The sequence below is a fragment of the Bradyrhizobium sp. CCBAU 11361 genome, from assembly GCF_028128935.1.
Classification (GTDB): domain Bacteria; phylum Pseudomonadota; class Alphaproteobacteria; order Rhizobiales; family Xanthobacteraceae; genus Bradyrhizobium; species Bradyrhizobium niftali.
This window is the reverse complement of record NZ_LBJZ01000157.1, coordinates 1-43,494: the sequence shown is the minus strand read 5'-3', so window position 1 is coordinate 43,494 and position 43,494 is coordinate 1. Positions and strand designations below refer to the sequence as shown.

At 65.4% G+C, this 43,494-nt stretch carries 42 protein-coding genes; 10 read left to right on the top strand and 32 right to left on the bottom strand.

Going from position 1 to position 43,494, the window contains the following annotated elements; translation table 11 throughout:
• From XI08_RS14580 to rimP, 4 genes are all read right to left on the bottom strand, one after another.
• Nucleotides 1–493 (bottom strand): translation initiation factor IF-2 associated domain-containing protein (locus XI08_RS14580; protein ID WP_271574905.1); only part of this gene is annotated, 493 nt, incomplete at its 3' end.
• 70 nt (nucleotides 494–563) lie between these two features.
• Complete coding sequence (locus XI08_RS14575; protein WP_271574904.1) at nucleotides 564–1,247, bottom strand: RNA-binding protein; 684 nt, start codon at nucleotides 1,245–1,247, stop codon at nucleotides 564–566.
• 23 nt (nucleotides 1,248–1,270) lie between these two features.
• Nucleotides 1,271–2,881: a transcription termination factor NusA gene (nusA, locus tag XI08_RS14570; RefSeq protein WP_027546818.1), complete on the bottom strand. Its 1,611-nt coding sequence runs from the start codon at nucleotides 2,879–2,881 to the stop codon at nucleotides 1,271–1,273.
• Between the two features lie 2 nt (nucleotides 2,882–2,883).
• Nucleotides 2,884–3,639, bottom strand: coding sequence for a ribosome maturation factor RimP (gene rimP / locus XI08_RS14565; protein WP_271574903.1), 756 nt, complete (start codon nucleotides 3,637–3,639; stop codon nucleotides 2,884–2,886).
• 361 nt (nucleotides 3,640–4,000) lie between these two features.
• Here rimP and XI08_RS14560 point away from each other — a divergent pair, with 361 nt between their 5' ends.
• Nucleotides 4,001–5,083: a DUF2336 domain-containing protein gene (locus XI08_RS14560; protein WP_271574902.1), complete on the top strand. Its 1,083-nt coding sequence runs from the start codon at nucleotides 4,001–4,003 to the stop codon at nucleotides 5,081–5,083.
• A gap of 48 nt (nucleotides 5,084–5,131) precedes the next feature.
• Here the strand turns inward: XI08_RS14560 and trmB are convergent, their stop codons facing one another.
• The 16 genes from trmB to murJ all read right to left on the bottom strand — a co-directional run bounded on the left by trmB (nucleotide 5,132) and on the right by murJ (nucleotide 20,262).
• Nucleotides 5,132–5,842 carry a tRNA (guanosine(46)-N7)-methyltransferase TrmB gene (gene trmB / locus XI08_RS14555; RefSeq protein WP_271574901.1) on the bottom strand — a complete coding sequence of 237 codons (711 nt, stop codon included), beginning with the start codon at nucleotides 5,840–5,842 and terminating at the stop codon, nucleotides 5,132–5,134.
• A complete protein-coding gene (locus tag XI08_RS14550) occupies nucleotides 5,839–6,996 on the bottom strand; it encodes a M20 family metallopeptidase (RefSeq protein WP_271574900.1) in 1,158 nt (385 codons plus the stop codon). Before XI08_RS14550 ends, trmB begins: the two co-directional genes overlap by 4 nt.
• A gap of 84 nt (nucleotides 6,997–7,080) precedes the next feature.
• Nucleotides 7,081–7,494 carry a helix-turn-helix domain-containing protein gene (locus XI08_RS14545; RefSeq protein ID WP_027546813.1) on the bottom strand — a complete coding sequence of 138 codons (414 nt, stop codon included), beginning with the start codon at nucleotides 7,492–7,494 and terminating at the stop codon, nucleotides 7,081–7,083.
• A 220-nt stretch (nucleotides 7,495–7,714) separates the two neighbouring features.
• Complete coding sequence (gene lnt / locus XI08_RS14540; RefSeq protein ID WP_271574899.1) at nucleotides 7,715–9,328, bottom strand: apolipoprotein N-acyltransferase; 1,614 nt, start codon at nucleotides 9,326–9,328, stop codon at nucleotides 7,715–7,717.
• Nucleotides 9,325–10,443: a hemolysin family protein gene (locus tag XI08_RS14535; RefSeq protein ID WP_271574898.1), complete on the bottom strand. Its 1,119-nt coding sequence runs from the start codon at nucleotides 10,441–10,443 to the stop codon at nucleotides 9,325–9,327. Before XI08_RS14535 ends, lnt begins: the two co-directional genes overlap by 4 nt.
• A 1-nt stretch (nucleotide 10,444) precedes the next feature.
• Entirely contained in the window at nucleotides 10,445–10,954 is a 510-nt protein-coding gene (ybeY, locus tag XI08_RS14530) for an rRNA maturation RNase YbeY (protein ID WP_271574897.1), read from the bottom strand.
• A 62-nt stretch (nucleotides 10,955–11,016) separates the two neighbouring features.
• Nucleotides 11,017–12,012, bottom strand: coding sequence for a PhoH family protein (locus tag XI08_RS14525; protein ID WP_027546809.1), 996 nt, complete (start codon nucleotides 12,010–12,012; stop codon nucleotides 11,017–11,019).
• 64 nt (nucleotides 12,013–12,076) lie between these two features.
• Nucleotides 12,077–13,474: a tRNA (N6-isopentenyl adenosine(37)-C2)-methylthiotransferase MiaB gene (miaB, locus tag XI08_RS14520; protein WP_271574896.1), complete on the bottom strand. Its 1,398-nt coding sequence runs from the start codon at nucleotides 13,472–13,474 to the stop codon at nucleotides 12,077–12,079.
• 190 nt (nucleotides 13,475–13,664) lie between these two features.
• On the bottom strand, nucleotides 13,665–14,345 hold the full coding sequence (locus XI08_RS14515) for an HAD family hydrolase (RefSeq protein WP_271574895.1): 681 nt from the start codon (nucleotides 14,343–14,345) through the stop codon (nucleotides 13,665–13,667).
• Between the two features lie 52 nt (nucleotides 14,346–14,397).
• The gene (locus XI08_RS14510) at nucleotides 14,398–14,853 is read right to left on the bottom strand and encodes a Fur family transcriptional regulator (RefSeq protein WP_027546806.1); all 456 of its coding nucleotides are present in this window, start codon (nucleotides 14,851–14,853) and stop codon (nucleotides 14,398–14,400) included.
• A gap of 38 nt (nucleotides 14,854–14,891) precedes the next feature.
• Nucleotides 14,892–15,377: a ribosomal protein S18-alanine N-acetyltransferase gene (gene rimI / locus XI08_RS14505; protein ID WP_135175143.1), complete on the bottom strand. Its 486-nt coding sequence runs from the start codon at nucleotides 15,375–15,377 to the stop codon at nucleotides 14,892–14,894.
• Entirely contained in the window at nucleotides 15,374–16,069 is a 696-nt protein-coding gene (gene tsaB, locus XI08_RS14500; RefSeq protein WP_271574907.1) for a tRNA (adenosine(37)-N6)-threonylcarbamoyltransferase complex dimerization subunit type 1 TsaB, read from the bottom strand. Before tsaB ends, rimI begins: the two co-directional genes overlap by 4 nt.
• Before the next feature lie 191 nt (nucleotides 16,070–16,260).
• Nucleotides 16,261–16,830 carry a NifU family protein gene (locus XI08_RS14495; RefSeq protein WP_271574894.1) on the bottom strand — a complete coding sequence of 190 codons (570 nt, stop codon included), beginning with the start codon at nucleotides 16,828–16,830 and terminating at the stop codon, nucleotides 16,261–16,263.
• Between the two features lie 150 nt (nucleotides 16,831–16,980).
• A complete protein-coding gene (locus XI08_RS14490) occupies nucleotides 16,981–17,475 on the bottom strand; it encodes a universal stress protein (RefSeq protein WP_271574893.1) in 495 nt (164 codons plus the stop codon).
• A gap of 108 nt (nucleotides 17,476–17,583) precedes the next feature.
• Nucleotides 17,584–18,636, bottom strand: a complete 1,053-nt coding sequence (gene trpS, locus XI08_RS14485) for a tryptophan--tRNA ligase (RefSeq protein ID WP_271574892.1) — start codon at nucleotides 18,634–18,636, stop codon at nucleotides 17,584–17,586.
• A 93-nt stretch (nucleotides 18,637–18,729) separates the two neighbouring features.
• Nucleotides 18,730–20,262, bottom strand: a complete 1,533-nt coding sequence (gene murJ, locus XI08_RS14480) for a murein biosynthesis integral membrane protein MurJ (RefSeq protein WP_271574891.1) — start codon at nucleotides 20,260–20,262, stop codon at nucleotides 18,730–18,732.
• 124 nt (nucleotides 20,263–20,386) lie between these two features.
• On the opposite strand from murJ, the gene XI08_RS14475 reads away from it, so the two are divergent.
• Complete coding sequence (locus tag XI08_RS14475) at nucleotides 20,387–21,388, top strand: adenosine kinase (protein ID WP_271574890.1); 1,002 nt, start codon at nucleotides 20,387–20,389, stop codon at nucleotides 21,386–21,388.
• A gap of 240 nt (nucleotides 21,389–21,628) precedes the next feature.
• Here XI08_RS14475 and XI08_RS14470 read toward each other — a convergent pair whose 3' ends face one another.
• Nucleotides 21,629–22,822, bottom strand: coding sequence for a serine hydrolase domain-containing protein (locus XI08_RS14470; RefSeq protein WP_271574889.1), 1,194 nt, complete (start codon nucleotides 22,820–22,822; stop codon nucleotides 21,629–21,631).
• A gap of 348 nt (nucleotides 22,823–23,170) precedes the next feature.
• On the opposite strand from XI08_RS14470, the gene XI08_RS14465 reads away from it, so the two are divergent.
• On the top strand, nucleotides 23,171–23,491 hold the full coding sequence (locus tag XI08_RS14465) for a hypothetical protein (protein ID WP_092190461.1): 321 nt from the start codon (nucleotides 23,171–23,173) through the stop codon (nucleotides 23,489–23,491).
• A 185-nt stretch (nucleotides 23,492–23,676) separates the two neighbouring features.
• Nucleotides 23,677–25,170 (top strand): NAD-dependent succinate-semialdehyde dehydrogenase, encoded by a 1,494-nt coding sequence (locus XI08_RS14460; protein ID WP_271574888.1) that lies wholly within the window; start codon nucleotides 23,677–23,679, stop codon nucleotides 25,168–25,170.
• Nucleotides 25,171–25,221: 51 nt separating this feature from the next.
• Here the strand turns inward: XI08_RS14460 and XI08_RS14455 are convergent, their stop codons facing one another.
• The 3 genes from XI08_RS14455 to XI08_RS14445 form a co-directional block, all read right to left on the bottom strand.
• On the bottom strand, nucleotides 25,222–25,497 hold the full coding sequence (locus XI08_RS14455) for a hypothetical protein (RefSeq protein WP_271574887.1): 276 nt from the start codon (nucleotides 25,495–25,497) through the stop codon (nucleotides 25,222–25,224).
• A gap of 191 nt (nucleotides 25,498–25,688) precedes the next feature.
• Nucleotides 25,689–26,111, bottom strand: coding sequence for a hypothetical protein (locus XI08_RS46285; RefSeq protein ID WP_271574886.1), 423 nt, complete (start codon nucleotides 26,109–26,111; stop codon nucleotides 25,689–25,691).
• A gap of 271 nt (nucleotides 26,112–26,382) precedes the next feature.
• Nucleotides 26,383–27,291, bottom strand: a complete 909-nt coding sequence (locus XI08_RS14445) for a helix-turn-helix transcriptional regulator (protein ID WP_271574885.1) — start codon at nucleotides 27,289–27,291, stop codon at nucleotides 26,383–26,385.
• A gap of 30 nt (nucleotides 27,292–27,321) precedes the next feature.
• Between XI08_RS14445 and XI08_RS14440 the strand changes: the two genes are divergently transcribed.
• Both XI08_RS14440 and XI08_RS14435 read left to right on the top strand, forming a co-directional pair.
• Entirely contained in the window at nucleotides 27,322–28,203 is an 882-nt protein-coding gene (locus XI08_RS14440) for an NAD(P)H-binding protein (RefSeq protein WP_271574884.1), read from the top strand.
• 34 nt (nucleotides 28,204–28,237) lie between these two features.
• A complete protein-coding gene (locus XI08_RS14435; protein WP_271574883.1) occupies nucleotides 28,238–28,603 on the top strand; it encodes a nuclear transport factor 2 family protein in 366 nt (121 codons plus the stop codon).
• Between the two features lie 94 nt (nucleotides 28,604–28,697).
• On the opposite strand, the gene XI08_RS14430 is transcribed toward XI08_RS14435, so the two are convergent.
• From XI08_RS14430 to XI08_RS14420, 3 genes are all read right to left on the bottom strand, one after another.
• Nucleotides 28,698–30,914 carry a SulP family inorganic anion transporter gene (locus tag XI08_RS14430; RefSeq protein ID WP_271574882.1) on the bottom strand — a complete coding sequence of 739 codons (2,217 nt, stop codon included), beginning with the start codon at nucleotides 30,912–30,914 and terminating at the stop codon, nucleotides 28,698–28,700.
• 432 nt (nucleotides 30,915–31,346) lie between these two features.
• The gene (locus XI08_RS14425) at nucleotides 31,347–32,261 is read right to left on the bottom strand and encodes a phosphoribosylaminoimidazolesuccinocarboxamide synthase (protein ID WP_271574881.1); all 915 of its coding nucleotides are present in this window, start codon (nucleotides 32,259–32,261) and stop codon (nucleotides 31,347–31,349) included.
• Between the two features lie 78 nt (nucleotides 32,262–32,339).
• Nucleotides 32,340–33,257, bottom strand: a complete 918-nt coding sequence (locus XI08_RS14420; protein ID WP_271574880.1) for a pirin family protein — start codon at nucleotides 33,255–33,257, stop codon at nucleotides 32,340–32,342.
• Between the two features lie 332 nt (nucleotides 33,258–33,589).
• Here XI08_RS14420 and XI08_RS14415 point away from each other — a divergent pair, with 332 nt between their 5' ends.
• Both XI08_RS14415 and XI08_RS14410 read left to right on the top strand, forming a co-directional pair.
• Nucleotides 33,590–34,651 (top strand): AraC family transcriptional regulator, encoded by a 1,062-nt coding sequence (locus XI08_RS14415; protein WP_271574879.1) that lies wholly within the window; start codon nucleotides 33,590–33,592, stop codon nucleotides 34,649–34,651.
• 144 nt (nucleotides 34,652–34,795) lie between these two features.
• Nucleotides 34,796–36,223, top strand: a complete 1,428-nt coding sequence (locus XI08_RS14410; RefSeq protein WP_271574878.1) for a serine hydrolase domain-containing protein — start codon at nucleotides 34,796–34,798, stop codon at nucleotides 36,221–36,223.
• Between the two features lie 64 nt (nucleotides 36,224–36,287).
• Here XI08_RS14410 and XI08_RS14405 read toward each other — a convergent pair whose 3' ends face one another.
• Nucleotides 36,288–37,655 (bottom strand): MmgE/PrpD family protein, encoded by a 1,368-nt coding sequence (locus XI08_RS14405; RefSeq protein WP_271574877.1) that lies wholly within the window; start codon nucleotides 37,653–37,655, stop codon nucleotides 36,288–36,290.
• A 124-nt stretch (nucleotides 37,656–37,779) separates the two neighbouring features.
• Here XI08_RS14405 and XI08_RS14400 point away from each other — a divergent pair, with 124 nt between their 5' ends.
• Nucleotides 37,780–38,895 carry an FUSC family protein gene (locus tag XI08_RS14400; RefSeq protein ID WP_271574876.1) on the top strand — a complete coding sequence of 372 codons (1,116 nt, stop codon included), beginning with the start codon at nucleotides 37,780–37,782 and terminating at the stop codon, nucleotides 38,893–38,895.
• A gap of 87 nt (nucleotides 38,896–38,982) precedes the next feature.
• Entirely contained in the window at nucleotides 38,983–39,387 is a 405-nt protein-coding gene (locus tag XI08_RS14395) for a VOC family protein (protein WP_271574875.1), read from the top strand.
• Nucleotides 39,388–39,431: 44 nt separating this feature from the next.
• Here XI08_RS14395 and XI08_RS14390 read toward each other — a convergent pair whose 3' ends face one another.
• The 4 genes from XI08_RS14390 to XI08_RS14375 all read right to left on the bottom strand — a co-directional run bounded on the left by XI08_RS14390 (nucleotide 39,432) and on the right by XI08_RS14375 (nucleotide 43,352).
• Complete coding sequence (locus XI08_RS14390; RefSeq protein WP_271574874.1) at nucleotides 39,432–40,748, bottom strand: SMI1/KNR4 family protein; 1,317 nt, start codon at nucleotides 40,746–40,748, stop codon at nucleotides 39,432–39,434.
• 80 nt (nucleotides 40,749–40,828) lie between these two features.
• Entirely contained in the window at nucleotides 40,829–41,479 is a 651-nt protein-coding gene (locus XI08_RS14385) for a 2-hydroxychromene-2-carboxylate isomerase (RefSeq protein WP_271574873.1), read from the bottom strand.
• Nucleotides 41,476–41,958, bottom strand: coding sequence for a DUF2867 domain-containing protein (locus XI08_RS14380; RefSeq protein WP_271574906.1), 483 nt, complete (start codon nucleotides 41,956–41,958; stop codon nucleotides 41,476–41,478). The genes XI08_RS14385 and XI08_RS14380 overlap by 4 nt, the downstream gene beginning before the upstream one ends.
• Entirely contained in the window at nucleotides 41,958–43,352 is a 1,395-nt protein-coding gene (locus XI08_RS14375; protein ID WP_271574872.1) for an MATE family efflux transporter, read from the bottom strand. Before XI08_RS14375 ends, XI08_RS14380 begins: the two co-directional genes overlap by 1 nt.
• Nucleotides 43,353–43,494: the final 142 nt, after the last annotated feature.

The following is a 43,494-nucleotide window of genomic DNA, read 5'->3' as shown; positions in this document are numbered from 1 at the left end:
TCTCGGCCTTCCGCTTGGCTTCGTCCTCGTGGCGATGGCGCTCGTCCTCGGCCTTGCGGCGGGCTTCGGCGGCTTCGCGCTCGGCGCGTTCGGCGGCCTCGCGGACAGCGCGGCGCTGGGCCTCTTCCTCGGCCTGGCGGCGTTCCTCGACTTCGCGGAGCTTGGCATCGGCCAGCGCGCTGGCACGGGCCGAACGCTCGTCCTCGGTCAGGGTACGCAGCACCACGCCGGAACCGGCGTTGCGCGGCTGGGCGGGCGGAGCGGGGCGCGACGGAGCGGGCGCGGCCGGTGCCGGCTTTGCAACAACCGTGGGAGCCTGCGGCTCGGGGCTGCCGTCGATACGGCGCTTGCCGCGCTTCTCGACCACGACCTGCTTGCTGCGGCCATGGCTGAAGCTCTGGCGCACAGTTCCCGTTTCGACGCGCGGCTTGAGCGTTAGCGTCTTGCTCGGAACGCTCAGCTTCTTGTCGTCAGGGGTCTTGGTATCAACCATTCAGCAGTCCTAATCCTGATCTGTTAGCGTTGTGCGTTGCCGCACAGTCCTATCGGGTCGTCGTTGTCTCTCAGAAATCCTGGCCGGGCTTTTCGGCAGTCTTGTCATCGTCCGCCATCCGGTATCGGACCAGCATCTGGCTACGTGACAGGAATGACCTGCTCGCCGGGCCCGCGAGCAGGGCAGCATGTATCACATTTGACCGGGGCAGTGCCAAATCCAATTCTATCGATTTCAGTACCGTCACGACGGGAATCTGCGGCTTGGAGCCGCGATTTCCGGCATTTTGACGTGCCAGCATGTCCAATTTGCGGATTCCGTCCGCGGCCCCGTCGCTGGCGTGGATCAGGACCTCGACCGTGCCTTCGCGCAGGGCGCTCTCGACCTTGCCGAAGCCGGCCACGATCTGGCCCGCCTTGGCGGCGATCCCAAGGGCTTCCGTCACGCTCCGGACCAGGAGCGCCTCGATGTCGGCGGGAAGCGTCTGAGGGGTGCGCAGCTCGCGCTTGAAGGCCTTGTTAAATTGGTGACGCCGCACGGCTTCCGCAACCACCTCGCGCGAGGCGGTGATCCACATGCCGCGTCCGGGCAGCTTGCGCTTGAGATCGGGAACTATGTCGCCCTGGGGCGATACGACGAAGCGGATCAGCTCGTCGATCGGCCGGACCTCGCGGCTGACCGCGCACATCCGCATGGTCGCGGACCTTTCGGTCCGCGGCCCATGATCGAGTTCGCTGTCAGAGCTGGCAAGCATCCGGGCGACATCCTCCTTCGCCCTTAAGCCGGTTGATCTTCGGTCGCCTCAGCCTCTTCAGCGGGCTTGGCGAGATCGGCCTCGGTGATCCAGCCGGCCTTGACGCGAGCCTGCATGATCATCGCCTCGGCATCGTCACGGGAGATGTCGATACCGTCGAGCGCACCCGGATATTTGGTGGATTCGCCACCTTCCTTGCGCTCGGTCCAGCCGACCAGATCGTCGGTGGCGCAGCCGGCGAGGTCGTCGACGGTCTTGATGTCGTTCTCGCCGAACTTCACCAGCATCTTCGAGGTGACGCCGGGCACGTCCTTGAGAGCGTCCTCGACGCCGAGTTCCACGCGCTTGGCCTCGAGCTCGGCTTCCTGCTGCTCGAGATATTCGCGGGCGCGGTTCTGGAGCTCCTGCGCGGTCTCCTCGTCAAAACCCTCGATGCCGGCGAGCTCCTTGATGTCGACCATCGCGAGTTCCTCGACCGAGGTGAAGCCTTCGGACGCGAGCAGCTGGCCGACCACCTCGTCGACGTTGAGCGATTCCATGAAGACGCGGGTGGAGTTCTCGAAGTCGGCCTGGCGGCGCTCCGATTCCTCCTGCTCGGTCAGGATGTCGATATCCCAGCCGGTGAGCTGCGAGGCCAGACGCACGTTCTGGCCGCGGCGGCCGATCGCCAGCGAGAGCTGGTTGTTGGTATCGGGCACGACGACCTCGATGCGCTCGCGGTCTTCATCGATCACGACCTTGGAGACTTCGGCCGGCGCCAGTGCGTTGACCACGAAGGTCGCGATGTCGGGCGACCAGGGAATGATGTCGATCTTCTCGCCCTGCAATTCGTTCACCACCGCCTGCACGCGCGAGCCGCGCATGCCGACGCAGGCGCCGACCGGATCGACCGAGGAATCGCGGGAAATCACGCCGATTTTCGCGCGCGAGCCGGGATCGCGGGCAACCGCCTTGATCTCGACGATGCCGTCGTAGATCTCGGGCACTTCCTGCGCGAACAGCTTCGCCATGAACTGCGGATGGGTGCGGGAGAGGAAGATCTGCGGGCCGCGGGTCTCGCGGCGGACGTCGAAGATATAGGCGCGGACGCGGTCGCCGTTGCGGAAGACTTCGCGCGGCAGCATCTCGTCGCGGCGGATGATGGCTTCGCCACGGCCGAGATCGACGATCACGCTGCCATATTCGACGCGCTTGACGACGCCGTTGACGATGTCGCCGATGCGGTCCTTGAATTCCTGATATTGCCGGTCGCGCTCGGCCTCGCGCACCTTCTGCACGATCACCTGCTTGGCCGACTGCGCGGCGATGCGGCCATATTCCAGCGGCGGCAGGGTATCGGCGATGGTGTCGCCGACCTGGGCGCCGGGATTGGCGCGCTGCGCATCCACCAGCGAAATCTGGTTGGAGTGGTTTTCGACCTTCTCGACCACCAGCATGTGGCGCGACAGCCGCAGCTCGCCCTTCTTCGGGTCGATCTCGGCGTGAACGTCAGTCTCGCTGCCGTAGCGGGCACGCGCCGCCTTGGCGATGGCGTCCTCCATCGCCGCGATGACGATGCCGCGGTCGATCGATTTCTCCCGCGCGACGGCATCGGCGATCTGGAGCAATTCAAGTCGATTGGCGCTGACTGCCATGGCTAGTCTCCTTCGTCAGGCTCGATCTCGCCGCGCCGCGCGCGTTCGGCGGCCAGGCGATGCTTCTTCGTGTTGGTCGGTGCCGGCTTCTTCTTAGGCTTGGTGTTCTTGGTCGTTTTTTCGCTGATTTTCGCGTGAGGCGCAGCCGGCGGCTCCAGGCCGAGATTGCGGCGCATCTCGCGCGCCGCGGCCTTGCCACGGCGCATCGATTCCGCGATCAGCTCATCGGTCAGCACCAGCCGGGCCTCGCTGATATCCTCCATCGTCAGGAGAACGTCGCGTTCCTCGGCCGCCTTGACGTCGTCGCGATGCAGATGCACGCGGTCGCCTTCGACAGGGCCGATCATGCCGCGGAACCGCTTCCGCCCCTCATGGGCGACCGCCATCTCGACCTTCACCAGGTGCCCGGCATAGCGCTCGAAATCGGAGCGCCGCACCAGGGGGCGATCGATCCCCGGCGAGGAGATTTCCAGCCGATAGGCGCGATCGATTGGGTCGGCGACGTCGAGCACGGGCGACAGCGCCCGCGAGATCGCCTCGCAATCCTCGATCTGCATCGAGCCGTCCGGGCGCTCGGCCATGATCTGCACGGTGCAGCCGGCCTCACCGGAGATACGGATCCGCACCAGGCGGTAGCCCATGCCCCGGAGCACGGGCCCTGCCACCGCGGACACCCGTGCCGCGACGCCCGGCTCGACCACGAGCCTCGGCTCGGCCAGCAACTCGGCATCCGTGGAACCAGTGGTCGGTTCGGTCATATCCAGGGTCAAGGCGCTCGATGGTTAAGGCTTGGTTACAATTTCAAAGACCGCTTCGGAACTCTCCCGACAGCGCGCCGGGCCGCATCTTCCGCCAAGCCGCGCTCAGGTAATAAAAAAGAGCGGGTCCTTTCGGGCCCACTCTCACTACGCGGATCGTATGAGAAGATGAATTGGCGCTGATATAGCCCTTTCCACCCTCCCGGACAAGGCCCATCGCAGGGCAAGCGAGGCTTTTTGCGCCATTCCGGCGGCCCCCCGCGCAACGCTTCCTTCATCAACGGGGCCTAAATTCCCTGATTGTGGGGCGGCTTGGACCAAGGGCGCACCCGCGGCGTGCCCTGTACGAGTTTGCGTTTTCATGACCGTTGCCACGTCGCTCATTCCCGGACTGGACGAAATCGTCAAACGCGGCGATCCCCGGCGCCGTGGCGAAATCGCGCGTGCCATCGCCGAACTGTTCTTCCAGGATCCGGACAAGCTCCGTCCCGAGCTCATCGATCTCTTCGACGATCTCCTGATCGATCTCGTGCCGCATGCCGAGCTCGCCTCGCGCGTCGATCTCGCCGAGCGCTTCTCGCGCCTGGACAACGCGCCGCGGCACCTGGTGAACCAGCTCGCCCGCGAAAACGAGATCATGGTGGCCGGCCCCGTGCTGCGCCGCTCGCCCGTGCTCGACGAAGCCGCACTGGTCGAGATCGCGCGGCTGAAGGGCCAGGGGCATCTGCTGGCGATGACGGAGCGCCCCGCTCTGTCGTCTGTCGTCACCGACGTGCTGGTCGAGCGCGGCGATCGCGACGTGGTGCGTCGCGCCGCGGGCAATGCCGGTGCGGTGTTCTCGCCTGGCAGCTATTCCGAGCTGATCAAGCGTGCCGCGCAGGACGGCGTGCTGACGCTCAAGATCGGCCAGCGCAACGATCTTTCCGGCGAGCACCTGAAAGAGCTGCTCGACGGCACGCTCGACGTCATCCGCCGCCGTCTCTCCAGCGTGGTCAATCCCGTGCGCCAGGTCGAGATCAAGCGCGCCATGGCGGCGATCGAGGAGGCCGCGCTGCCGCCCGGGCCGCGGCGCGATTTCTCGTCGGCACAGCGTACGGTGCTCGCCTTGCATCGCGAGGGCCATCTCGGCGAGAGCGCGCTGCTCGGCTTTGCCAAGGCAGGCAAATACGAGGAAGCGATCGCCTCGCTCTCGGCGATGTCCGGCGTCCGCCTCTCGATCCTCGACCGCCTGATCGCGGGCGACCGCTACGATCCGCTTCTGATCCTGGGGCGCGTGCTGAATCTCGGCTGGCCCACGGTGCGCGCGCTCATCCTGCTCTGGTACGGTCCGCATCGCGCGCCGGCCAATGCCGACATCGAGGCCGCCCGCATGAACTTCACGCGCCTGATGCCGACGACGGCGGAACGCGTCGTGAATTTCTGGCGCAACCGGCAGACGATCTAAGATTCTTTTGCTGGTCATTCCGGCGCTCGGCGCGCCCCGGAACGACGATCATTGTCTTCTGAACCGCAAGTAAGCCGCCTTGCGGCCCTCGCGCGCGGCCTTCCGGCCGTAGCGTGTCATCGTGTAGCCGTCCCAGGGCTGCCGGAAATCGTCGGCGCGCTCCGCAAGCCATTTGAAATCCGTCGAGCGCGCAAGATGCGACAGCGTCCAGGCGCAGTAATCGTCGATGTCGCAGACGAAGCGGAATTCGCCGCCGACCTTCAGCACGCGCGCCATTGCAGCGATGGTCCTGTCCTGGACGAAGCGCCGCTTCCAGTGCCGCCGCTTCGGCCAGGGATCCGGATGGATCAGGTCGATCCGCGACAGCGAGGCTGGCGGCAGCCAGGCCAGGAGCTCGGCGGCATCGCCGGCGAACAGGCGGATGTTGGCGATGTTGCCGGCCTCGATCTGCGCCAGGATCTTCGCCATGCCGTTGACATAGGGCTCGCAGCCGATGAAGCCGGTCGTGGCGAAGTTCTGCGCCTCGGCCGCAAGATGCTCGCCGCCGCCGAAGCCGATCTCGAGCCGCACATCGTTCGCCGCGGGATCGAAGATCTCGCGCGCATTCCCCGGCGCCTCGCCCGTGATGTCGAGCGCAAGATGCGGCAACAGATGATCGATCAGCTCGGCCTGGTGCTGCCTGAGCTTGTGGCCCTTGCGGCGCCCGAAGAAGGCGCGCTCGCTGTCATCGCGATCGGGATCTGACTTGCGTTCGCTCATCGCAGCGTCTGATACAGGCGATAGAGCAGCCGTGCGCGCGGGTTGAGCGACGAGACATAGAGCTGCTCGTAGTCGGTGTGTGCGCCCTTGCCGTCGACGCCGAGCCCGTCCAGCGTGCCGGTGTGGGGAGCGGTGAAATTGCCGTCCGAGCCGCCGCCGGTGTGGGTGTCGATCAGCTCGAAGCCGATTTCGCCGGCGAGCGTCTTCGCATGCTCGTAGAGCGAGGCGCCTGCATTGCTCTTCTCGTAAGGCGGACGATTAAGCTCGCCGGTGATCTTGACGGTGACGCCTTCGGTCTTCGATGTCAGCCCGAGGATCTTGCCGACGAACTCCTCCGCGTCTTTGAGGCTCAGCACGCGCAGATCGACTTCGGCATAGGCCTCTTCCGGCGTCACGTTGGGGCGCGTGCCGCCGCGCACCACACCGACATTCACCGAGACGCCGCGCGCCGGGTCGTTCATCCCTTCCAGCGCCAGGATGATATTGGCGAGCTCGCGGACGGCGCTGCGACCGTCTTCGGGCCGCGAGCCGGCATGCGCCGGCACGCCCTTGATGAACACCTGGAAGCGTCCGACGCCCTTGCGTCCGGTGACGATCTTGCCGCCGTCGCGCGCCGGCTCCGTCACCAGCACGTATTTGGCCTTGCGCCCTTCCGTCTCGATCAGCGCGCGCGAGGTGGGGCTGCCGATCTCCTCGTCGGAGGTGAACAAGTGGGTGATGCCGAGTGGCGAACGCTCGGCCGTGGCGCAAAGCGCGCGAAACGCGTGATGGGCGATGTAGGCGCCGCCCTTCATGTCGTAGATGCCGGGACCGAACGCGCTGTCACCTTCGACCTTGAACGGCAGACGTTCGATGAATCCCAGGGGGTGAACGGTATCGAGGTGGCTCAGCACCAGGATGCCGGGCTGGTCCTGGCCCCAGGCCGAGCGTGCCAGCAGATGATCGCCGCAGCCGTCGACGCCGGCGACGCGCTCGAGCGTGACGGGCAGATCGCGATAATGATCCGCGACCAGCGACACCAGCCTGTTGACCTGATCAGGCGCCTCTGTCGGCGTCTCGATCTCCACCCAGCGTCGGATGCCGTCGAGAATAGTTTTGGTATCGAACCAATTGGAGCTCGCCATGGGCGCATCTATGCCTTTGAATCGAATCATTTGAGAGGACGCACGTCAAAGCGCGGCCACAAATGACGACATAGGCCAGATTTGGCGCGGCCTCAAATCGATTGAGCTGGCCCGTCAGCGCTTGTCGGGGCCTTCGCGGGCCGCAATCTGCTCGACGAGATCGACGATGGAGCGGCGCATCTTCGAATCAGTGATTCGGGTGAACGCCTTGGTCAAGGCGAGTCCTTCGGAGGTCGCAAGGAAGTCCGAGACGTAGGAGGGCGAGGCGCCTTCTGCGAAGCCGTTCGGGCCGGCCACGCCGCTCGGTCCGCCCTCGAACAGGAACGACACCGGCACCTGGAGAATCTCGGCAATCTGCTGGATTCGGCTCGCGCCGACCCGGTTCGTGCCCTTCTCGTACTTCTGGATCTGCTGGAAAGTCAGGCCCAAAGCTTCACCGAGCTTTTCCTGGCTCATGCCCAACATGATGCGGCGCATACGCACGCGGCTGCCGACATATTTGTCAACAGGGTTGGGCGCTTTCGACATTTCCTCAGCCTCCAAACACCACCCTCAGCGCAATCGATTGAATGCCTCAGGTGCCAGCATCATAAAAATCAGACCCTGTTATTGGGAAACATTGCGGAGAAATTTAGCAATGCCCACTGTCTTTTGCAGCCGGTGCAGAATGAGGAACCCGCGTGCAGTCTGTCAACCGTGAGACCACGGTTGTCAAAGGATTCCGGCCGCTTCGGCGTTGACGGCGGGATCAGGGGTGCCGTTTGGTCACGCGTCGGCGGACCGCGAGAAGCACGGCCACCGCGACGAGCACGGCCGCAGGCACGTCGCCGACCCGCGCATAGATCGTCGGCGGGATCGCTGCGGGCAGGTTTGCGTCCAAAATGCCTTCGACGCCGAGACCGAGGCTGGCGATGGTTCGTCCCGCCGGATCGATCACCGCGGAGATGCCGGTATTGGCGGAGCGGACCAGCGGCAATCCGAGTTCGATCGCGCGCATCCGCGCCTGCTCCAGATGCTGATAGGGGCCGGTCGAGATGCCGAACCAGCCGTCATTGGTGAGGTTCACGATCCAGCCCGGACGTTCGTTGCGACCGGCAACCTCGCCGGGAAAAATTGCTTCGTAGCAGATCAGCGGCAGCGCGGACGGCGCGCCGGCGACTGGTAGCGCATGCCGCACGGTGCCGGCGATGAAGCCGCCGCGCACACGCGTGAGCTGCTCGAAGCCGAGCTTCTCCATCAGGCCCTGATAGGGAAGAAACTCGCCGAACGGCACCAGATGCAGCTTGTCGTAGACCGCGAGCACGCTGCCGTCGTGATCGATCACGTAGATCGAATTATAGGCACGGGTGATCGGCGTTCCCCGCGGCAGATCGGGCGCGCGGACCGAACCCGTGATCAGCACCGTGCCCTTCGGCAGCAGCTCGGCGATCTCCGCCATCGCGTCGGCTTCGCGGGTCAGGAAGAACGGAAAAGCGGATTCCGGCCAGATCAGGATGGTGGCATCGCGCACGCCGGTCGATTGCGGGCCGGAGGCGCGGTCCGACAGTGCCAGGTATTTCTTCATCACCTCCGCCTTGGCGGCGTAGTTGAATTTCGCGTCCTGCTGGAGGTTCGGCTGCATCAGGCGCAGCTTGGCGCCCGCGACCATCGTGGTCGGATGCAGCGACAGGCGGATCGCGCCGAAGATGCTCATGACAATCAGAAGTGCGACTGCCGCGGCCGGCGCGCGCCAGGCCACGCGGCGATCGGGCGTGCGGTCGATCAGCGTCGCGGGGCTCGCAAAGATCGCGACCGCCAGGAACGTCATCCCCCACAGGCCGACCAGCGATGCCGTCTGCGCCAGCGGCAACGGCTCCGACAGCGCATAGCCGAACGCGTTCCAGGGAAAGCCGGTCAGCGCGTGACCGCGTAGCCATTCGGCGATGGTGAGGCTTGCCGCGAGCGCAAGCACGCGCGTGGCGTTCTTGGTCCAGAGCAGGCGTGCCAGCGCAAAACCGATCGCCGTGAAGATGGACAGATAGGCTGGCAGGCCCAGCACGGCGAACGGCGTCAGCCAGGCGAACACGTCGGCGTCGACGAAGAAGGCGTAGCCGATCCAGTACAGGCCGGGCACGAAATAGCCGAGCCCGAACCAGTAGCCGGTCAGCGCCGCGGCGGGGATGCCGCCGTATCGTCCAGCGCCGGCGCCGTCGATCAGCCAGACCAGCACCGGGAAAGTAATGACCAGCACCGGGAAGAGATTGAACGGCGCCAGCGCCAGCACCGACAGCGCGCCGGCGGCCATGGCGAGGACGGCGCGCTTCCATCCCCAGGTGAGGATGATGGCTAGCGCAATCTGCCGGAGTCGCTGGAATGCGCTCACTGTGGGCCGGTCCCGTCGCTTGGCGGCGGGGTCGGCGTGTCACTGGCCGGCGGTTGACCGCTCTCCGGCGTGGCCTCGCGGCGTCGGCTCTCGCGCTGGGTGCGCGGCGCGGGGCGTTCCTTCCGCGTCGAGATGCGCAGCCGCTTGACGCGGCGCGGATCGGCATCGAGCACCTCGACCTCGTAATTGCCGGGGCCCGAGATCACCTCGCCGCGCACCGGCAGGCGCCCGACGAAGCTGACGAGATAGCCGCCCAGCGTCTCGACTTCCTCGCCGGCCTCGCCGGTGACGAAGTCCGCGCCGATCACGGTGCGGACGTCGTCGAGGCTGGCGCGGGCGTCGGCGATGAAAGCGTTGTCCGGCAGGCGCACGATCGAGGGCGGCTCGTCGCTGTCGTGCTCGTCGTCGATCTCGCCGACGATCTGCTCGACGATGTCCTCGAGCGAGACCAGCCCGTCGCTGCCGCCATATTCGTCGACCACCAGCGCCAGGTGGATGCGCGTGGCCTGCATCTGCGCGAGCAGGTCGATCGCGCGCATCGACGGCGGCACGTAGAGCAGCTTGCGGATGATGCGCGCGTCCTCGAGCGGCAGCGCGAGATCGACGGTACGAAGGTCGAGGCCGGCCGGCAGCGGCTTCTTGCGCTTGGTCTTGGTGGCGTCCGACACGCGCGCCCGCGCGGTCATGAACGCGAGCAGGTCGCGGATGTGGACGATGCCGACGGGATCGTCGAGCGTCTCGTTGTAGACGACGAGGCGCGAGTGGCCGGCGCTTTCGAAGCGGTCCATCAGCTCACCGAGCGGGATGTCGCGCTTCACCGCAATGATGTCGGCACGATGCACCATGACGTCGGCGATGCGGCGCTCGTGCAGACCGAGGATGTTGCGCAGCATGGTGCGCTCGACGGCGGAGAAGCCGGTGTCGTCGGGCGTCGAGGCGTCGAGCACGACCTGGAGATCGTCGCGCACCGATCCGGCCTTCCAGCCGAACAGCGTGCGGATCGCGCGCAGCAGCCAGCCCTCGGCGGTCGGACGCAGGACCTCGCCCGATGTCACCACGACAGGCAAATTGGGCGTGTTGCGGGGATTGTCGTGGGTCGGGTCGGAATCCGGCATCTCAGTGCGTCCCCGGGCGGTCGGCATAGGGATCGGGAATGCCGAGATGGGCGAGGATCTGCGTCTCCAGCGCTTCCATCTCCTCCGCGTCGTCGTCGTTCTCGTGGTCGTAGCCGATCAGGTGCAGGAAGCCGTGCACGGCGAGATGGCTCAGATGGTGGTCGAACGGCTTCTTTTCCTCGTCGGCCTCGCGCCGCATGGTCTCGTAGGCAATCGCGATGTCGCCGAGCATGCGCGGCGCATCGCCGGGCTTCCATTCGCCCTCGGGCTGGAGCGCGGGAAACGACAGCACGTTGGTCGGCTTGTCGATGCCGCGCCAGTTGCTGTTGAGCGTGCGGATGCCGGCATCGTCGGTCAGCATCACCGCCACTTCCGCTTCCGCGACGTCTTCGTCGACACTCTCGGCGGCGGCCGCGATCGCGCGCTGGATCACGGCTTCGGAATCGGGTTCGCGCTGCCAGCAATCGGCGACGACGAGGACCTCGGTCATGGGAAGGTTGGGGTGTGACATTGTCTTTGTTCGGAACGAAAAGGCGCTTGCGTCCGCGCCCATATGGTCCGGTTGTTGTCCCGTCAGGATTTGCCGGTCGCCGGCCGCTGCGGCAACCCTTCATAGGCGGCGACGATCCGCGCCACGAGCTCGTGGCGGATCACGTCCTCGGCCTTGAAATGAACTTGTGCAATGCCTTCGACACCGTCCAGCAGGCGGGTTGCCTCGGCGAGGCCCGAGGTCTGGCCGTTCGGCAGGTCGATCTGCGAGGGGTCGCCGGTCACGATCATGCGGCTGTTCTCGCCGAGACGGGTCAGGAACATCTTCATCTGCATCGACGTGGTGTTCTGCGCCTCGTCCAGGATGATGGCGGCGTTGGTGAGCGTGCGGCCGCGCATGAAGGCGAGCGGCGCGATCTCGATCTCGCCGGTCTGGAGCGCCCGCTCGACGATGCGCGCGTCCATGAGATCGTAGAGCGCGTCGTAGATCGGGCGCAGATAGGGATCGACCTTCTCGCGGAGATCGCCGGGCAGGAAGCCGAGCCGCTCGCCGGCTTCCACCGCCGGGCGCGACAGGATGATCTTGTCGACCTCCTTGCGCTCGAACAGTTGCGCGGCATGCGCGACCGCGAGCCAGGTCTTGCCGGTGCCGGCGGGCCCGATGCCGAACACAAGCTCGTGGCGCTTCAGCGCACGGATGTAGGAATCCTGCGCAGCCGTGCGCGCGCGCACCGGCCGCTTGCGCAAGTTGATGCTGTCGAAGGTTGACTTCGCCGACTTGGCGTCGAACTCGAACAGCGAGCCCTGCGCGATCACTGCGCGGATCGCACCTTCGACCTCACCCTGGTCGACATCCTGGCCCTTTACGGCGTGCGCGTAGAGCGTTTCCAGCACGCGGCGCGCCGCATCGCAGCCGTCGCGGGTGCCACCGATGGTGATGTGGTTGCCTTTGGAATCCACGACGACGCCAAGCCGACGCTCGATCTGCGCCAGGTTCTGGCCATAGGGGCCGACCAGTGCGGATGCGGCGCGGTTGTCGTCGAAGTCGATGACGACCTGGGTCTCTGGCGGAACTTGCATGTCGCGGTCAAATTTGCGGCTGGGAGCGATAGAAGACCAATCCGATGCGCTTTTTGGCAAGGGTTCAGGCTCCAGTGGCGATGGATGATAAAGCGGGCTCGCGCGCAACGCGCGGTGTGGCGAGCTCGCCGAGGAAGCTGTAGCGTTCGAGGCTGTCGATCCGCACCGGCAGGATTTGTCCGATGATGTCGGGCGAGGCCATCACATGCGCGGGCTGGAGGAAGGCGGTGCGGCCGACGATCTGGCCCTCCTTGCGCGCCGGACGCTCGAACAGCACATCGACCGTTGAGCCAATCGCGGCCTTGTTGAAGGCCGATTGCTGGCTGTCGATCAGTTCCTGGAGCCGCTCCAATCGCTGGTCCATCTCGGCGGGGGACACCGTCTCCTGCATGTCCGCGGCCGGCGTTCCCGGCCGGGCGGAGTATTTGAACGAATAAGCCGCAGCGTAGCCGATTTGCGTGACAAGCGCGAGGGTGGCGAGAAAATCTTGCTCGCTTTCCCCCGGAAAGCCCACGATAAAATCTGATGAAAAAGCAATGTCTTGGCGCGCGGCCCGGAAACGGTCGATGACACGCCGATAATCATCGGCGGTATGTTTGCGGTTCATGGCCGCCAGAATCCGGTCCGAGCCCGACTGCACCGGCAGGTGCACGAACGGCATCAAGGCCCCGAGATCGCGATGGGCCGCAATCAGACTGTCATCGACGTCGCGGGGATGGCTGGTCGAATAGCGCAGCCGCGCGATGCCGGGAATCGCTGCCAGATGTTCGAGCAGCCGGCCGAGCGGCCAGGTTTTTCCATCCGGTCCCTCGCCATGATAGGCGTTGACGTTCTGCCCGATCAGCGTGAGTTCGCGCACGCCGTTCTCGGCGAGCCGCTTCACGTCGTCGACGATCCTTGCCACCGGGCGCGACACTTCAGCACCGCGCGTATAGGGCACGACGCAGAAGGTGCAGAACTTGTCGCAGCCTTCCTGCACCGTGACGAATGCGGAAATGCCGCGCGCGCGGATCGCGTCGGGCTTCGGCTGGGCGAGGAAGCCGAACTTGTCGGCGGCGGGAAATTCGGTCTCGATCGCGCGGCCTTCGTTGCCGGCCCGCTTCAGCAGCTCCGGCAGATGATGGTAGCTCTGCGGACCGACCACGACGTCGACCACCGGCGCCCGGCGCACGATCTCCTCGCCCTCGGCCTGCGCCACGCAGCCTGCGACCGCGATCTGCATCGCGCGGCCGCCGCGGGCGGCCTCGTCCTTGGCGACGCGCAGCCGGCCGAGCTCGGAATAGACCTTCTCGGAGGCCTTCTCGCGGATATGGCAGGTGTTGAGGATGACGAGGTCGGCGTCCTCTGCGCTGGCCGTCTCCACGAATCCTTCCGGAGCCAGCGTGTCCACCATGCGCTGGGCATCGTAGACGTTCATCTGGCAGCCATATGATTTGATGTGCAGCTTGCGCGGCGGCGTCATGGAACCCGAAATGGAGGTGGAGGACGGCCTTCAGATATAGGCTGGAGGGGGGAAAATCCAGCGAATGGAGCCTCTGGACCGTCATTCCGGGGCGCGCGTCAGCGCGAACCCGGAATCTCGGGCCAAAAGCTCCGGATTCCGGCTTCACGCGCCTTGCGCGTGCCCCGGAATGACGGGCAAGGGGGCGAAATCAGCCCGCCAAAGCGTCCGCCCCGACCCGCCGGACCAGCTCCGGCAATTGCCGCATATCGTCGAATGTCAGTCCGGCGCCGGCGGCCCGCAGCCTTTCGGGGTGACCCGCCGGGCAGTGGCTGCCGCCATGAAAGCCCAGCACGGTCATCCCGGCGGCGTGCGCACCTGTTACCCCGGGGACGCTGTCCTCGATCACGAGGCACCGCTCCGGCGCGACCTTCATCTGCGCGGCGGCGAACAGGAACAGGTCGGGCGCCGGCTTGCCGCGCGCGACCTGGCTCGCGGAAAAGATGTTCGGGGCGAGCAGGTCGTAGAGCCCGGCGCACGTCAGGCCGTGATGGATCTTGTCCGGCGTGCCGCTCGATGCGACGCATTTCGGCAGATCGATTGCGGCAATCGCTGCCGCCACATAGGTAATCGGCTGCAGATCGCTGGCGTAGAATTGCAGCGTGGCCGCATTCACCTGGCTCTCGAGATCGTCGGGGAGACTGCGGCCGATTTCCTGCTCGACCATCCGCCGCGCGTCCTTCTCGGATACGCCGAGAAAGCGGACCAGCACCTGCTCCGAAGTGATCGGATAGCCGTGGCGCGTCAGCACATCCGCATGCGCGCGACAGGAGATCACCTCGCTGTCCACGAGCACGCCGTCGCAATCGAAAATGATGAGGTCGACGGGCACTAAGGCATGATCCGGAAAAGTGTGGAGCGGTTTTCCGACAAGATCATGCCACTTAAGACGTCGGCTTGTCGTCGTCGAGCGGAACGCAATAGAGCTCGAGCCGGTGATCGACCAGCTTGTAGCCGAGCTTGCGGGCGATTTCCGCCTGGAGCTTCTCGATCTCTTCGGAGGTAAACTCGATCACCTTGCCGTCGCGCAGATTGATGAGGTGGTCGTGATGGCTGTCGCGCATCGTCTCGTAGCGCGCGCGTCCTTCGCGAAAGTCATGGCGTTCGATGATGCCGGCATCCTCGAACAGCTTGACGGTGCGATACACGGTCGAGATCGAGATCTTGTCGTCGACGGCGACACAGCGTCGGTACAATTCCTCGACATCGGGATGATCGACCGCCTCCGCGAGCACGCGGGCGATGACGCGGCGCTGCTCGGTCATGCGCATGCCGGTGGCGGCACAGCGCGCCTCGATGCCGGACGACTTGGATGCAGAAGAGGGTTTCAGTGCGGTCATGATCTGTCTGCCTGACGGGGCGCTTTCTGCCATCAATGTTACGACAAGTCACGCCGCATCAGAAGGGCGTTCAATTGTTCCCCGTTCGGCTGTTTATAGTAGCGTTCGCGACGTCCGACCACCATGAATCCGCACCCCGCATAGAGCCGCCGTGCCGGCTGGTTGTTTTCCTCGACCTCGAGAAATATCGTGCGCACGCCGCGCCCGGCGAGGTGGCCGAGATGGGTCATCAGCAGCGTGCGGGAGAGGCCGCGGCCGCGATGGGCCTCGTCGACCGCGATCGAGAGGATCTCCGCTTCGTCCGCGCCGATCCTCGACACCGCAAAGCCGATGGTCTTGCGACCGAGGCGCAGCCGATGCACCAGCGTGTTGCGCTCGCTCATCATGCTCTCGAACTCGCCTTCGCCCCAGCCGTGGGCGAAGGAGGCGCCATGAAGCTGCGCGAGCCGCGCGGCATCGCGCGCGGAAGCCGGCTCGACGGCGGCCGTGCCGCCGCGCCACCATTCCGACAGCCAGCTCATCATGAGGTCGCGGCGTGAGCTGCGAGCGGGGGCTGAGCTGCCGGTTTCGCATCGGGTGCGCGCAGATAGAATGGCCGCGCCGGATTTGTCTCGGGATCGGCGGCAGCGCCAAGCCATGCGACCCAGCCGATATCGGGCGCGGGCTGCGCATCGACCGCGACCGGCTGCGGTGCATCCTTCGGCCAGCGATCGGCGAGGATGTTTGCGGCATTGCCGACCAGATGCGGTGCACCGAATTGCGAGGTCGCGATCGCCTCGTCGACGGGAGCGACGCCCGGCCGCACCAGCTGGCTGCCGTCGCCGGCGACGATCTGGAAGTAGACGTGATCGTGCCGCGCATCGATCGCGGAGATCACCGGCGCCGATTTGCTCTGGCCGACGACGGTAGCGGCATAGGCCGATAACGTCGTCAGCCCGACGGCCGGCCGCTTGGCCGCGAGTGCAAGGCCGCGTGCCGCCGAAATGCCGACGCGGAGGCCCGTGAAACTTCCCGGCCCGACGGTGACGGCGATGCGGTCGAGCGCGGTGAAGGCGAGATTGGCCGATTGCATGACGCGCGCGATCATCGGCATCAGCGCCTCGGCGTGGCCGCGCTTCATGAGAAGCTGTTCCTGCGCAAGCAGCTCGCCGGCGTCGGTATCGAGCACGGCGGCCGCGCACGCTTCCAGCGCGGTATCGATGGCAAGGATCAGCATGAGAACGCGAATGGCGAGTGGCGAATAACGAGGAGTGTAGCGAACCACGGGCCGATCCGCCATTCTTCACGCACGATTTGCCGGCCTCCAAAATACCCTACGACAACTGTCATTCCGGGATAGCACCAGACCCGGAATCTCGAGATTCCGGGTTCGGTCCTTCGGACCGCCCCGGAATGACGACTTCGTCGTCACATCGGCCGGACTTCGACCACGTCGGGCACGAAGTGCTTGAGCAGGTTCTGGATGCCGTGCTGCAGCGTCGCGGTCGATGACGGGCAGCCGGAGCAGGCGCCCTTCATGTTGAGATAGACGATACCGTCCTTGAAGCCGCGGAAGGTGATGTCGCCGCCGTCATTGGCGACCGCCGGACGCACCCGGGTCTCGATCAGGTCCTTGATCATGTCGACCGTCTCGGCATCGGCCTCGTCGAAGAACTCGTCCTCGTCGTCGAGATCGGCATCGCTTTGCGCGGCACCGCCGGCGAGCAGCGGCGCGCCGGACATGTAGTGCTCCATGATGGCACCGAGGATCGCCGGCTTGAGCTGCTGCCATTCACCGTTCGCCTTGGTCACGGTGATGAAGTCCGATCCGTAGAACACGCCGGTGACGCCGGGCACCTCGAACAGCTTCTCGGCGAGCGGCGAACGCGCCGCGGCTTCGCGGCTCGAAAATTCCATCGGGCTGCCGTCGACCACGACGCGGCCGGGAATGAACTTCAGCGTGGCGGGATTGGGGGTGGCTTCGGTTTGAATGAACATGGTTTTCTCCAGACGTCGCCGGTTCAAGGCCGGCGCGTGGCCTATCCACTAGCAGATGGCGACGGCGAACGCACGATCAAGGGGTGAGATGGCCGTTCCGTTGTTATATCAGCAGGTTACCCTCCCCTCCAGGGGAGGGTAAGAGGCAGCCTATGACAGCGAATCCACGCTTTGGTCGCTCAGCGCGCCGGAAACGATCGTGACGGGAACGGGGAACGTGCCCAGCTCATATGTGAGCAGCGAGACCAGTGGCCCGGGGCCTTCCGCACCGGGATTGGCAGCGAGCACCAGCATGGCGATGTCGGGGTCCTCGTCGATCACCGCGAGCAGCTGTTCCATCGGCGCACCTTCGCGGATCACCCGTTCCGGTGTGATCGCGGCAATGCCGTTGGCCCGGCCGGCGGCGCGGTCGAGCGCGGCTTCCGCCGCCTCATGCGCCTCGGCGCGCATGATGTCGGCGATACCAAGCCATTCCTGGGTCTGCTGCTCGGGCTCGATGATGCGCAGCATCACCACGCCGCCGCCGGCGCGGATCGCCCAGCGGCTGGCGTAGTAGACCGCGCGGTCCCATTCGGCGGTGTCGTCGACGATAACAAGGCATTTGGGCTTGTGACCCGGCTCGAAGCAAAGTCGCTTGCTGGTCATGCATGTCCCGGAATGTGCACGGCCGACATGCTGCCACACTCCCGCAACGTTTGGGAGAGGGGAAGCGGCCGACGCCAGCGCGCCGGCCGCGTTTTGCGGATGCAATGATCAGCGCCGGCGGATGAAGCCGACGATGTCCTTCGAGAGCTTCATGGTCTCGTCGGCGATGGCGCGAGCCCGGTCGGAACCTTGGTTCAGGATCGCGTCGATATGGCCGGGGTCGGCGACGAGGCGCTTCATCTCGCCGGCGATCGGCGCGAGCTTGGTGACGCACAGCTCCGCCAGCGCGTTCTTGAAGCTGGAGAACTGTCCGCCGCCGAAATCCCTGAGCACGTCGGCCTTGGAGCGGTCGGAGAGCGCCGCGAAGATGCCGACGAGATTGTCGGCCTCGGGGCGGGCTTCCAGGCCCTTCTCCTCGGTCGGCAGCGGCTCCGGATCGGTCTTCGCCTTGCGGATCTTCTGCGCGATGGTGTCGGCGTCGTCGGTGAGGTTGATACGCGAATTGTCCGAGGCATCCGACTTCGACATCTTCTTGGTGCCGTCGCGCAAAGACATCACGCGCGTCGCCGGGCCCGTGATGAAGGGTTCGGGCAGCGGGAAGAACAGGCCGTCATTGGCGCCTTGGGCGCGGATCGAGTCACCGAAGTCGTTGTTGAACTTCTGCGCGATGTCGCGCGAGAGCTCGAGATGCTGCTTCTGGTCCTCGCCGACCGGCACGTGGGTGGCGCGGTAAAGCAGGATGTCGGCCGCCATCAGCACGGGATAGTCGAACAGCCCGACGGAGGCGTTCTCGCGATCCTTGCCGGCCTTCTCCTTGAACTGGGTCATGCGGCCGAGCCAGCCCATGCGCGCGACGCAGTTGAAGATCCAGGCGAGCTCGGCATGGCCGGAGACCTGGCTCTGGTTGAACACGATGTGCTTGTTCGGATCGATGCCGCTCGCGATGAACGCCGCGGTCACCTCGCGGGTGTTGCGCGCGAGCTCGGCGGGGCCGCCCCAGACGTCCAGGCCTTGCGTGATCGCGTGCATGTCGACGACGCAATAGATGCAGTTGTGGGTTTCCTGCATCTTCACGAAGTTGACGATCGCGCCGAGGTAATTGCCGAGATGCAGATTGCCGGTCGGCTGGACGCCCGAAAAGACCCGTTCAACGAATGGCATGGCAAGCTTTTCCTAGAAGGTACCGGCCGTCGTTTCCAACAGCGGCGCTGCCCCGTCAAGGGCAATTCGATAATCCTGCGCGCCGAGGTCGGGCTAGGCGGGCCGCCTCAAGGCGGCAGCCGCCTCGCGCCAGGAGGCCGCGCCGAGGATTTGCAGGAGCAGGCCGTAGACGGCGATTCCGGCCGCGATCTGCACGCCCAGCACGATGAATTTGATGAGGCCATGCGCTTCGGCAGGCACCAGGCCCGCGGTCAGCCAGAGCAGGGCGCCCATGGCGGAAGCGGCGAGCACGATCCGCGGCAGCCGCTTGCGGGCGGCGACATCGACCGAGAAGCCGAATTCGCCCGTGCCCTTGCGCAGCAGCGAGAGCGCGCTGCTCCAGGCGCCGGCCGCGATGCTCGCCGCGATCCCGCTTGCACCGAAGAAATGGCCGAGGAGAACCGCAAGCGCGACCGCGACCACAAATCCCTTGGCCGTTGCCAGCAGCGGCGTCATCGTGTCGCTGCGGGCATAGAAGGCCGGCGACAGCGCCTTGATCAGCACATGAGCCGGCAGGCCCAGCGCCAGCCACATCAGCGCGCGCGCGGTGGCCGCGCTGTCATCGGCGCCGAAGGCGCCATGCTCGAACAGCAGCCGCACGATCGGCTCGGCCAGCACGATCAGGCCGAGGGTTGCCGGCAGCGCGAGCCCGGTCGCAAGTTCCAGCGCGCGCGATTCCGCATGTGCCACCGCCTCGCGGTCGCCACCGGTGACGGCGCGTGTGAGCTCCGGCACCAGCACCGTGCCCATGGCGACGCCGACGATGCCGAGCGGCAGCTCGATCAGGCGGTTGGCGAAATAGAGCCAGGAGACCGCAGAGGGCGTCGCCGAAGCGATGATCGCGCCGGCCACCATCAGCCATTGCGGGCCCGAGCTTGCGATCATGCCGGGGATGGCCTTGGCGAAGAAGCCGCGCATCTCCTTGTCGAAATTGACGCGCAACGGCGTGGCGAGGCGGCCGCTTCGCTGCGACAGCAGCATGGCGAGTTGCAGAAGACCAGCGATGCCGACGGTCGCCGCCAGCATCCACGCGGCGGAGGCGGCATCGGCATGCCAGACGAGCAGCGCCGCAATCGCGGCGATCAGGGCGATGTTGAACAGCAGTGGCGAGAACGCCGTGAGGGCAAAACGTCCTTGCGCGTTGAGCAGCCCCATCAGCACCGTGACGGGGCCGGCGAAGGCGAGATAGGGCAGCATCAGCCGCGCGTTCTGGACGGCGAGATCGAGGGTGCTGCTACCGAGGAATCCCGGCGCGATCACCGTGATGATCAGCGGCATCAACAGCGCGATGACGACCGAGATCGCGATCAGGGCCGCGCTGACCGTGCCGAGCACGCGTCCGGCGAAGGCAGATGCAGCCGCCTCGCCATCGCGGTCACGGACCCGCAGCCAGGCCGGGACCAGTGCCGCGTTCAGTGCCCCTTCGCTGAGCAGCCGCCGCACCACGTTGACGAGCTGGAAGGCCGCCAGAAACGCATCCGCCACCGCGCCGGTGCCGAGCAGCGCCGCGATCAGGGAATCGCGGGCGAAGCCCAGCAACCGCGAGGCCAGTGTTCCCGTCGAGACTGTCAGGAAGGAGCGGATCATTGCGTGTGCATAATACCGTGGCTTGCCCGCGAAGGCCGGGTCGTGATAGGCCGCGGGCCAGATTTCAGGCCGACAGGAAGCGGATTTTCCCGGCAATCGCAATCCGGCAACAGGATCAAGGTGAATGGCTGACGTGAAATATGACGTTCTCGGGATTGGCAACGCGCTGTTCGACGTCCTGGTCAGGACCGACGAGGCCTTTCTCGCCAAGCACGGCATGACCAAGGGCAGCATGTCCCTGATCGACGAGGCGCGGGCCGCCGCCATCTACCAGGACATGGGCCCGGCGACGGAAGTCTCGGGGGGGTCTGCCGCCAACACCATCGTCGGCATCGGCAGCCTCGGTGCGCGTGCCGCCTATGTCGGCAAGGTCAAGGACGACCAGATCGGCAAGCTCTACGTCCACGACATCCGCGCTGCCGGCGTCGCCTTCAACACGCCCGCCGCGAAGGACGGCCCCGCCACCGGCTGCTCCTACATCCTGGTCACGGGCGATGGCGAGCGCACCATGAACACCTATCTCGGCGCGGCGCAGGATCTGTCGCCGGCCGACATCGATCCGGCCGAGATCGCGAGCGCCGGGATCGTCTATCTCGAGGGCTACCTCTGGGATCCCAAGAACGCCAAGGAGGCCTTCGTCAAGGCAGCCAAGATCGCCCATGACGCCAGGCGCAAGGTGGCGCTGACGCTGTCGGATTCCTTCTGCGTCGATCGCTACCGCGACGAGTTCCTGTCCTTGATGCGCAACGGCACCGTCGACATCGTCTTTGCCAACGAATCCGAGCTGCATTCTCTCTACACGACCTCGGACTTCGACGCGGCGCTGAAGCAGCTGCGCAACGACGTCAATCTCGGCGTGGTCACCCGCAGCGAGAAGGGCTGCATGGTCGTCTCGGCGGAAGACGCCGTCGCCGCGCCGGCTTCCCCGGTCAAGCAAGTGGTCGACACGACAGGCGCCGGCGATCTCTTCGCCGCCGGCTTCCTCTATGGCCTGGCGCGCAACCTGCCGTACAAGCAATGTGGCGAGATCGGCGCACTCGCGGCGGCCGAAGTGATCCAGCACATCGGCGCGCGTCCGCAAGTGTCGCTGAAGGAATTGGCCGGGCAGCGCGGGCTGACGGCGTAAGGCTCGCCTCTCCCCGTCATTGCGAGCGAAGCGAAGCAATCCAGTCTGTCTCCGCGGAGGGACTCTGGATTGCTTCGCTACGCTCGCAATGACGATGGGGAGGCACGCTCGTGCCTCATCCTCCGCTGTCATCGCCCGGCTTGAGTCCGAGACGTCAGTTGTCTATCGAAAGGCCGCGGCGTACTGGATTCCCCGCTTTCGCGGGGAATGACAGTTGTCGCGTAGTGAGAGCAGCGTCCCTCACGCCGCCTTCTGCCCGCTTCCCGCATCGAGCCCGGCATAGATCCCGCGCTCGAATCCCGTGAAGGCCTCGATGCACTTGGCGTCGACGAATGGCAACACCTGCATCAGGATCACGCCGGAAACATCGCGCGCCGGATCGATCCAGAAATAGGTGTTGGCGAGACCAGCCCAGGCGAGGCTGCCGGCACTGCGGCCCTCCGGCGTTTTGGCGGTATTGATCAGGAAGGACAGCCCCCACTTCTTCACGATGTCAGGGAAGAGATCGACATCGTTGGTGTACATGGGCGCAACCGTCGTCATCTTGCCAATGGTGAGATCGCCGATGTGGTTCTGGCCCATCGTCGCGACCGTCTCGGGCTTCAGCACCTGGCTGCCGTTGCCGCGGCCCTTGTTGAGGATCATCTGGGTGAACTTGATGTAGTCGCCGGCAGTGCCGTAAAGGCCGCCACCACCCATGCAAAATTCCGGATTCTGCTCGATCTCGAACGGGATCGGCGCCAGCGATCCATCCTCGCCGCGAGCATGGGTGGCGACCAGCCGCTGGCGCATGTTGTCGGTGATCTTGAAGCCGGTGTCGCTCATGCCGAGCGGGGTGAAGAGATTGTCGCGCAAATACGCGTCCAACCGCTTGCCGCTGACGGCTTCCACTGCCTTGCCGACGAAATCGATGTTGATGCCATACTCCCAGCGCGTACCGGGATCAGACATGATCGGCGTCTTCAGCGCGATGTCCTGGCAGGAGAAGATGTTCGGAGTTCCGGTCTTCTCCAAGTAGACCGCGAGATCACCGTTCCACACATTGTAGGCAAAGCCGGCGGTATGGGTCATGAGCTGGCGCAGCGTGATCGCGCCCTTGGCCGGCCGCAATTTCGGCTCGCCCTTGGCGTCAAAGCCTTCGAGCACCTGCGGCTTGGCGAGGTCGGGCAACACGTCACCGATCGGCGCGTCCAGCGACAGCTTGCCTTGCTCGACCAGTTGCATCGCGCCCGCCGATGTCACCGCCTTCGTCATCGAGGCGATCCAGAACACGCTGTCCGTTGTCATCGCGTCGGGCTTGGACAGATCGCGCTTGCCGAACGCGCCTTGATACAGCACGTCGTTGCCGCTGGCGGCGATGGCGACGACACCGGGAATTTCCTTGGCGTCGCTTGTCTTACGCAGAATCTCGTCGATCTGGGCTTGGCTTCGCATACGCATTTCCTCCGGTTTGATTATTGTTGGAAGTGATCGATTGTCCTCCTGCGTGCCCCGCGCGGCAAGCGCGTCCCGATGCCTCCGCCGGTCGCGATGTCGTGACTTGACGGCCCGCGCCCCGCGCAGGACGACAAGGCGGCACAACTGCAACAGTCCGTCACAATCTGCGGTGGATGGCCGCAACGAACCGTGACCGTGGATGGGCTCTGGCGATATGTTTCGCGTGTTTGAAGCACCCGAAACATTTTGTGCGTTGCGGCGTTTGGCAACGGGCCCAATCAGCCGTGGACGTTAGGACTTGATACAAATTTTGGCGGCCGGCACCGGCCGCGAGGGGGACCTCTGATGATTTCAACCTGGAGCGAATGGAAGCGCTATCCCCGTCCCGGACGGGGCGACAATCTCGAGGCGCCGATCTCGCCCGGCATTTACGAGGTCCGCATCGCCGGCAGCGGCGCGCTCTATTCCTTCGGTGCGGTCGACAATCTGGCGCAGGCGCTGGCGCTGCTGCCGGTCGGCTCGAAGTCGTGGTTTGGCCGCCGCGACACCTCGGGCGCTCCCGACCTCGAATACCGGACCTGTGCGACCTCCTCGAAGTCTGACGCCAAGGCCGCCGCCGAGCGCATGATCGGCCGGCGCGAGACCTATATGAGCGGCGCGGCCTAAACGACGACGAGACTGGGTTGACCTGCTGCAGCGGTCGCGATGGCCCACCTCTCCTCGCCGGGGAGAGGTAAGGGATCGCCGCTGCGAGTTTAGCTCCCATCTGATGTGCGTTGCGGGGCGGTGCATTGTGCGCCGTCTGTCCCTATATTCCGGGCCGATCAGAACGCGCCCTGAGGAGTAACGCCATGACCCCGACCGCCGCCGCACGCGCCCAGCACGCCACCGCCACTCTGCGCGACCGGTTGAAGGACCCTTCGCTGCTGAAGGAAGCTTGCTACATCGACGGCGCCTGGGTCGGCACGCCGGTCTTTGCCGTCAACAATCCTGCTACCGGCGTCGAGCTCGCCAAAGTCCCGCAGCTTGGCGCGGACGAGACCACCAAGGCGGTCGAAGCCGCCGAGCGTGCCTTCCCGGCCTGGGCCAAGCACACCGCCAAGCAGCGCTCCAACATTTTGCGCAAATGGTTCGAGCTGATCATCGCCAATCGCGAGGACCTTGCGCTGATCCTGACCTCCGAGCAGGGCAAGCCGCTCTCCGAGGCGCTCGGCGAGGTCGACATCGGCGCGGCCTATATCGAGTTCTTCGCCGAGGAAGCCCGCCGCGTCTATGGCGAAACCATTCCGACACAGCGTCCCGATGCGCGCCTGCTCGCGATCAAGCAGCCGATCGGCGTCTGCGGCGCGATCACGCCGTGGAACTTCCCGAACTCGATGATCACGCGAAAAGTCTCGCCGGCGCTGGCGGCCGGCTGCACCGTGGTGCTGAAGCCCGCCAACGAGACGCCGCTGTCGGCGCTGGCGCTGGCCGTGCTTGCCGAGAAGGCCGGCGTGCCCAAGGGCGTGCTTAACATCATCACCGGCGATGCGCCGCCGATCGGCAAGGTGCTGTGCGAGCATCCCGCGGTCCGCTTCGTCGGCTTCACCGGCTCGACCGCCGTCGGCAAGATTCTCTACCAGCAGGCCTCCGTCGGCGTGAAGCGGCTCGGCCTCGAGCTCGGTGGCAACGCCCCCTTCGTGGTGTTCGACGACGCCGATATCGATGCAGCGGTCGAAGGCGCCATCGTCTCGAAATACCGCAACATGGGCCAGACCTGCGTCTGCGCCAACCGCCTCTACGCCCAGGACAAGATCTACGACGAGTTCGTGCAGAAGCTGTCGAAGAAGGTCGCGGCGATGAAGATCGGCGACGGCACCGAGAGCGGCGTGACGCAGGGCCCGCTGATCAACCTGAAGGCGGTCGACAAGGTCGAGCGCCACATTGCCGACGCCGTGAAGCGCGGCGCCAAGGTCGTCACCGGCGGCAAGCGCAGCGAGCTCGGACGCTCCTTCTTCGAGCCCACGGTGCTCGCCGACGTCAAGCCGGACTCGCTGGTGGCGCAGGAGGAAACCTTCGGCCCGCTCGCGCCGGTGATCCGCTTCAAGGACGAGGCCGACGTCATCGCGATGTGCAACGCCTCGCCGTTTGGTCTGGCCTCCTACTTCTACTCTCGCGATCTCGGCCGCGTCTGGCGCGTCGCCGAAGCGCTGGAGTCCGGCATGGTCGGCGTCAACACCGGCCTCATCACCACGGAAGTCGCGCCCTTCGGCGGCGTCAAGGAAAGCGGCCTTGGGCGCGAAGGTTCGCGTCACGGCATGGAAGAATATGTCGAGATCAAATACGTGATGATGGCGGGGGTCTAACCGGCAATCGATGCTGCGCGCCGGCGATTTGAACTCGCCGGCGCGAATGCATCAGCGGCACACGTAGGCGCCGTTCACATAGACGCGGACGCATGCCGTGCTGGCCGCTGCCGCACCCACGGCCGCTCCCCCTACGACGGCGCGCCGCGTGGTTCGACGCGCGACGCCGGCGACGCTTGCCGGGGTCGCCGGTCGTCCGACCCTGGCTTCAGCGGCTTGAACGACGAGCGTGATGCCGTCGTCGTGTGACCAATTGATCGAGCCGAAAATTCCACAGCCGAGAACGGCTGCAACAAGTAGCATTCGCTTGGTGTCGACCAGCTTCATGGCAACCTCCCTCGGGATAAAGCCGAGTGATCAGCATTCTTCTGTCGTTTGCTCCCGGCTTGATCTGGATCAAGGCAGCAGAGGAATTGCAGCAGCGGCTTGACCGCTGTTGCGAGGCGTGCGTCTTCTGGCAAAGGTGCAAGATGCGGGAGGCGGCTCGAAAGCCGCCTCCCGCTGATGCGTTTGTGCCATTACTGACAGCGATACATGCGGCCGTCGTCCATCTTGGTCAGCGTACCGGGTGCGCAGACCATGCCGTTTCGCTTCCGCCAGTCCTCCGTGGAGTAGCCGTAAGCCGCGTAAGGACCGCCACCCGCATAATAGCCCGTACCGGCCCCCCATCCAGGTGAGGTCGCGGCAATCGCGGCGGCTGTGCCAACCGCTGCGGCACCTGCCCCGACACCGTAGGCGCCGGCACCGTATACGGCGCGCCGCGTCTGTCGACGTGCCACGCCCGCAACGCTCACGGGAGTCAGCGGGCGACCGACCCGCGCCTGCGCACTGTCGACCGACATCGAGACACCGTGCTCCTCAGTCCAGGTGAAGGAGAACAACGCCGCGCAGGCGAAGGTCGAGACTGCTAGTGCAATTCTTCTCGCACACGTACGTGTCATGTTTCTTCTCCATTGCTGTCTTCCAAATGCGCTTTCGCAGTCCAGGGGCCGTTGCGCGGTCCCTGGAGGTCTTCCTCGCGCTGGTCTGGAGCGGCGTGCAGTCGAAGTAGCGATTGATAGGAGAAGCTTCATCGGGGGCACGCCGTGTCGTGCTCGGAGAGCCAATGGCAGACAGGATCATACTGGAAATCGGCGCAGGCCGCTATTGAGCCAACGCACGGCAATGGGTCACGCCAACTGCCTTATCACAGGCGGCGCTGGCAGCTGCGGATCAGCTCGTCGGCATCGTGCCGCGGCGCAGCTGACTGGGACTGCGTCCGAGCTCGCGCCGCATCCATTTGGCGAGGTGAGATTGATGGGAAAAGCCCGCTTCAAGGGCAATTTCGCTGAGCTTGCGATTGCCTTGAAGCATCAGCTGCTGCGCGTGCTCCACCCGCCTCCTCAGAACGTAGCGATGGACCGTGACGCCCATCGCCGCCTTGAACCATGCCCGTAGATGCGAGCTGCTGACACCGGCCTCGCGGCTGAGAATGTCGATGGTGAGCGGCTGGTCGAGATTTGCATCGATGTAGGCCAGGACTCTCTGGAGCTGCGCGTTGGACAGGCCGATGGCCTGGGCCGGCGGATCATTCGCCAGGTTCAGCAATTCGACCGCCAGGGCCATTCCCACGTTCTCGGCAAACAACGGGCCGCTCGGCGAGCCCGCTTTCACGTCGCTTTCGAGGGCCTGTCCGAGCAGAACGATGCGGTCATTCCGCAGCATATGATGGTGCGTCAGTCGGGCGGATGCCAATTGTCGAGCCCTGGACGCTGCATGGTCCAGCATGCTCGGCGCGAGTCGGATCTGAAGCGACTGGTAGGGCGTCTCCGCCACAAAGCCGCCCAAGGCGCCGCTCGGAATCACATCGATATCGCCGGCCTGACGCAGAAACTGATCCCCGGTCTCAAGACAGAATGAGCGCGTCGCAGGGCTGAGGTGGATGACGATCCGGTGATCGCGGATCGGCTCGAGCGCAACGGAGTCAGGCTCGGTTCGCATGGCCGCGGCGGCGGTGCCGGCCGATGTTGGCGCCGAACGCGGTCTCGCATGCATGGGCCAGGCTCCAGATCTTGGCGGAATGTGCTCGATATTTGGCGCATCGTGCGCGATTTTCAACGGCTCCGGCGCCAAAGAACGCATCTGTCGTTTCGTGACAAATGAGGATGCAAAGTGAGTCATTACGTGATTGTCGGAGCCGGTCCCGTTGGACGCGAGACGGCTCGCCTCCTGGCAGAGCAGGGACACAGCGTCATCCTGACGAGCAGGAATGCTGGGTCGCTCGATGCCGGCGATGTGCGTACGGTTTCGTCGGATGCCACCGACGCTGCGCAGCTCGCCGGATTGGCCAAGGGCGCCGATGCGATCTTCATGTGCGCCATGGCCGCCTATCACAGATGGCCGACCGACTTCTTTCCGATCATGGACGGAACGGTCAAGGCGGCCGAGCAGGTTGGTGCGAGGCTGCTCGTGGCCGGGAATGTCTATGGCTATGGCGCGGCGGCCGTGAGCCCTCTCACTGCGGACCTGGAGCCGGACCCGACCACCCGGAAGGGCACGACCCGGCACATCATGTGGCAGCGTGCGCTGCGATCGAACGTTCCCGCGCTCGAGGTCCGCGCAAGCGACTATCTCGGCAAAGGCGCGGTCGCGTATTTCTCGCTGCTGGCACTGCCGTCGCTGCTCAAAAAAGAGCCGGTCGCGTTCCTCGGCGATCACGATGTGGCGCATGCCTGGTCTTTCACCAAGGACACGGCGAGGACGCTGGTCGCCGCGTCGCGCTTTACCGGAAAATGGGGCCGCGCGTTTCACGTGCCGTCGCAGTCCGCGTCCGTGCGCGAGCTGGTGCGCAGATTTGCGGTCGCGCTGAAGATCGACGTTCCGGACCTGCTTCGCCTCACCTCGGTCGATCTGGAAGGCATCGGCTTCAGCGAAGGGATCGAGATGTCTTATCTGTTCGAGAAGCCGCTTCTGCTCGATGCCGGCGATACCGAGGCACTGTTGGGCGTCGCCGCGAGCAGCCTGGACACGATGGTTAGCGATACCCTGTCGTAAACGGCAGGCATGGTCATGAGAAGGAGAAAATCCAATGAGCGAACGAGTGACAAATCTCGTCCAGAACTACATTGCCGTCTGGAACGAGCGAGATGCCGGCAAACGCCGACGGCTGATCGACGATGTCTTCAGCGACGAATGCATCTATATCGACCCGAATGACTCGGTCGCCGGACGGGATGCAATCGAGCGCCTGGTGGAAGCCTTGCAGGCAAGGCTTCCGGACCTGCGCTTTGCGCTCGCAGGCGACGTGAACGCGCATCACGATCAGGCTCTATTCGGCTGGACCCTGGCTGCGCCGGGAGCTGCAACGCCGGCTGCAACAGGCATCGACATGGCGGTCCTGGATGGAGACCGCATTCGGCAGCTTCACGGATTCGTAAATCCGCGGCAGCCATAGCTGAAGCTTCGTAGCCCGGATGAGCGCAGCGACATCCGGGGCCGCGGGTCCCGCATATCGCTTCGCTCATGCGGGCTACGCAGCTACGGGCCAATTACCGCCGCAGCACCGCGATCGTCCTGTTCGCAAATGTCAGCCGCTCGGCCATGACCGATACGAAATAGGTCAGCAGCTTGTGGCTGAGCGCGGGGTCTTCCGCCTTGAGGGCGTCGAACTGGTGTGCAGTGAGCACGTAGAGCACGCTGTCGACCTCGGCCTGGATCGTCGCGTTGCGTGGGGTTTGCGCGACCAGGCCCATCTCGCCGATCGTGGTGTAGCGGCCGAGGCTGCGCACGCGCGTGGTGCGATCGTCGTCGGCGGGGATCATGATTCCGACGCGGCCGTCGAGAATGAAATGCATGGAATCGGCCGCTTCGCCCGCCCGCACGATGACCTCGCCGGCCCCGACCTCGAGGCGCTGGCAGCGGCGGATCAGCTCGTCGGCATCGTCCTCGCTGTCGAGAATCCCCGTGAACCAGTCGCGCAAGCTCGCCTCTTCCTGCGCCAGTTCCTGATGCTGCGCGATGAGTTCGTTCTCGCACCACTCCAGCGCGTGATCCAGCTCGGGAATGACGGTGACGCCTTCGCCGATGAAGTCGCTGGAGCGCAGCACCTTCTCGGCCGCGGCCGACACATGCACCAGGATCAGCTCGACGCCGAGGTCGCCGGCGCTGCGCTTGATCTGTGCAAAACTGTAGGCGGCCGAGGAGTCGACGCCGGTGACGAGCTTGAAGTCGAACAGCAGATAGCGGCACTCCGGGCGTTCGTGCAGCAATAATTTGACGTGCTGATAGAGCCGGTTGGCGGACCCGAAGAACAGATAGCTCTGAAGATTCAGGCCCTGGATCTTGCCGCCATGGGCCAGCAGCACCTCCTGGTCGTCGCGCGAGCGGTCGAGCGAGGAGCGATATTCGGCGCCGTCAAAGCTGTACTTGATCGATTCGACCCGCGCCGCGCTGAACGCGAAGGTCGCGCAGCCGATGACCACACCGATCAGGATGCCGGGCACGAAACCCCAAATGACGATGATCGCGATGATGGCGACCAGCGACAAATATTCGAGCTTGGAGAGCCGCTTGCGCGACTCGATGAGCCATTTGTGGAGCTGGTCGGCGCCGAGATAAAGCAGCAGGCCGCCGAGCACGAATTTCGGCATGAAGCCAAGCAGCTCCGGTGCGATCGCGAGCATCAGCAGTGATATGGCCGCTACCGTGAGGCCGGACAGGCGTCCGCGGCCGCCGCTGCTGAAATTCAGGATCGAGCGGCTGACCGAGATACAGCCGGCATAGCCGGCGAGCGCTCCGCTCAGGATGTTGGCGGCGCCGGTGATGTTCAGCTCGCGCTCGAGATTGGCCTCGCGGTGCACGGCGACCTCAATGCCGGTGGTGTTGAACAGGGTGCTGGAGGCGGTAACGAAGATGACGGCGACGAGGTTGCCGAGCAGGTCCGGCACGGCGGACCACGGATAGTGCGCGAGGTCGGCGGTGTGCCAGGGCAACATGAAGGTCGCCGGCGGCGGCGGCTGGAAGGTCCAGCCCAAAGCGCGCGCCTCCTCCGGCGAAATCCCGGCGATCCACAACGCCAGATGTGCGGTGAGCATGCCGCCGACCAGGATGATCGGCAATCCGAACGCGTTGCGCGAGCGGTGCCACGTCAGATAGAGCACCAGCGCCATCGCGCAGGCGGCGCCCAGCTCCGAAAGCGTGACGCCGTTGGTGAAGCGCAGCAGGGTGGAAAACTGCACGGGATGATCGGTGATCACCCGGATCGCGCCCATGACGATCAGGAGCCCGGTGGCGCCGAGGAAGCCACCGATCACCGGATAAGGCACGTAGCGGATGGCGCGGCCCATCCGCGTCAGTCCCAGTCCGCACAGCACGACTCCCGTCAGCAGGGTCGACAGGCCAAGCGTGATCAGGACGGGCGAGAGCACCGGTGCCGACAGGTTGGCCGCTTCGATGCGTTCGACCAGCGAGGCGGCCAAAATGCCCGTCACCGCGGCGGTCGAGCTGTCGGGGCCGGCGACCGCGAAGGGCAGGGAGCTTCCCAGCCCGATGACAGCCGCAAACACGGCGGAGCTGATGAAGGTCGCGGCGATGCCGTAGGACAGATAGGGCGACAGCGGGCCGGTGAAGATCAGCAGCGCGTAGGAAAGCCCGAAGGTGACGGTCAGGACGCTGGCGGCGCTCCCGCCCAGTATATCATTCAGCGCACGCTTGAGGGACGGACTGACCCCGGTGACCGGACCGAGGCTAATTGCTGGATCTGTCACGCCGTGGCACCCGCCCCTGAGAAAAGTCTCGTCCGAGACGTAGACGACTGCGGACTTAGCGCAACAGGATTCTTGTAACTATGAAATATCCGACAGTTTTTCGGCGGCCCGGTGCGGGATCCCGTTCACGGCGTGTGAACAGTCAATCATATGGTGGACGGAAAAACCGAAGCCTCCATACCCACCGCTGTCATTCCCCGCGAAAGCGGGGAATCCAGTACGCCGCGGCTTCTCGATTCAAGCACTGCCGCCTCGGAGTACTGGATCGCCCGGTCAAGCCGGGCGATGACAGCAAGAGTGTGGCGCGAGCCTGCTTCCCCGTCGTCATTGCGAGCGCAGCGAAGCAATCCAGCATCTTTCCGCGAAAATAGTCTGGATTGCGTCGTCGCAAGAGCTCCTCGCAATGACGGAGCGAGACGAAACAGCCGCTGCCTAAATCGTCAGCTCTTTCCCCGTCACGCGCCGATACGCTTCCAGATACCTTTTGCTGGTCGCCTCCACCACGCTCGCCGGCAGCGGTGGCGGCGGGGCGTCACCGTTCCAGCGGCCGGCGCGGCGCTCGACGTCGAGATAGTCGCGCAGCGGCTGCTTGTCGAAGCTCGCCTGCGGCTGGCCGGGCTTGTAGGCGCTGGCCGCCCAGAAGCGCGAGGAGTCCGGCGTCATCACCTCGTCGATCAGGATGATGCGGCCGTCCTTGTCGCGGCCGAACTCGAACTTGGTGTCCGCGATGATGATGCCCTGCTCGCGCGCCAGCTCCTCGCCGAGCGTGTAGATCGCGCGCGTCATGCTCTCGAGCGTGTAGGCTGTCTCGTCGCCGACCACCTCGCGCATCCGCGCAATCGTGATGTTCTCGTCATGGCCGGTCTCGGCCTTGGTCGCCGGGCTGAAGATCGCCGGCTCCAGCTTTTCGCTCTCGACCAGGCCGGCCTTCAGCTTCTCGCCCGCGAGCGTGCCGCTGGCCGCATATTCCTTCCAGGCCGAGCCGGAGAGATAGCCGCGGATCACGCATTCGATCGGAAACACCGTGGTGCGGCGGGAGAGCATGGCGCGGCCGAGAATTTCGGCGCGGTGCGGCTTCAAGGCGGGCACGGCCGCGATGATCTCGTCGGTGTCGGCGCTGATCATGTGATGCGGCACCACGCCCTCGAGCTCTTTGAACCAGAACGCGCTGATCTGGGTCAGCACCGCGCCCTTCATCGGGATGGTCTCGCCCATCACGACGTCGAAGGCGCTGATGCGGTCGGTGGTGAGGAGCAGCAGGCGGTCGTCGTCGACGGCGTAGATATCGCGCACCTTGCCGCGCCCGATCTTGGGGAGGGGCAGGTCGCTGGAGAGCATGGTGGTCATCGGCAAAGCTTTCGCAGACAGGGCCTTAGGGCAGAGAGTCCGGCCGCACCGGACAGCGCGGCCGGAAACCGGATTAGCCTATTCCGGCAGCGGAATGAACTCATGTTCCTTCGGAACCGCCGCGAAGCGGCCGGTTTTCCAGTCCTGCTTGGCCTGCTCGATCCGCTCCTTGCTCGAGGAGACGAAATTCCACCAGATGTGGCGCGGGCCCTCCAATGCATCGCCGCCGAGAAACATCATGCGCGTTGCCTTGAGCGCCTTCACGGTGATGCGGTCGCCGGGCCGGAAGATCAGCAGCCGCGGCCCCTCATAGCGCTCGTTCGCGATCTCGACCTCGCCGTCCACCACGTAGATCGCACGCTCCTCATGATCGGGGTCGAGCGGTACGCTCGCGCCCGCGATCGCCGTCACCTCGGTGTAGAACCAGGGCGAGACCATCGTAACAGGCGAGGTGATGCCGAAGGCGGAGCCCGCAATCACCCGCGCGGTGAAATCGCGCTCGGAAATCATCGGCAAATCGCCCGCGCCGTAGTGCTGGAACGACGGCGCGATCTCTTCCGATCCGGCCGGCAATGCGATCCAGCTTTGCAGGCCCAGCATCTTCTGGCCCGAGGCGCGCTGAGCATCCGGCGTGCGCTCGGAATGCGCGATGCCGCGGCCGGCGGTCATCAAATTCATCGCGCCGGGCTGGATCTCCTGGATGTTGCCCTCGCTGTCGCGATGCATGATCGAGCCGTCAAAGAGATAGGTGACCGTGGCAAGCCCGATATGCGGATGCGGCCGCACGTCCATGCCCTTGCCGGAGACGAACTGCACCGGGCCGAAATGGTCGAAGAAGATGAACGGCCCGACCATCTGCCGCTTGCCATGCGGCAGCGCCCGGCGCACTTCAAATCCGTCGCCGAGGTCGCGCGTGCGCGGCACGATGACGAGATCGAGCGCATCGCAGGACATGGGATCGCCGAGCACGGGATCGTTGGAGGGTTGCCAGCTCATGGTGGACTCCTTTTGACTTTCTTGGATGCGATAGTAGCAGGATTTGGCGTCGCCGTCGCGACAAAGGGGCAAACGTCGCGTCGCAATAGCGCCACACATTCCGCTGTCATCGCCCGCCTTGTGCGCACTTGCGCACTGGGGCGGGCGATCCAGTACGCCGCGGTCCATCGGTTCAATCACCGCTGTCTCGGAGTACTGGATCGCCCGGTCAAGCCGGGCGATGACAGTTGTGAGTGAGGCTCCGCTAACCCTGGCGTGCGGATGGTCCTTGAAAAAGCCGACGCAAGGAACGATGTTCGGCTGATTTCATCCGAGACTGTTCGCATCGCCCGATGACCCTTGCCGCCCTCGAGCTCGCCTTTCGCGCCGCCAGCGTCGCGCTGCTGCTGATGCTGGCGGCGTCGTTGTTGCAGGACTTTCGCAAGGTGCTCGCAGCTCGCCTCGGTGCGGCCTTCGCGCTGGGCTCGGCCGCGCATGCGGCGAGCTATTCGGTGGATGTCACGTCGCGGATCCCGCTCTGGCATGCACCGCTGATCGCGTTGTCGACCGGCACCATCGTGGTGTTCTGGCTGTTCACACGCTCCCTGTTCGACGACGAGTTTCGCCTCCGCTGGTGGCACGGATGGATCTGGGCGCTGGTGACGGCCTTCAGCTTCGCAGGCTGCGTCTGGATTGCACCCAGCGGCCATGTGCGGTTCTCGGTGACGGTGGTCAATCTGATCGTGCTCGGTTTCATCGCGCTTGCGGTCGGGCAGATGATCGCCTCCTGGCCGGCCGACCTGGTCGAGCGCCGCCGCCGCGTTCGTGTCTTCATCGTCTGCATAACCGCGCTCTATGGCGGGCTGAACGCGGTGCTCCAGATCGCCGCCGCCGGCCACCACGTCGGCGATGTCGCCGAAACCATCAGTGCCGGCGTGCTCGCCGGCACTGTCGCAGCGATCGTCTATGCCATGATGCGCGTTGACGGGGCGGATCTGTTTCCCGCCGCGGCGGAGCCTGCACCGCCGATTGTTTTCAGTCAGCCTGCGGCCGATGATGCCGCCGACCAAAGGCTCATCGACGCCCTGATGCGGCTGATGGGGGACGAGCGGATCTATCGCCAGGAGAACATCACCATCGGCGTGCTGGCGGGCCGGCTGAAAATTCCCGAATACCGGCTGCGCCGGTTGATCAACCAGCGGCTCGGCTATCGCAACTTCAATGTGTTCCTAAACAACCACCGCATCGAGGAAGCCAAGGCCGCGCTCGCCGATCCCGCCCAGGCCGAGGTCCCCGTCATCACCATTGCGATGGACGCCGGCTTCCAGTCGCTCGGCCCCTTCAACCGCGCCTTCAAGGCAGTCACCGGCGTGACGCCGACGGAGTACCGGCGGCTCAAGGTCGATGCGGCCTAGATTTCAGGCCATTGAAATCGCTATATAATTCCAGAATCGGCTAGCCCCGGTCAGTTTCGACGAGGCCGATTTCCAAATCCGGCGAGCGCGCATTCCCCGCATCCGACTTTCTCTCGGCACACGCCCCGAAGCCGGAGAAAGCCCGTGACCCGTCGCCGTAAGATCGTCCTCCTCACCACCGCCATCGCCTGTGCCGGCCTCGCGCTCGGCGCGGCGCGGGCGCGTAACGTGCCCAAGGTTGCGACCGGCTTCATCGCCGACACGCTCTGCTCGGAGACGTTCGTCTCCGGCCTGGATCCCCAGCGCAACCTCGCCGAGATCACCGACGCGATGCCGGGCACCGGCCTCCTGACCTGGGCGATGAATTTGCAGATCGATCGCGCCCGTAAGGATGTCACGGTGTCCCTGTTCGGCATCGGCCGCAGCCATGCCGTCTATCGCGAGGGGCTCGGCTGCACCCTCGAGCACGGCCGGGGGATCACTGACGTCGCATTGCCGCCTGATGCCAAGCAGCCCGCGCTGCTCCCCGACATCGCCGGCCCGGGGGTCGCTCCGCCGCAAAGCGGGGACCTGGCAGCCGCGCTCGACCGCGCCTTCGCCGAGCCCGCGCAGCCGCCTCATCGCCGCACCCGCGCAATCGTCGTCATGAGGGCCGGCCGCATCATTGCCGAGCGCTATGCCGATGGCATCGGGCCCGAGACGCAGTTGCTCGGCTTCTCCATGACGAAGTCGGTGATCTCGGCGTTGACAGGCATTCTCGTGCGCCAGGGCAAGTTGAAGCTGGATGGGCCCGCGCCAATCGCCGTCTGGCAAAATCCCGATGATCCGCACCATGCCATCACGGTCGACCAGTTGCTGCGTCACACCGCAGGCATTGCGCTCGGAAGTTCATTGGAGGCCTCCCTCGGCTCCGCCCTCGAGCCGGTCAACGTCATGAAGTACGCCGAGGACGATATGACCAGTTTTGCCGAGCGCGCGCCGCTCGCGACCGCGCCGGGCACGACGTGGAATTATCACGACGGCAATTTTCTCATTCTCGCGCATCTGATCCGCAACGCCGCGGGCGGCAAGCCCGTAGATGCGCTGGCCTTCGCGCGCCGCGAATTGTTCGCGCCGCTCGGCATGAACAACGTCACGCTTCAGCTCGACAGTGCCGGCACGATCGAGGGCTCCAGCAACATGCTGGCCTCCGCGCGCGACTGGGCGCGCTTCGGCCAGCTTTATCTCAACGACGGCGTTGTCGGCGGCAGGCGCATCCTGCCGGAGGGCTGGGTGAATTATTCAGCGTCCGCCACGCCACATGCGTGGGTCGGCATCGGCGCCGGCTTCTGGACCAACCAGGGCGATGGCTTTGGCGCAAGGTTTCGAATCGAGCACGGCTGGCCGCGCGATGCCTTCTTCGCCAAGGGCACGATCGGGCAGTACACGATCGTGATTCCGTCCGAGCGCCTGGTGATCGTGCGACTCGGCCGCTCGCCGAACCGGCCGCCGCAAGCCGACGGCGTGTTCGATCTCGTGCGCGATGTCGTGGCCGCAACGCGCGAGAAGGGGAAGCTGGCGGGGGCGAACTGAGGTAGCGAGGAGCGCCGCCTCTTCTCCCTCTCCCCGCAAGCGGGGAGAGGCAAACAGACGCCTCCTACCGTCCCAGCTCCGTCGCCTTCGCGACGCGGTCGAACCGCTCCAGCGTCATGATCGCGTCGGCGAATTTCTCCGCCCGCGCATTCAGCACCGGGCGTGCCAGCGTCAAAAATTTCTGCTGCATCGCCTGCGCATCGGGAAACGAGTTCGGCTCGCCGGAGGGATCGGCATAGAGCCGCTCGTGCACGCCATCGTCCGTCGTGATGCTGACGCGCGCGCCGAACGGATGGGTGCGCCCGATCTCGAGCCGGTCGTCCTGCACCACGTCGAACTTGTCGGCGAGCGCGTCGATGGCGGCATCGCCGAGGCGGTTGTAATCATCCCAGCCGAACGAGCCCTGGTCGAGCGCGAGTGCACCGGTGAAGAACATCGAGAACTGGCCGCCGACGATCGAGGTCGGATGCCGCTTGGTCGCGGCATCGCCGGTCAGCGTGATGCCGTTCCGATGCAAACCGATCTCGACGCGCTTGACCTGGTCGGGCGTCAGATTGTGCTCGCGCCGCATAGCGATCAGCGCGTCGATCGCGGCATGGGTGTAGCGGCAGCTCGGATACGGCTTCACGCCGATCTTCATCGTCTCGTAGGTCTTGCCGAGCTCGGCCACGGCCTTGCCCGGATGCGCGTCGTCGGTGTAGCCGGCGAGCAGGCCGTGCTTGCCCTCGACCGATTCGGTCGCGCCGACGAAATCGTTGCGCGCCAGCGTCGCTGCGATCACGCCGTTCATCGCGGCGGCGCCGACCTGGTAGCGCTTGTTCCAGGCGCCGTTGACCAAAAATTGCAGCGAGCCCGCGGCCTGGCTGCCGGAGACGCCGAAGGCGGCGATGATCTGCGTTTCGCTGAGGCCGAACAGTTTTCCGGCCGCGGCCGCCGCGCCGTAGGTGCCCGCGGTCGCGGTCGGGTGGAAGCCGCGCGCATAATGCGAGGTCGGGTCGAGCGCGTTGCCAAGCCGGCAGCACACTTCATAGCCCGCCACGATCGCGGTCAGCACGTCGCGCCCGGAAGCGCCGACCATCTCGCCGACGGCGAACGCGGCCGGAACCACCGGCGCGCTCGGATGCAGGGAGGAATCCGCATGCGTGTCGTCGAAATCGAGGGAATGGCCGAGCGCGCCGTTGAGGAGAGCCGCGACCGCAGGGGTCCAGGTCTTGCTGTCGCCGAACACGGTGGACTCGCCCTTGGTGTCGAGCGCGAGCGCCTCCAGCATCTTCAGGATCGACGGGGTCGATTCCGCTTCGCTTCTGGCCCGGATCGCGCTGCCGAGGAAATCCAGCGTCAGCACCTTGGCGCGATCCAGCACTTCCGCCGGAATATCCTGGTATTTCAGATTGAAGACATAGGCGGCGAGCGTTGCGGTTTCGTGGGCCATCGTGTTTCCTCGTTTTGGCGCGCAAGTTAGGCGGGCCGATTTGGCCTTTCAAGCGGCCTGCGGGCCGCGGGCATCAGCTATGCTTTTGGCAGGCTCCAAGAGGATCGGACCGGGACATTCGACGATGGCACTCGCAAGACAAATGTTCGACCGGATCCGATCACGGCGGACGCAGCTGGGGCTGGCGATCCGGGTCACGGTGGCCGCGGTGGCGGCCTATGCGATCGCCACCGCGCTGCATCTGCTATTGCCGCTCTGGGCCGTGCTGACCTCGCTGATCGTGACCCAGATGAGCGTCGGCCGCTCGCTGAAGGCAACGCGCGACTACGTGCTCGGCACGATCGGCGGCGCCATCTATGGTGGCGCCATCGCGATCCTGATCCCCTATTCGACCGAAGCCGGTTTGTTGGGGCTGCTGGTGCTGGCGGTCGCGCCACTCGCCTTCGTGGCCGCGATCAATCCGAGCCTCAACGCCGCGACGGTGACCGCGATCATCGTGCTGCTGGTTCCGACCATGCATCATTCCGATCCCCTGGCGTCGGCGATCGACCGCGTCAGCGAGGTCGGGGTCGGCGCCATCACCGGGCTGCTGGTCTCATTCCTGGTGCTGCCGTCGCGCGCCGTGCGGCAGATCCGCGCCAGCGCGGCCACGCTGCTCGAGCTGATCGCGGATGCCTACACCGAGCTGCTTGCGGGCCTGACGCGCGGCCGCGACAACGACGCGCTGCACCGGATCCAGGACGGCATCGGCACGGCGATGGTCGGTCTCAATGCGATCGGCGCCGAGGCCGAGCGCGAGCGCGCCGCGCGCCTGTCGAGCGGGCCCGACACCGGCCCCTTGCTGCGAACGGTCCTGCGGCTGCGCCATGACGTCGTGATGATCGGCCGCGCCACGGTGGTGCCGCTGCCGGCCGAGGTGCAGATGCGGCTTGCAGCTCCCTTGACGGAAGTCTCGACCGTGATCGCGCGGTTCCTGCGTTCGGCCGCCGCGGCCTTGCGCGAGGGCGTCGGCGCGCCGCCGATCCATCCCGTCCATGTCGCGCTTCAGCACTACGCCGAGGCGGTTGCCGCGGTGCGCCATGACGGTCTGATCCGCGGCCATTCCGGCGACACCGCCGAACGCTTCTTCGCCATCGGCTTCTCGCTGGAGCAGATGCACCAGAACCTCTGCGATCTCGACCGCGTCGTCGGCGAATGGTCGGAAGTCTCGACCGACAAGTCCGCGCGCGTGGCGGAGTAAGCCTGGGCGTGTACTCAAAAGCGTCGGCTGCCGACTGCAAAGCGCCGTTGAACAGTAAACGAGCTTTAGACGAAGAAAAGAGAGAACATGCTAGGAAACGCGAAGGTGGCAACCCGGCTTCCGGCAAAAGACCTGAACCGCGCTCGGACATTCTACTCCGAGAAACTCGGGCTCGAGCCGATAGAGGAGCGTGCGGGCGGACTCCGCTATGTCTGCGCGGGGGGCGAGTTTGCGATATTCATCTCGGCCGGAATGCAAGCCCACACGCACACACAGATGGGATGGGAAGTCGAGGATATCGAGGCAACCATACGCGAGCTGCGCGCGCGAGGAGTCGAGTTCGAGGAGTACGATCTGCCCGGCCTGAAGACTGTCGAGGGGATTGCTGAGATTGCGGGAAACTACCCCAGCAAGGGTGTTGGAGAGCGGGGCGCCTGGTTTCGCGACAGCGAAGGTAACTTGCTCGGGGTGGGGCAGCCGGTGCGAAGTTGACGGGCGACCGCGTCGCCTTCGAGGGAACACGCCCTACCGCCGCGTCAGGAGAGATCGAAGAACGCCAGCTGCGTCGTGTCGCGCCGCTCGATGCCGTCCGTCAGCGCCTTCAACGCAACGTCAAAACTCGGCTGCGGCTGCTCAAGCTCCCAGGCGCCGTCATGGTCCCACTGAAAGCACTGGCCATAGCGCTCGCCGGGCTCGACATGGAGCAGCAGGCAGCGGCTGAGCTGCGACGGCTCGGCGACCGGCACCAGATGCTTCAGCGAGACGCCGTATTCCTTACGGAAGTAGGCGCAGGCCTCTTCGAGCTCGTCTTCGGAATGGGCAATGAAGTCCAGGACATTGCGAAGCTGCGTGGCGAGCTCATCAGGCGCATAGAAGCGAAGCTCGGACGATGATTCAGGCAGCCGCACCAACAATTCGGTCTCGCCGCGGGTCAGCAGGAACTTGCGATAGTCATCGGGCAGCCGGACGCCGAGCGCCTGCTCCGCTTTACTCACGTCCGCTTCGCTCGCCGGTGTGCCGGGTTTCCAGCGCCAGCCTTTGGCGGACGTTCCCGCCTTGCGCTGGGCCGCGTAGGCTTCGTAGCCGGGAAACGCCATGATGTCCTCGTAGCCGCCGAAACGCGACCATTGATAGGCGTCGTCAAAAGCCTCTTCCCGCCGCTCGGGAAAATAGCCGCAGAGCAGCTCGGCGCGCTTGAGGATGCGCGCGTGGTTCGGGGCGGTCTTGCAAAGATGCTCGATCGTCTTCAGCGATGCGTCAGGATTGTCGGCCTGAAGATAGGCATCGCTGAGCAATTCGAGGATGCGCCCTTCGAGATCGCCCTCGTAGATGGACCAGGCATAATGCGGCTGTCCGGCAGCGCGCCGCGCGACGAGCGTATCGCACGCCTGTTCGGCGAAGCGCACCGTCTGTGCGAGATCTTCACCGACGACCTTGCCGCGGCGGGCGGCGTGCCAGAGATACAGCGGCTCATGTTCGGCCGGCGTGCCCTTGAGCGCGTTGAGCTGCGCGGCCTGCTCGGCCATCGACGCGCTGAGCGCCAGGATCATCAGCTCATCGAGCCCCTTCTGCCAGTCAGGCTTGGCTTGCGGATTGGGCCCGAGGTCGCGCAGCGTGTAGTTGGTATGATCCGTCTCGACATAGCCGGCCGCGACCAGCTCGGCGACATGGCGGCGGAAAGCCGCTGCGGCGTCGGCAATGCCGGAGAATTCCTTGCGCAGAAATTCGTCCGCGTCGGGATCGCCCTTCCAGTTCATATGAACGCCGATCACCATGGGATCGCTGCCCGGGACCAGCATCAATTCGCGATCGTCATCGCCGGGTGCGCGGTGGAAGAACTTTGCCAGATACATGCGACCCTCCGAACGCGCCGCCGGGATCGGGGCGCCACGTCTCAGTCGCAGTTTCAGGGAAACCGGTTCACGGCCACGGCCTAGCGTTTCGTCAGGCCCTTGCTCTGCATGCGCCAGACCAGCAGGTCGATGCGGTCCTGGCCGAAGAACGGCTCGTTCTCGAACACGAAGGTCGGCACGCCCCAATGACCGGAGGCGGCGTGGTCCTTCTCGTTCTCGGCGATCACCCGCTCGTAGCGATCGGGGTCGGCGCTGATCGCTTCATCCATCGCGGCGAGATCGAAGCCGGCCGCCTCAGTGGCGCGGGCGAGGTGGTCGCCTTCGTTCCAGCCCGCCACCGAGCCGTCCCACAGCACGCGCGCGATCGCATCGGTGAATGCGAGCGAACGGCCCTCGAGCTGCGCCATCGCGCCCAGCCGGGTCAGCCGGTGGATGTAGGGCTGCTCGGCCGCGACATCGAGCGTCGTCAGATCCTGCACGATCGGATCGGGCCTCGGGAAGCGGAATGGAATGCCCGCGTGCTGCGCCACGCGCGTGCTGTCGAGCACGACATAGCGAATGAAGTTCGGACTCGCCTTCTTGAAGAAGCCGGGTACGCGGACTGCCAGCGGATAGACCGGCCGCAAATTCACCGCGAGGTCATACTCCGCGACGAGCTTGAGCGTCTTCGGCAGCGCCAGATAGCTGAAGGGACTGCGGTAGGAGTAGAAGAGGTCGACGGACAGCGTCATCGCGCCGGCTCGACGATCGCTCCCATCATGCTGCGCACCACCAGCTTGTGGAAGGGCATGATCAGCGTGAGATAGGTCCGGCCCAACAGATTATTCGTCCGCACCAGCGTGGTCGACGTCACCTGCCGGTCCGCCGCGTCACCGGTCACGTCGACCACGAGGCGGAAATCGAGGTGGTAGTCGTTGAAGCCGGCCACCAGCCGGTCCGGCGTCTCGCTGACCACCGGAAACAGGCCGATCATGCCGCCGGGCGCCGGCATGCCTTCGCCCGATGTCTTCAGCCCGAACGGCGCGACGATGATGTTGCGCAAGCCCACGAGCACCTTGATCCAGCGCGGCCAGTGCAGCACCATCCGGGTGCAGGCCTGCCGCGCATCGAGGCCGGCCGCGCCGATTGCGACACGATACGCGTCGACGAATTGCGCGCCGGCCAGCAGCGCGCCGGCATCGACCTCGGGGGTGACTTCGCGGACGGGCATCATGCGCCCAATCTGCGCGTCAATCGCTGGAAGCGCAAGACCAGAAGCCCGGCATAGACGAACGTGCCGATCGAGAATCCGATCCAGACGCCGACCGCGCCCAGCCTGGTGTGGAAAGCCAGGACCCAGGCGATGGGAAAGGCGACGCACCAATAGCCGATCGCCGCGAACACCAGTGTCATCCTGGTGTCATTGATGCCGCGCAGTGCGCCGCCCATGATGGTCTGGAGGCCGTCGGCGATGAAGAAGGTCGCGCCGACCAGCAGCAATGTCGCCGTCAGCTCGACCGTTGCCGCGCTGGCCTCGCTGCTGCCGAAGAACAGCCGTCCGAGCGCGTAGCGGCCGAGGATGATGGCAACGGTCAGGGCCGAGACCAGCGCTACGCCAAGCACCGCCGCGACGAGGCCCGCACGCCTCACCGCGGCCGGGTCGTCGCGGCCGTAGGCATGGCCGACGCGGACCGTCGCCGCCATGCCGATGCCGAGCGGGACCATGAACAGCACGGCCGTGACCTGGAGCGCGATCTGGTGGGCGGCAAGCGCCGTGGTCGAGATCAATCCCATCAGCAGCGCGGCGGACGAGAACAGGCCATATTCCAGCAGCAGGGAAAACGAGATCGGCGCGCCGAGCGCGATGAGCTGGCGCATCAGGGACCAGTCGATCCGCCAGAGATGGGCGAGCGGGCGATAGTCCGAGAATGGCTTTCGCCATGCGGCGATGGCGAGCACGGCGAGGAAGGTGCCGAGGTTGACGAGCGTGGTCGCAAGCCCGGCGCCGAACAGGCCGAGCTCCGGCAGGCCGAACAGGCCATGGATCAGGACATAGACCAGCGCGGCATTGACGGGGATCGCCACGACCGTGACCCACAGCGGCGGCTGCGGCCGGTTCACCGCGCTCATCATGCTGCGCAGCGCGATGAAGCCGAGCGCCGGCGCGATGCCCCAGGCGAGGCCATTCAGATAGCGCTGGGCGAGCGCGGCCGACTGCGGCACCTGTCCGAGAGCGATCAGGATGTGCTCGCCATAGAGCGGCGAGGCCATCATCGGCAGCGAAATCAGCAGCGCGACCCACAAGCCGACACGCAGCGAGCGGCGGATACGCCTGACGTCGCCGGCGCCGAACGCCTGCGCCGCCAGCGGCGACACCGCAGCCATCAATCCGAGCCCGAAGGTGAAGCTGACGAAATAGACCGTATGCGCCAGCGCGGCCGCCGCGACCGCCTCCTCGCCGAGCCGCCCGATCAGCGCGAGATCGGTCGTGATCATCGCGATCTGCCCAAGCTGCGTCAGCATCATCGGCACGGCCAGCCGCAGCGTCTCGACGAACTCTTCGGCGAGATGGTTTTGCGGCACGCCGGCTTGCGGCTGCGGACGAGGCTGGACGGTGTCGAGCATGGCCGGTCAATAACACAGCCGCACGTCGAAAACATGGCCCGTGCGTGCGAGATGCCTCTTCACCCTCTCCCCTTGTGGGCCTGTTGCGTAATTCGTCAATTGTGATTCCCTAGGGCAAAGCCTTGGAGGGTAGCGATGGGGG

Coding starts and splice junctions, on each gene's coding strand:
- XI08_RS14575 (WP_271574904.1), bottom strand. CDS start 1,247: ATGCTTGCCAGCTCTGACAGCGAACTCGATCATGGGCCGCGGACCGAA.
- nusA (WP_027546818.1), bottom strand. CDS start 2,881: ATGGCAGTCAGCGCCAATCGACTTGAATTGCTCCAGATCGCCGATGCC.
- rimP (WP_271574903.1), bottom strand. CDS start 3,639: ATGACCGAACCGACCACTGGTTCCACGGATGCCGAGTTGCTGGCCGAG.
- XI08_RS14560 (WP_271574902.1), top strand. CDS start 4,001: ATGACCGTTGCCACGTCGCTCATTCCCGGACTGGACGAAATCGTCAAA.
- trmB (WP_271574901.1), bottom strand. CDS start 5,842: ATGAGCGAACGCAAGTCAGATCCCGATCGCGATGACAGCGAGCGCGCC.
- XI08_RS14550 (WP_271574900.1), bottom strand. CDS start 6,996: ATGATTCGATTCAAAGGCATAGATGCGCCCATGGCGAGCTCCAATTGG.
- XI08_RS14545 (WP_027546813.1), bottom strand. CDS start 7,494: ATGTCGAAAGCGCCCAACCCTGTTGACAAATATGTCGGCAGCCGCGTG.
- XI08_RS14535 (WP_271574898.1), bottom strand. CDS start 10,443: ATGCCGGATTCCGACCCGACCCACGACAATCCCCGCAACACGCCCAAT.
- ybeY (WP_271574897.1), bottom strand. CDS start 10,954: ATGTCACACCCCAACCTTCCCATGACCGAGGTCCTCGTCGTCGCCGAT.
- XI08_RS14525 (WP_027546809.1), bottom strand. CDS start 12,012: ATGCAAGTTCCGCCAGAGACCCAGGTCGTCATCGACTTCGACGACAAC.
- miaB (WP_271574896.1), bottom strand. CDS start 13,474: ATGACGCCGCCGCGCAAGCTGCACATCAAATCATATGGCTGCCAGATG.
- XI08_RS14510 (WP_027546806.1), bottom strand. CDS start 14,853: ATGACCGCACTGAAACCCTCTTCTGCATCCAAGTCGTCCGGCATCGAG.
- rimI (WP_135175143.1), bottom strand. CDS start 15,377: ATGATGAGCTGGCTGTCGGAATGGTGGCGCGGCGGCACGGCCGCCGTC.
- tsaB (WP_271574907.1), bottom strand. CDS start 16,069: ATGCTGATCCTTGCCATCGATACCGCGCTGGAAGCGTGCGCGGCCGCC.
- XI08_RS14495 (WP_271574894.1), bottom strand. CDS start 16,830: ATGTTCATTCAAACCGAAGCCACCCCCAATCCCGCCACGCTGAAGTTC.
- XI08_RS14490 (WP_271574893.1), bottom strand. CDS start 17,475: ATGACCAGCAAGCGACTTTGCTTCGAGCCGGGTCACAAGCCCAAATGC.
- trpS (WP_271574892.1), bottom strand. CDS start 18,636: ATGCCATTCGTTGAACGGGTCTTTTCGGGCGTCCAGCCGACCGGCAAT.
- murJ (WP_271574891.1), bottom strand. CDS start 20,262: ATGATCCGCTCCTTCCTGACAGTCTCGACGGGAACACTGGCCTCGCGG.
- XI08_RS14475 (WP_271574890.1), top strand. CDS start 20,387: ATGGCTGACGTGAAATATGACGTTCTCGGGATTGGCAACGCGCTGTTC.
- XI08_RS14470 (WP_271574889.1), bottom strand. CDS start 22,822: ATGCGAAGCCAAGCCCAGATCGACGAGATTCTGCGTAAGACAAGCGAC.
- XI08_RS14465 (WP_092190461.1), top strand. CDS start 23,171: ATGATTTCAACCTGGAGCGAATGGAAGCGCTATCCCCGTCCCGGACGG.
- XI08_RS14460 (WP_271574888.1), top strand. CDS start 23,677: ATGACCCCGACCGCCGCCGCACGCGCCCAGCACGCCACCGCCACTCTG.
- XI08_RS14455 (WP_271574887.1), bottom strand. CDS start 25,497: ATGAAGCTGGTCGACACCAAGCGAATGCTACTTGTTGCAGCCGTTCTC.
- XI08_RS46285 (WP_271574886.1), bottom strand. CDS start 26,111: ATGACACGTACGTGTGCGAGAAGAATTGCACTAGCAGTCTCGACCTTC.
- XI08_RS14445 (WP_271574885.1), bottom strand. CDS start 27,291: ATGCGTTCTTTGGCGCCGGAGCCGTTGAAAATCGCGCACGATGCGCCA.
- XI08_RS14435 (WP_271574883.1), top strand. CDS start 28,238: ATGAGCGAACGAGTGACAAATCTCGTCCAGAACTACATTGCCGTCTGG.
- XI08_RS14425 (WP_271574881.1), bottom strand. CDS start 32,261: ATGACCACCATGCTCTCCAGCGACCTGCCCCTCCCCAAGATCGGGCGC.
- XI08_RS14420 (WP_271574880.1), bottom strand. CDS start 33,257: ATGAGCTGGCAACCCTCCAACGATCCCGTGCTCGGCGATCCCATGTCC.
- XI08_RS14415 (WP_271574879.1), top strand. CDS start 33,590: ATGACCCTTGCCGCCCTCGAGCTCGCCTTTCGCGCCGCCAGCGTCGCG.
- XI08_RS14405 (WP_271574877.1), bottom strand. CDS start 37,655: ATGGCCCACGAAACCGCAACGCTCGCCGCCTATGTCTTCAATCTGAAA.
- XI08_RS14400 (WP_271574876.1), top strand. CDS start 37,780: ATGGCACTCGCAAGACAAATGTTCGACCGGATCCGATCACGGCGGACG.
- XI08_RS14395 (WP_271574875.1), top strand. CDS start 38,983: ATGCTAGGAAACGCGAAGGTGGCAACCCGGCTTCCGGCAAAAGACCTG.
- XI08_RS14390 (WP_271574874.1), bottom strand. CDS start 40,748: ATGTATCTGGCAAAGTTCTTCCACCGCGCACCCGGCGATGACGATCGC.
- XI08_RS14385 (WP_271574873.1), bottom strand. CDS start 41,479: ATGACGCTGTCCGTCGACCTCTTCTACTCCTACCGCAGTCCCTTCAGC.
- XI08_RS14380 (WP_271574906.1), bottom strand. CDS start 41,958: ATGCCCGTCCGCGAAGTCACCCCCGAGGTCGATGCCGGCGCGCTGCTG.
- XI08_RS14375 (WP_271574872.1), bottom strand. CDS start 43,352: ATGCTCGACACCGTCCAGCCTCGTCCGCAGCCGCAAGCCGGCGTGCCG.